Raw genomic sequence first — 57671 nt, 5'->3', positions numbered from 1 at the left:
GGATGGGTGTTGAGTCTGTGGCAGCCCATGGTGGGATCTTTGTTATTCCAATGATGGAAAAGCCCTTATGGTTTGTAGTAGCTTTGTTGATTGGATCATGTATTACAGGCTTTATGTATGCCTTTATTAAAAAGAAAGATGTGTTAGACGAAGAGGCAGTGGAATCATCAGTTGATTTAAGTCAAATTGATTTTGAAATAACTATAGAATAGTGAGGGAATAGCCAATGTTAGTTTCGATGAAAGCGATATTAGATGATGCCCATAAACATAATTATGGTGTAATGGCAATGAATAGTATAAATATGGAAATGGTTCGAGGGGGGATCTTATCTGCAGCTTCGGAGAATTCACCAATAATTATTCAATTTGGTCCGGGACAAATGAAAAAGCACGCACATAAAGAAGAAATGTTACCATTAATCCAACAATTAGCAAAACGTGTTCATATCCCTGTTGCTTTAAATTTAGATCATGGAATGGATTTTGAGACGATCGTGGATTGTATCAACTCTGGATTTACTAATGTGATGTTTGATGGATCTAGCCTTTCTTACGAGGATAATCTCACAAAAACGGAAATTATATGTAATTTGGCTCATGCAAAAGGGTGCTCAGTTGAAGCTGAACTAGGACATGTTGGTCAAGCATTGTCTGAAGACGACCAAAATACCGATTTATATACTGACCCTGCTAAAGCGCTGGAGTTCGTTCAGTATACTAATGTTGATGCTTTAGCGGTTGCTATTGGAACAGCTCACGGAAATTACCCTAAAGGAAAAATTCCCCGGTTGGATTTTGATCGGTTGAAGGAGTTAAAGGCTACTCTAGATATGCCGCTTGTCTTACATGGTGGTTCAGGAGCTGGTGAGGAAAATTTACGCAAGGCGGTTGCGTTAGGGATTAATAAAATAAACGTTGCAACAGATGCATTTGAAGCAGCAAAAAAAGCTCTATTACATGCATATGATAACGATCCTTCGCTAGATTACCTCCAGCTATCTATGGAAACAGAAAAAGGAATTGCGAATTTTGTTAAACAATTTGTTCATGTTATTGGGTCAGCTGGTCGATGTTCCTTTACTCCATTTGATTTCGAAGTTCACGAATAAAAATGTTTATAACGGAGGATCAGCATATGAATAAAAATCAACAATACCAAAATACTATATTGAGGATTCTCGTTGATTCTCCTCAAATTACCGTTAGAAAAATCGCTGAAAAAATTGGATTGTCTGAAAAAACCACACGGCTTCAATTAGATTATTTAAATGAATACCTTAATCGAAAAAGTATCGGGTGCATCGAGCGAATACCTGGGAAAGGGGTAAAGTTAACCCTTGAAAAGACAATAAATGGCAAATTCTTACATTTAGATGTCCAAGATTCTTCTCTTAATGCACATATTTTACCTCAAATTTTACAAAAGTTGCTCAAATCAAATCCTATGATGTATATAACTCAAAAAAAGTTAGCTAATGAATTGTATGTTAGTCTACCTACGCTAAGAAAAGCCATTGCTGAGGCAAGAATTTGGTTAAAAGAGAATAATTTGGAGATTGAAACCATAAAGAATAAAGGGATGCGAGTCATCGGAAATGAAGTATCTATTCGATTTGCGATACGTAATCTTATTGTTCAAGACCAGGAGCAACCATTAGTGCAAAAATTATGTAAGTTTGTACCAGGACTTTCTATTGACAAATGTCGCAGTATTATTAAGTTTGCTGAGGAAAAATGGAAAATTCAATTTAGTAGTGAATCATTAGACCGAATATTGATTATGCTTTGTTTGTCTTTATATAGAAAGAAACTATCGGATCGCTTAAAATTTACAATCATTGAAGGGATCGAACGATTTAATGAATACAATTTTGCAGAAACGATCTACCAAATTGCTGAAGAACAAGGATATGATCCGGTGTCTTCAAACGATAAAAGGATTTTAGCATATGAAATATTGCTTTCCAGCAAGTTAGTCTGGCTTGATGATTCAGAAGATAAGAAAGATATCGATGAGTTAACGGTTCTAGATCAATTTGTTTCCAAATTTATCTTTACTGTTTCTGATGTCTTGAAAGAAGATTTATCAGAAGATCAAATGTTGATTGAAGACCTCAAAGAGCATTTGCGTTCGGCTATTTTCAGAATTAAGTATGGTTCAGTAGACCAAACGCTGATTGGCAAACAGCTTAAGCAGGAATTTAATAAAGTGTATTTAAGTGTATGGTCTACTAGCCAGCTTTTCGAAGAATATTTTGATATTCAAATAAGTGAAAATGAAGTTAGCTATATTGTTTTGTATATTGAATCAGCGCTGATGAGGAAGAAAAATAAGTCAAATTTGTTTTATACAACCAATCAATCCAGATCCGCAAGCCATTACGTTGCAGAGTTATTGAAACTAAATATTCCAGAAATCAATGAAATAAGAATCGTACGTTCCTCATTGCCAACTGCGAAGAAAGGTGAGTCAACTATTCATATTGCCGACCATGACACAGGCTTTTCCAACATTATAAAAATTTCAAAAATACCTGATAATAAGGATTTTCTTAAAATTAGAAAAGCACTTCGACACAAACAAATACCTTTGACCCAGAGCAAATTTTCTAAATCCATTCAAAGTCTCTTTGCACCGAATCTTTTTTTTATGAATGAAGAATCTACTTCTAAAGAAATGTTACTAAAGAAGATGACTAATAAATTAGCAGAAGAAGGATACGTCTCACAAGACTACTTTTCTACGTTGTGGAAACGTGAACAAGAGACTTCAACATGTGTTGGAAACAAGACGGCGATTCCTCACGGTGCTATGAAAGAAGTGAATGAGCCTAAAATAGCTGTTTGTACGTTGAAAACGAAGATGCAATGGTCGAAGGATGAGGAAGTGCAATTGATTTTTCTATTAGCAGCAAAGATGAACACAAAAGTTAATATTGATAAAACGAAAACCTTTTATAGTGATTTGATCCGAATAACAGAAAATGAGGAAATTTTTGAAAAACTGATAAATAGTCAAGATGGTGTAAAAGCCTATCGTTTTTTGTTTAGTTGATAAGGAGGAAATTATGAGTCTTAACGTGAAAGATATCATTGATCATAAACTAATTGATCTTGATCTGAATGCTTCTAATAAAAAAGAAGCAATTAGCCGACTTGCTCAATTACTGGCAAAGCAAAACTATATTGTAGATCAAGATTTATTTGTTAAAGATGTGTATCTAAGAGAAGAAGAGGGAATAACCGGCATGGGAAATAATGTAGCAATTCCTCATGGAAAATCAGCTGGAGTCTTAAAACCATGTCTTGCAATTGGAAAGACTTCTCGACAAATAGAATGGGAATCTTACGATGAAAAACCTGTCGTGTTAATTTTCTTATTTGCAGTCCCAGCTAATCAAGAAGGAGTGACTATTCACTTAAAGTTATTGTCGCAAGTTGCTGCAAAATTAGCGGACGAAAGTACATTAAAACAATTAAAAGATGAAGATGATGTCGAAAGATTTATCAAAATTCTTTCTCGATAAAAAGTATGGAAAAGGAGTGCTCGAATGAGAATTGCATTATTGAATGAATTTAGTCAATCAAACAAGAACCCGCTTATTTTTGAGACACTAAAGAAGGTAGTTAAAGAAAGTGAGCATACAGTCTATAATGTCGGGATGCAAAAGCCGTTGCTGAGTAAAGATCTTCCTGAAGCATACACTGATGAGAATCCGAGGCTAACCTATTTGCACCTAGGAGTTCAGGCGGCGTTACTACTTAATAGCCAGGCAGTCGACTTTGTATTAACAGGCTGTGGGACAGGTCAAGGCGCATTAATGTCCTTAAATTCATATCCGGGAGTATTTTGTGGCTATTGTATTGATCCAACAGATGCTTTTTTGTTTTCACAGATCAATAATGGAAATGCCTTGTCTATTCCATTTGCGAAAGGATTTGGTTGGGGAGCAGAAATTAATTTAGAGATGATAATTGACCGTGCAATAAACAGTTCAAGAGGACAAGGGTATCCACTTGAAAATAAGGCTTCGCAAAACAAAAATGTCCACTTATTGAAACAGTTACGGCAAACCACAACTATATCGTTAGAAAACATTTTGAAGAAATTAGATCCAGAATTTCTTAGTACTTGTTTGACTCCAAGATTTTTGGAATGCTTTCATCAAGGGGAATATGCAGATGTCTATTTACCTATTCTTGAACGTATTCAAAACAAACAATAGAAGGAAATACAATTATCAATTGATCAGACATACCGATTGATCTAAATTGAGTAATTTAAAACACTATATCCAGGCAAACCTAAGCTGATTGAATCAGTGGTGGTATCCTAAATATAGTGTTTTATTAATTTTTATTGTTTTACAGCATTTATGCTTTGTACAACTCACTCAAAGCTGGCAGATCATGGACTTGGTATTTTGCTTTAAAAGCTGCGATTTCTTCAGCGCTGAAGCGGTTCGGATCAAGTTTCAGTTCTTCGACAGGAAGAGGGCGTTCGTTAGCGATCTTGACATCGATCACCACAGGTCCGTGGCTTTCTTTAGCTTGTGTAAAGACGGATGCTAATTCTTCTTCCTTCGTTACCGTGAAGCCTTTCGCACCCAATGCTTCCCCAACTTTACCAAAATCAGCACCGGCTAATTGGACACCGAACTTGGTTTGCTCGGTATCTTCTTGCTCCGCTTCGATGAAGCCGAATGAGTCATTGGAAAAGACCACGTTGATGATTGGCAAATCATATTTCACTTGGGTGATGATGTCTTGCATTTGCATCGCAAAACCGCCATCCCCACTAAAGGTAAATACTTGGCGATTCGGATAGCTCAATTGAGCTGCGATCCCACCAGGTACACCATTGCCCATTGTCGCAAACCAGCCAGACGTTGTGAAACGCTGTTCACCCGTCATTTCTAAATGACGGATACTGTGAATCGTCACATTACCGACATCCGTGACAAACAGGGCATCAGGAGCTGCAATCCGGTTGATTTCTCGATAGACAGGTTCAGGACGCAAAGGAACTTGCGAATCATGGTAAAAACGATGGCGCCATTCATGCCAATTGCGACAGTTTTCTTGATTGGCTTTTAACCAAGCATCTGCAGGACGAGGGGCTGCCATCTCTGTCCATTTTCTAAGAGCGGTTGCACCATCTCCTAAAACGGAGACATCCGTCTGATGACGACGACCAAATTTCGAGGCGTCGATATCAACTTGGACAAAGTTGGCACCAGGATTGAAAAAGCGGCGGCCAAAAGGGAAGTCACTGCCGACAAAAACGATGAGATCGGCTTCTGCCAAAGCTTCATTGGCAGGTTTTGTCGCAACCCGTCCAGCAAATCCAAGAAAGTTTTCATAAAGATCAGGCACGATGCCTTTGGCTAAGACAGAAGCTGCGATAGGCATCGAGAAATGCTTAGAAAAAGCATCGATGGCATCAAAATGACCAAAGAGACCTTGTCCGATATAAAGGACGGGTTTTTTTGCTTGTTCAAAATAAGGAAGGGCAGCCTGTAAATCCTCTTCATCAGGCTGGAGAACACCTGTCTTATGATTTTTTGCGGTTGCAATCTCCTGTTTGTCGATTTCTGCAAACCCGTAATCGACCGGGATCGTTACCACAGCGACTCCTTTAAATTTGTAGGCTGCTTTAATGGCCTCGTCCACCACGTGGGGCAAACTTTCAGGGGACATGACCGTGCGATTGTAGATACTGACATCAGCGAACATCGGATTTTCATTCATTTCTTGAAAATCATTGTAGTTCATCGAGCTCGAAGCTACTTGTCCTAACAAGGCAACGACGGGCACGTTATCCATTTGAGCATCATATAAGCCATTGATCAAATGGGTGGCACCCGGACCAGCAGAACCAAAAACCGCACCGACTTTTCCCGTTAGCTTGGCATCAGCCGCTGCTGCCAGCGCACCTGCTTCTTCATGACGTACTTGAATATACTTGACCGATTGCCGTTCATGGTACAAAGCATCCATCGTTGAGTTGAAAGAGCCACCGGGGATTCCATAGATATGGTCGATGCCCCAAGCTTCAAAAACCTTGATCATTGCTATACCAGCATTGATTTTTGTCATTTTCTTCACTCGCTTTCTCTGTTGTCATTCGTTCTCTTTTAAGTATAAACGTTTCTCAAAAAGACAACAAAGAATGCGCCTTCTGTCACAAGGCGCAGCGAAAGACTTATTTTAGGAAATGAACGACTCAGTTGCGCAGCTCTTGCACGAATCGGCTGGCGATCTCTTTTGGTCGGGTGATGGCACCACCAACCACGATACCCGTCACACCCATATCTTGGATTTTCTTTGCTTGTTTCGGGGTGTGGATCTTGCCTTCGGCTATCACTGGAACCTTTGCTGCAACCAATTGCTGGATCAATTGATAATCTGGTTCGTCATTGGTGGGACTATTCGCCGTATAGCCGGACAAAGTTGTACCAACAAAATCGACGCCCGCTTCAAAGGCATTGATGCCTTCCTCATAGGTGGCGATATCTGCCATGAGTAGTTGATGGGGATAAAGAGTTTTGATTTGTTTGATAAAGGCATTGACCGTCAAGCCATCGTGACGTTTGCGCAAGGTGCAGTCCAAAGCGATCACCGCAATCTGTAAAGCTGCTAATTCGTGCACCTCTTTGATGGTCGCTGTGATAAATGGTTCTTCAGGTGGATAGTCTTTTTTGATGATTCCGATGATCGGCAGATCAACAGCGGCTTGGATTTCGCGAATATCGCGAACGGAATTGGCACGGATGCCAACAGCTCCAGCTTCTTGAGCTGCTTTTGCCAATAGGGGCATGACACCGCCTTTTTCGGTATACAAGGGTTCTCCAGGCAATGCTTGACAAGAAACAATCAACCCGCCCTTGATTTGTTGGGTAAAGACTTCTTTTTCCATTTATATAACACTTCCCATTCTGATAAAGGTTCGTTTCTCCCTTCGACTATATCATGAGGTTTTTTGCTTGTAAATGAATCAACACCTCTTTGAATCAAAGGCAAGACATTCAAAAAACGTGCAGCAAGCATCACTGTCATGGATACTTGCTGCACGTAACGAATAGGCTAGGCAGATTTTTTATTCTGCTTGTTTTGACGTGCATTGCTTGAACTTTTCAAAATCGATCGTTTGATTAGCAGGCAGCACTTCGTATTGCAATCGTTCTGTTTCTTCATCGTGAATGATATGGAGGATTTTTCCTTCGTCATCTACTGGTCCCAGACTGATGATCGTAAAGCGTTCATTGATGACTTCTAAATTTTGTAAAACCCCAGAAAACACTTTGCGAATATGATGGGCGGTTTTGATTTTTTTGTCCGCTTTTTCAACAGCCTTGGCCAACGTAAAGCCTTCATCTAAAAACGTTTTGATCATTTCCACTTTGACGACCGTGGGCAGTCGGTATTTTCGTGGGGCATTTTCTTCTTGTGGGACCGATTGAATAAATCCTTTTTGTTCCCAATAACGCAACTGGCGAGGGGAGATATCACACATTTGGCTAAGTTCGCTGATGCCGACTAACAAGTTTTCATTATCAACGAGTTTTCGAAAAAGATGAGACATACGGACTCCATTCTTGTAAAGGTATTTGTTAATATTGTAACTTGTTTTACTTTTATGTCAAGTAGGTTGACAAATTTCAGGGAAAGATTTAAAGTAAAGATGGTTTTATGAAAAATATACTGAAAAGAGTGTGAAATATGTCAACGAGTCGTCCTTTAGATATCTACGGCAAACCTTACAACCGTTCCTTACTGGTCATGGTTTTGCTGATCGGTACGTTTTGTACTGTTTTGAACCAAACATTGTTAACAACGGCTTTTCCAACTTTGATGGATGCCTTTGACATCTCAGCATCTGATGTTCAATGGCTGACCACTGGTTTCTTGCTGGTCAATGGGATCATGATCCCGATCACCGCATGGCTGATCAACAAGTTCAGCTCGAGAAGTCTTTACTTAACGGCAATGAGCATCTTCCTTGCAGGAACGATCGCTTGTTTTGCTGCACCGAACTTTTCTACATTATTGATTGGCCGCTTAGTGCAAGCTGCCGGTGTAGGGATCTCGATGCCGCTTTTGCAAAATATCATGTTGTCGATCTTCCCACCAGAAAAACGCGGTTCAGCCATGGGCATGTCAGGAATCGTTATTGGGTTAGCACCAGCCTTAGGCCCAACGTTATCTGGTTGGATCATTGATCATTATGACTGGCGCTATTTGTTCGGAATGGTCATTCCGATCGTCGTTTTAGTCTTAGTCTTAGCGCTCTTTCTAATGAAGAGTGTGATTGAATTGTCGCATCCGAAAATCGATCTGTTCTCAGCGATTTTATCAACCCTTGGTTTTGGTACATTGCTCTATGGCTTTTCAAGCGTCGGCGACAAAGGGTGGGGCAGTATTGAAGTAATCGGTTTTCTAGCAGCCGGTGTCTTTTTCATTGCTTTCTTTGCATGGCGTCAATTGCACATTGAGCATCCGTTCTTAGAGTTGCGCGTGTTCAAATCAACGACCTTTACCTTGGCGTCGATCCTTTCAGGGGTCACGAATATGGCGATGATCGGTGCTGAAATGGTTCTCCCATTGTATATCCAAAACATTCGTGGTGAGTCAGCGTTTCATTCAGGATTGATGTTATTGCCAGGTGCGTTGATCATGGGGATCATGATGCCGATCACTGGTGCGATCTTTGATAAGTATGGTGCAAAACGTTTAGCTATCACCGGGATGTTTATCTTGACTGCCGCAACCTTACCATTTGCTTTCTTAACAAAAGATACACCGATTTTGCATATCATCATTCTTTATGGGATTCGGATGTTCGGGATCTCAATGGTGATGATGCCAGTAACGACTTCAGGAATGAATGCCTTACCTGGTCATTTGATCAGTCACGGTACCGCGGTAAACAATACGTTCCGTCAAGTAGCCAGCTCAATTGGTACGGCTATCTTGATCAGTGTCTTGACAAACGTCACCAAGGGCAACTTGCCAAGTGATTCTTTGCTGGATGCAACGCCTTTGGCATACAAAGAAAAAGCAATTGAAGCGACTTTATCTGGCTACCATGCCGCCTTTTATGTGGCAGCGGTCTTTAGCTTCTTAGGATTCTTGATCGCCTTCTCCTTAAAGAAAAAAGAACCACGATTGACGGTTCTTGAAGGAGGTGCGGACAAATGATCTTGCTTTTGATCGTTCTTAGCGTGTTAGGGTTTGCGGTACTGAATGTCTTTGCCAAAAACAAGCTGCAAACAGGTTTATCATTGGTCTTAGGTCTAGTCTTCGTGGCAAGTGTCGTCGCATTGATGGCCAATTTGACCTATCATTTTGGAATGGAAAAAGAAACGACTGCTAAAACAACCCCACTGGTTTCTAGTGCCGATAACGAGAATTTTGATTTGCTATTGTATCAGCCATTAGGAGATGGTACGGAAAAAATCTACCTATATAAAACGGATGCTGATCAAGAGGAACCAAAACAAACCGGTACTGATAAAGTGACTAATGTTGTGGAAACAGGGGCTGATTCAGCTCAATTAGAAACAAAAACGACGCGCTGGGTTTATAAAAGTGACCTATCACGCTTCTTGTTCGGGATCGCTGATAACGATGGCCAATATGTCAGCCGTACCAATACGTTCTCATTGCCAGATTCATGGGAAGTCTTGAGTGTGGATCAAGCAAAAAAACTGGCTTCTTTAGCGAAAGAACAAGCGGACACCATGAAAACACAAGGACAAGCCTATGTCCAAGAAAAAATGCAAGCTGCATTAATGGCTGATCCAACGATGGATGAGGCAGCCCAAAAAGCAAAAATCGCTGAATTGACAGAAGCTTATCAAAAAGAAGCGCTGGCAAAATTGCTGGAAGAAGCAAAAAAGTAAAAACGAGCAGATAGTCAGGGGAGGGAAGAATCAAATCGGATTCTTCTGTCCCTTTTTTATATGGAACGTGATACTTTTGAAAAACGGCTGCCACCAAAAAAAATCCCACACACTAGAAGTGAGTGGGATTTTTTTTAATCAAATGAGCACGCGGCAATCCGGTCGAAAGCTTCTTTTAACAAGTCCAACGATTGGGTGGCAGCTAAGCGAACATAGCCATCGCCGGTCGTTTCTCCAAAGGCTTTCCCAGGGATCATCAGCACACTGGTTTCCTTTAATAATTTCTCGACAAAGCTGACAGAGTCCAACCCCGTTTGTTCAATGTTGATGAAGGCATACATGCTTCCTTTGACTGGGGATAAGGAAAGGAACGGGATCTCAGCAACCCGTTGTTCAATGTAAGTCAGTCGTTCCTTAAAGACAGCAACCACTTGCGGCACGAGGGTATCATAGTGATTCAATGCGTAAATACCTGCCCGTTGTGAAGGAGTTGGTGCCGAATAGGCGATCGCCTCATTGATCAGTTTTGCCGTAAGATTGATCGATTCAGGTGCGATCATGTAACCGATCCGCCAGCCTGTCATGGCAAAGGCTTTTGAGAAACTGCTGAATGTGATGGTGTTCTCAGGTGCGAAGGCTGCCATCGGTACAAAGGTGTCATCAAAGCAAAAGGCTTCATAGACTTCATCTGAGAGGATTAGTAAGTCATGGTCAATGGCAACTGCTGCGATTTTTTCAAAAGTTTCTGAAGAAAAAACAGCACCAGTAGGATTGTTGGGTGAATTGATAATGATTGCCCGGGTTTTCTCAGTGATAGCGGCTTTTAAAACCTCGACGTCGATTTGAAAGCCATCTTTTTCAAAGGTCGGAATAAAGACTGGCACACCACCGACTAGTTCGACTTGTTGTTTGTAAGGCGAAAAGTACGGTTCGTGAATAATCACTTCATCACCGGGATCAATGATGGCAGCCAAAGCTAAGTACATGCCATGCAATGCACCGACAGTTCCTCGTACTTGATTAGGAGAAAAAGTAAGCTGGTATTGCTTTTGGTAAAAATCAACGACAGTTTGGATAAAATCAGCACTGCCGTCTGAAGCGGTGTATTTTGTATGACCTGCTTTGACGTCAGCAAAAGCTGCTTCAATGATTGTCGCATCTGTAATCAAATCAGGATCACCAATCGACAAATCAATCAAATTTGGGGTTTTCTTCGCAAGAGTGGCGATCTCCATTAAAAGATTTTCTTCTGGTTGTAAAAAACGTTCTGCAATCAACGGACGGTTCATTTTGTCATCTCCAATTTCTATAAAACTTTGCTTAAAAAATCCTGTGTCCGCGCATTTTGCGGATGCTCAAAGATCTGTTCTGGTGTTCCTTGTTCTTGAATGATACCGTCAGCCATAAAGATGACACGATCGGCGACTTCTTTTGCGAAGCCCATTTCGTGGGTAACGACGACCATCGTCATGCCTTTTTCTGCCAAAGCTTGCATGACCGTCAACACTTCTCCAACCATTTCTGGGTCCAATGCTGAGGTTGGTTCGTCAAAGAGCATTACATCAGGATCCATTGCCAATGCTCTAGCAATAGCCACCCGTTGCTGCTGCCCGCCAGAAAGGCTAGAGGGGTAACTATCCGCTTTTTCAGCTAAGCCAACCTGCTCCAGCAATCCTTTCGCTGTCTCTTCGGCAGCAGCTTGCTCTTGCTGTTTGACTTTGATCGGGCTGATAGTCAGATTTTCTAACACCGTTTTATGAGGGAATAAATTGAAGCTTTGAAAGACCATTCCCATTTTTTGACGAATCTGATCGATTTTCACCCCTTTTGCCAATAAATCATTGCCTTCGAAGGTGATTTTCCCGCCAGTCGGCTGTTCAAGAAGATTCAAGCAGCGTAAGAAAGTACTTTTCCCACTTCCTGAGGGGCCGATGATCACAACGACTTCACCAGGTGTCACTTCAAGATCGATTTCTTTTAAGACGGTATTCTCGCCAAATGTTTTCACTAATTTTTCAACTTTAATCACTAGTTTTCATTCTCCTTTCAGCAACACCCAATAGACGTGAGAGGGCGAAGGTCAATACAAAGTAGATCAATGATACGATAACGTATGGTAAAAATGGTTTGAAGCTGGCCCCTTGAACGACGCCTGTTTGGAAAATCAGTTCAGACACACCGATTACCGATACGACCGAAGACTCTTTGATGACCGTGACAAATTCATTTCCTAAAGCAGGCAAGATGTTTTTGATGGCTTGCGGGAAAATGATGAAGCGCATCGCTTGGATCTGATTCATGCCTAATGAACGAGCGGCTTCCAGCTGTCCTTTATTGACGGCATTGATCCCAGCACGAATGATTTCTGCCACATAGGCGGCACTGTTTAGTGCTAAGGCAATACAGCCAGCAGCTAACTTCGAAAGCTCTAAGCCTAAAACGCCTGTTCCAAAGTATACAATAAATATTTGTACTAACAAAGGTGTTCCCCGAACATATTCAATATAGACAGCGGCAATGACTTTCAATGCTTTTGACTTAGAAAGCTTCATAAAGGCTAACAAGCTGCCACCGATAGAGCCGAATAATACCCCAACCAAGGCTAGGAAGATCGTATAGCCAGTTCCAGTGATGTAAAAAGGCAGATATTTTTCCCAAAAGCTTTGCTCTTCATCGATCGTGCCTTCTTCGGTAAACATCAATCGATAGGCATCTTCTTTGTATTGGCTTAAAAGATCATTACTAATGATAGTTTCAATGGAGGAATTGAGTTTTTCCAGTAAAACTGGCGCTTCTTTCGAGATGGCGATCGCGGTCTCCTTCACGCCGTTTTCAAACGTGACATTTTCGGCTAATGCCAAGGTATCATTCGCCGTCACATAAGCTTCGGCGACGGGACCTTCCATCACGATCGCATCGATCTTGCGTGATTTTAGATTGGTGATCAAATCAGGCACCCTTTGCAAAGAGGTGACGGTCGAGCCAGTCAATTCTGTATTTGCCAGCTCTTCTTGTGTGGTTTGTCGTTGTGCACCGACAGATACACCATCAAAATCAGCCGTCGATTGGAAACGATCCGCGTCTTCTGCTCGAACCAGGACGGTCTGTTGGACTTCCATATAGGTATCAGTGAAATTGACTTCTTTACGGCGCTCATCCGTAGCAGCCATCCCAGAGATGACGACATCGATTTTACCCGTTTTTAGAGCCCCTAACAGCGCGTCGAACCCAAGCTCCTCAATTTTCAGATCGACCCCTAAGTCATCTGCAATTTTTTGGGCAATCGAGATATCGATCCCCACGATTTCATTTTTTCCATCAACATTGGCACGGAATTCATATGGTGCATAATCGGCAGATAAACCCACGACCAATACACCATTTTCTTTGACTTTTTCATAGATTGGATCGGTTTCTTCTGCATGTGCTTGTCCGACAAAGAAAAACGGCAGCAACGCTGTGATGATCCCTAATAAAACAGTACCCTTACTAAACCTTTTCATGTAAACGCCCCTTTAACTTTTTCTGTGCATCTATTAAAAATGCAAATAATAACTAATAAATGTATAAAAATACATATAAGTGATAGAAACTATCATAGCATAACATCAGTTGAAGTCAATAAGTCAGAGAAAAAAAGTCAAAAATTGTTGTAGAGCGTAAAACCATTTATTCAAATTATTTGCAATCCAAGGAAGAACAAAGTGGAGAAGGAGCAGCAGCCATTTTCTATACACATCTATTTGAAAGGATGCTTAGAAAATAACGGATAGTGAAGAAAGAAAGCAGCTTCGCTTAAACGAGAAACAGGATCTGCAATGACAAAATAAAAAGTTGTCTGAAACAAAGCGGCAAAAACGAAACATAAGACATTTTTTGGATTTCTTGCGATAATAAAAGAGAAGAGGAGGCGATAGAATGAAGGTCGTATTGATTCGACATGGTGAAAGCGAAGCAAATTTTGAAAATTACTGGACAGGGTGGCTGGATGTTTCTCTGACCGAAAAAGGCCGACAACAAGCTTGGGCTGCGGGGGAACAGATCAAAGCATTGGGGATTTCCTTTGATTTTGCCTTTGCATCTGTGCTGCAGCGAACGATCATCACTTGCGATGCCGTTCTGGAAGCCAGCAATCAGCTTTGGGTTCCTGTGAAAAAAACATGGCGCCTAAATGAACGTCATTATGGCCAATTAGTAGGGGTCAATAAAGATGAGATGGTGGCAAAGTATGGAAAAGAACAGGTGCAAAAATGGCGACGTGGATATGATGAACCGCCTTTATATGTGGAGGAAAATGATTTAGACCGACGCTATGATTCTTTAGACCCTCGCTTGATACCTAAGGGAGAAAATCTGGGGATGGTGGTGGCGCGAGTAGTCCCATTTTGGCAAGACCAGGTGGTTCCGTTACTTAAAGATCATAAGAATATTCTCATTACTGGTCATGGGAACAGCTTGCGGTCGTTAGTCAAATACTTGGAAGACGTGCCAAAAGATGCCATGGATACGATCGATATTCCTAACGCACAGCCGATCATTTATGAGTTTGATAGCCAAGCAAACTTGATTGAACGGGCGTAATAACGAACATTTAAAGAATAAACCACATTTTCGTTTGATGTTACATCGAAAATGTGGTTTTGTTGTGCTATAATAAGAAAAATTTTATGAAAGGCGGGAGGATATGAAAGCCGTATTAACCGTTATTGGAAAAGACAAGGTTGGGATCATTGCTGGTGTTAGCCAGAAATTAGCAGAATTAGAAATCAATATTTTAGATGTGTCCCAAACGATCATGGAAGATTACTTCACGATGATGATGCTTTTAAACATGGATGCCAATCAGGATTTTGATGGTGTTCGTGAGGAGCTTCACCAAATTGGTCGTACATTAGGTGTAAAAATCAGCATTCAAAATCAAGAGATTTTTGATACCATGCACAAATTATAGGAGGCACTATGGAGACAAATCAAATACTTGAAACCATTCGCATGGTGGAAGAAGAAAACTTAGATATTCGTACCATCACAATGGGGATCTCATTATTGGATTGTATTGACGCCGACATTGATCGTACCTGTGAGAAAATTTTTCAAAAAATTACAACAAAAGCGAAAGATCTTGTCAAAGTCGGCGAAGAGATCGAAAGTGAATATGGCATTCCGATCATTAACAAGCGGATTTCGGTTACCCCTGTAGCGATCGTAGTGGCAGCTTGCCAGCCGACACCCGCAGACTGTATCAAAGTTGCGAAGACCTTGGATCGAGCGGCGCAAGAAGTCGGAGTCAATTTCATCGGCGGCTATAGCGCACTAGTAGAAAAAGGCTATCAAGGCGGCGACCTTGCATTGATCGAATCGATTCCAGAAGCCTTGGCTCAAACCAATTTTGTCTGTTCGTCGGTCAATATTGGATCAACGAAAGCTGGGATCAACATGGATGCAGTACGTCTGATGGGAGAAACAGTCAAGAAGACGGCTGAGGCATCAGATATGGGCTGTGCGAAGCTCGTCGTCTTTGCGAATGCAGTGGAAGACAATCCCTTTATGGCGGGGGCTTTTCATGGGGTCGGTGAAGCTGATGTGGAAATCAACGTTGGTGTCAGCGGACCTGGTGTCGTCAAACGTGCCTTGGAAAAAGTCAAAGGCGAGTCCTTTGATGTCGTGGCGGAAACAGTCAAAAAAACAGCTTTCAAGATCACGCGGATGGGGCAATTGGTCGGGCGCGTGGCTTCAGAGCGCTTGGGCGTTCCATTCGGGATCGTCGATCTTTCGCTGGCGCCAACTCCTGCAGTCGGCGATAGTGTGGCATTGATTTTAGAAGAAATGGGTCTAGAATCTGTCGGTACCCACGGAACGACGGCGGCTTTGGCCTTGTTAAATGATGCAGTAAAAAAAGGCGGCGTAATGGCATGTAACCATGTTGGAGGTCTGTCGGGTGCCTTTATCCCCGTTTCTGAAGACGCAGGGATGATCAAGGCTGTAGAAGCTGGTTTATTGAATTTAGAAAAACTTGAAGCCATGACGGCGATCTGTTCTGTCGGTTTGGATATGATTGCGATTCCAGGAGATACTTCTGCTGAGACGATCGCCGCAATGATTGCGGATGAAGCAGCGATCGGCGTCATCAACCACAAGACGACAGCTGTCCGAATCATTCCAGCGAAAGACAAAAAAATCGGCGACCGCATTGAATTTGGTGGATTATTAGGGACGGCACCAGTGATGAAAACCAATCCTGCACAGTCTACTGATTTCATTTTACGTGGGGGACGTATTCCCGCTCCGATCCATTCATTCAAAAATTAATTTGTACTCCTTTACTAGGAAAATATGATAAAATGACCTTTAAAAGACCGACCCAAATGCTGTCTTTTAAAGGTTTTTTAGTCATGTAACTATTTTTTTCATGCTTAAGGCGGATGTTTTATCATTTGAAATCGAATACAATGAAAGATAACACGATGAAAAGGGGTGGTAAAATGAAGAAAATCTTCCAACTTGGGATGTTGGTTTTTGTTGGTTTGATGGGATTTTTTGTCCTTCAACCATCAATTGCCTTTGGACAGACATTTGTTCGTGATGATGCCGGGGTCCTTTCACAAGAGACGATCAAACAAATCGATACTTTGAATAAAGAGGGCTTTCAATCATTGACTGGAGCACCAGAATATGCTGTGATCACGATCCCTTCTTTAGATGGGCAATCGATTGAAGAGCGTAATTTGGAACTGTTCAATGAGTATGGTTTAGGAAATCCAGAGGACAATAATGGACTATTGTTTCTCTTTGCCATTGACGATCGTGAATTTCGTCTGGGTTATGGCGATGGACTATCCTATGTCTTCAGTGAGCTATCGGAAGATGATTTAGTGGATGAAGATGCCAAAGACGCATTACGAGATGAAGATTATGATACAGCGATATTGGCAGCTTCTAATGAAGTCTATCAGCGAATGAAAGAAGCAGATGAAACGATTGGTTTAGGGACGATCTATCAAGATGGCAAGCAAATGTTAGCAGAAAAACAGGCACAAGAAGCAGAAGCCACTAAGCAGATGTGGTTCACTATTGGTAAAATCGTCAGTGGTGTCGTAGCGGCAGCAGCTGCAGGCCTTGTCGGTTTCATCAGTTTTCGCCATCTTAAAACCAAACGGCGTTTTGAAGAGCACCTGCCATTGCCGAAACATCTGTTAGAAGATAGTCACTTCCAACAGAAAGATTTCTTGAAATGGGCTAGCAATAGAAAGAACTATCAGCGTTACCATCAGTATCAGACAGCAAAAGATTGTCAACAAGCATTTACGCAGTATGTGACGAGGACTTATGTGCCAGCGAAATTGACTTCGGTCACTGGATTGTCGACAGCGGATAAACGAGTCATCCAACACGGCTTGACGAATCCAGCAATTGGCGCCTATTTTTCAAACTTGCTGATGAAGAAACAAACCACAGTCAAACAGTTCGGTCAGGTGATCCTTACACAACATGACACCTTAAAAACCTATGAAGCCCAATTAGGCAGGGAAGTGACTGAACGGATGGCAGACTACGATTTGACTGATGCGGTGTTACCCGAAAATCTGCCTTTAGCAGATGCTTATCGAGCAGAAATAGCCAAGCAAGCCAAAGAAGAGATCAGAAGACGCAATGAGCAAGGGCGATACTTAGCTCAACTTTTGACGGAAAAAGCGACCTATCCTGAGATGGTACAAGCCATTCCAAAAGAAGTTTCTGATGTTCTAGCGGAAGTGAAAACAGATGCCTTGTTCCAAGTTGACTTGAAACAGGTTTATCAAAATCACCCAGATTTAGCGAACAAATTATCCTCATTTGATGCTTCTGATCGAGCAGCGGTTTTGAATAATGCTCGCCAAGAGTATGACCCCCATGGTATGAATATGGCGTTGTTCTTTGTGATGATGAATAATCATGTGACCCATCAAGAACAAGTCATTGCCGATACGCAAAGTTCTTCGAATGATTTTGGCGGCTTTAGCGGAGGAAGCAGCAGCGGTGGCGGTGTTTCTGGTAGCTGGTAATTTTTCGTAAGGAAGAACGTTCATTGTTCTGCAATACATTCGCTTGCATGTAGGTTTGTGCAAGCGGAAGGATTGTATGGTCAATGGCGTTTTTTCTTGTAGAGGAAATCCCTTGATAAATAAGACAAACCAAACAAAGTGTGGTAAACTTTTTAGAGTTACTGAAAATGAATGGAACTTTCATTCATTTGAAAAAGGGAGAAAACGAGGGATATCATGTACCAATCTTACATATGGGATTTTGACGGAACACTTTACGACAGCTACCCAATCATGTTAAAAGCTTTTATCAAGACATTGAAGGAGTATGGCTTTGATCCAGATCCAGCGGAGATTTATTATATACTGAAAGATTCATCTTCCAAAAAAGTTGCTGAAAAATACAACTTAGATTTTCAAGAGTTCACTAAAGCATTCAAAGCAAATGAAGCGCTGGATGATCGTTTGCCGCTTTCCTTTGCAGGAACCAAAGAAACATTAGAAGCCGTGGTTGCTGCTGGGGGCAAGAACTACATTTTGACCCACCGCGATGTCGTCTCAACGAAAGAGTTGTTAGAAAAAGAACAGATGGCAGACCTGATCGTTGAGATCGTTGGCCCAGAAAACAACTTCCCCCGCAAACCGGATCCAACTTCCCTGATTTATCTTGTTGAAAAGTATCAACTAGACAAAGATCAGACTGTCATGATCGGCGATCGCACGATGGATGTTTTTGCAGGACAAGGAGCAGGTGTCAAGACGATATTTTATGATATAGAAGGTCTCTTAAAAGATGTATCTGCCGACCATACCGTCCAATCAATGGCTGAAATACAAGAAATCATTAAGTCTTGAGAAATCAAGGCTTTTTTTGTGGTGAAAATGTTCTTTCCTGTCCATTGATAACGATCATGAAATTACTTATCACAAAAGGTATGAGTACGTCGACTTTTTTTAAAATCGCTGGGTGATATACCATAATAGGCTTTAAAGACTTGAAAGAATTGACTGCGATCAGAGTAACCTAACAAGATAGCAATTTGATCGATCGAATGATCGGTATGCAATAAGTATTCCTTAGCTTTTTCCATTTTTTGCATCTTGACATAATCAGAAAATTTCATGGATGTATTCTTTTTGAAAAAAGTGGATAGATAAGTGGGATTGTAATGAAAATGACGTGCCAATTTTTTTAGTGTGATCGAATTTAAGTGCAGCTCAATATAATCAATGATTCCTTGAATATCCACCGATTCTTTTTTGAAAAGATTGCAGGAGGTAATCATCTCGTAGGACTGACTGATGTCTTCAATCATGATTGCCAAAAACAAAGTAATGATTCGAGGGTTTTTGTCTTTTTTTTGCCACTCGTAGTAAAAATTGTTGAAAGAGTTTAACGGTGAGGTGTCTCGGCTTTTAAAATATATGTAAGGTGTTTTCATTGGTGTCTCGTAAACGAATGGAAAGAAAAAAGGACTTACTTGTTCGTTATTTTTTAAGGCTGGAAAAAGATCTTTTTTAATAAATTTAGGTGGTGCTTGAATAATCATGATCACATCATTGTCTGACTGATCGATATGAAAAGGAATGGAAGGCGAGATCATTACGAAGTCATACCGATTGATTTTAATACAAGTATTTTCAATAAATAACGAACCCTGACCACTTCTTACATAAATAAAAATGGCCTCCTCGTAGTATTTTCTTTGAATCACTGTAGGGGAACCCTTCAATTTAGTCATTTTAAAGGACTGTTCGCCTTTAAGGGTTTGTGGCTGATTTTTTTTCTCCTCGTTCATTATATGCACCCCTTTGCTAATCTCTCCCACTCAGTACAGGTGAAATTATAGCAAATTTTAGAAAGGATAATTTTCGTTGAAAGCGCTTTGACAATATTGGAACATATGATGCCAAGAAAGTGTCATTTATGCTGATTTTTCGAAAAAAAAACACTCACTGAACCAAAGAATCCCCCTCGTTTCCTCACCATATACGGGCTATACTTTTCGTTATAGAAAACGATTTCAAAGGAGGTCATGAAAGAAGATGTCAGAAACAGTTTTAGAGCTTAAAGGTATCACTAAGACATTCCCTGGTGTCAAAGCACTTGATAATGTCCATTTCAAATTAGGCAAAGGCGAGATTCATGCACTGATGGGAGAAAATGGTGCAGGAAAATCAACCTTTATCAAAGTAATTACTGGCGTCCACCAGCCGGATGAAGGTGATATCTATCTTAACGGCAAGAAAGTATGTTTTAAAAATACCACCGAGTCAAGAGAAGCGGGAATTGCTGCCATTTACCAACACATCGTCGCATATCCTGATTTGACTGCTGCAGAAAATATTTTCTTGGGGCATGAGGTGACGAACGGTTTACTAAAAACACTTAACTGGAAGGCAATGAATGAGCAGGCGGATCGTCTTCTCAAAAGATTGAAAGCTAATTTTTCTGCAAAAGATCGGATGGGAGAGCTCTCAATCGCCCAGCAGCAGATTGTTGAAATAGCAAAAGCGCTCTCGCAGAAGGCCAATATCATTATCATGGATGAGCCTACTGCAGCTTTGACTGCTTCTGAAAGTGAAGAGCTTTATCAATTGGCGGAACGCTTGCGAGATGAGGGTAAATCGATCATTTTTATCTCTCATCGTTTTGAAGACATGTATCGCCTTGCTTCAAAAGTCACCGTTTTTCGGGATTCACAATATATTGGATGTTGGGATGTGAACGGAATCGCCAACCATGATTTAATCGTGGCGATGGTTGGCAGAGAAATCAACCAACTCTTTCCAAAACAAACGGTGACTCCCAAAGAAGAAGTACTTCGTGTGGAGCAGCTGTCGAAGATTGGCTATTACAAAAATATTAATCTCAGTGTTCGAGCAGGAGAAATCGTAGCTCTGACCGGTTTAGTAGGGGCAGGAAGAACTGAAGTAGTGGAATCGATTATTGGAATCAGCCAAGCGGATCAGGGAACGATTTATCTGGATGGGGAAAAATTCGTTCCGAAAAACCCAAACCATGCGCTCTCTCATGGAATCGGTCTGCTACCGGAAGACCGTCAAAAAGAAGGGCTGATTTTAGATTTTTCGATCGGTGATAATATTACTCTTTCCAACATGCGAAAAATTAGCAATTCAATTTGGCTAGCGCCCAAAAAAGAAAATCAGTTGGCTCAGGAGTTATCGAATAAGCTGGGAATTAAGTGTCGAAGTATCTCAGATAAAGCTTCCACGTTGTCAGGAGGGAATCAGCAGAAAATCGTTGTTGCAAAAATGCTTACCTCTTCTTTGAAGCTGATCATTCTCGATGAACCGACGAAAGGAGTAGATGTCGGAGCTAAAGCGGCTATCTATGAAATTGTCAGCGATCTTGCTTCTAAAGGTTATGCAGTTCTAATGATCTCTTCGGAGATGCCTGAAGTTTTGGGCATGGCTGATCGTATCTATGTCATGAAGGAAGGGAAAATCACTGGCGAGATGTCAGGGAAAGAAGCCACACAGGAACGTATTCTGGCCCTTGCGATGATCGCCCAGGATGTTGAGAAGGTGTCCAGCAACTCTGAAAAAATAAAGGAGGTTTTGTAATGGAACTTAATGAGTTGCAAAAGCAAAACGGATTTGGTATCAAGCGATTAAAAGATAAACTTCCTAATTCACGGGAACTTGGATTGATCTTATTTATTTTAGTAGCATCAGTATTTATCCAAACTCAAAACAGCAGTTTTCTGACAATGGTCAATTTGACCGATATGTTGACCAACACTTCTATTTTGGCTATTTTGGCTGTGGGAATGATGATGGTTTTGATCACAGGCGGAATCGATCTTTCTGTGGGGGCAGTTGTTGCTTTATCTGGGATGTCCTCAGCGGTTTTTATCCGAGATTTTCCGAACATCCCGGTTATAGTTGCCGTGCTCGTGGGGCTTTTCGTGGGGCTTTTCTCAGGACTGGTCTTAGGCCTTTTGATTGCCAAAGGAAGGATCCTGCCGATTATTGCCTCACTGGGGATGATGAATGTCTATCGCGGTTTAACCTACATCGTTGGTGATAATCAATGGGTCAGTGCTTTTCAAATGACTGATGCTTTTAAAGAGATCGCAACAAGTTCATTTTTAGGTATAAATCATTTGATTTGGGCAGCTTTCATCGTTCTGGCAGTCTTCTATTATATTTTGAATTTTACTAGAAGTGGACGTCGCATGTATGCTGTGGGATCCAATGAAGAGGCTACGGCGATCACAGGGATCAGTAAAGAAAGAACGTTGATTCTTGTATACATGCTCAATGGTTTGCTTGCTGGCTTAGCGGGTGTTTTATGGGTCAGTAAGTTTGCTTCTGCACAAGGAGATACTGCTTCTGGGTATGAATTAAACGTGATTGCAGCTTGCGTATTAGGGGGTGTTAGTGTTAATGGAGGCGTAGGGAAAATTTCTGGCTTGATTACGGGGGCATTACTTTTCGGTATCTTGAATAATGCTTTGCCGTTGTTAAATGCGTCAACCTTTTGGGAGGATGCGATTCAAGGAGTGGTCATCGTTGCTGCTATTGTAATGAATGTATTAATGAAACGCCGGTCGGATGCTGCCGCACTGAAAAGGAGAGAATTGTAATGGCTAAAAGAAAAGAGACCGTTCCAGATTATGAAAAATCCCCATGGATGAGATTTCTTTTTTCTTGGGAAGTTATTCTGCTTTTGATACTGGTGGGGATCCAGATAATGAACAGTATGATTTCACCAAATTATTTAAACGCAGGTTCCATAAGTACAGCGATGATGAATTTCCTTGATAAATCTTTTATGATTTTTCCTATGACGATGATTTTACTTCTGGGGGAGATCGATATCTCTATCGGTTCAACCGTTGCTTTATCAGCGGTCGGCATGGGACTGGTTTATCAGCAGACCGGATCTATGGTAATTGCCATCGTTGCCTGTCTTATACTGGCATCTGTCTGTGGTTTGCTTAACGGGATCCTCGTCAATTTATTTCCTGAGTTGCCAACGATGATCATCACTTTGGCAACGCTAACGATTTACCGAGGGCTTGCTTATATATTATTGGAGAATCAGTCGATCTCAGGCTTTCCGGATTGGTTCCAACAATTGGGATGGGGAAAATTAGGGGAGATACCGCTGATTGCTCTTGCCTTTGTTTTTACAGCAATTGTTTTTTGTTTGATTATGACGAAGACAGCTTTTGGAAGAGAACTATATGCGATGGGAAGCAACAAAAAAGCAAGTTTGTTTTCAGGAATCAAAACGAAAAAGAATCTTTTAATCGTCTATACACTAATGGGGGCTATGGCTGGAATCACCGCTTTATTTTTGTCTTCAAGAATGTCTAGCGTTCGGGCAGATATTGCCTCTGGTTACGAGTTGGAAGTGATTTCCATGTGTGTCCTTGGCGGAATCAGTACTAGTGGAGGCAAAGGAAAAGTTTTTGGGCCGATTTTAGGAACCTTTATCATTGGTTTCTTAAGGTATGGTTTGGGAATCATCAATCTGCGAGCGCAGACGATTACGATGATTTTAGGTGTATTGCTGATTATCAGCGTTTTAATTACTAGATTTGATCTATCAAAAATCTCAACTAAATGGATGAAAAGAGGGACAATCAATGAAACTAAGTAAATGGATCGGTTTATCAATCGCCACAGCTGTCATGTTTTTAGCTGCTTGCGGCGATGGGCAGGAAAGTGCTGGAAATGTAGAGAATTCATCAGGAACTTACGCAATCGTGGCTAAAAGTGCTGGCAACCCGTTTAATGAGAAACAGATTGAGGGCTTCAAGAAGGCGATTGAAGAGCAAGGGTATCAAGTCATTGAAAAAACACCAGATCAGCCCACGGCAGAGCAGCAGATCAATATAATTCAAGAGTTGATCACACAAGGCGTGGATGGAATCGCCATCGCAGCAAACGATGAGAACGCATTGCAGCCTGCATTAAAGCAAGCAATGGATCAAGGCATTGCTGTCACGAGCTTTGACTCTGCAGTCAACCAAGAATCAAGACAGGCTCATGTAAATCAAGCCGACCCGAAAGCGATTGCTGTTGCAATGATGGATGCTGTCTTAGATCTGGCAGGAGGAGAGGGACAATTTGCAATTCTTTCCGCCACCAGTACTGCCACGAATCAAAATACTTGGATTGCTGGGATGGAAGAACTGATGGCAGAAGATGAAAAATATGCCGGACTTGAGCTTGTAAAAATTGCTTATGGAGATGACCTGAGAGATAAATCTACTTCTGAAACAGAGGCATTATTGCAATCTTTTCCTGATTTAAGGGTGATCATGTCACCTTCTACCGTCGGTATCGCAGCTGCCGCTAAAGTTGTTCAAGACAAAGGCGTTTCGGACAATATTAAAGTCACAGGACTGGGGCTTCCTTCTGAAATGGCAGCATACATTGACAATGATGTCTGCCCATATATGTATCTTTGGAATCCTATCGATATTGGCTATATGACCGGTTATTTGTTGACCGCATTGGCACAAGAAGACATTAGCGGTTCCGTAGGGGAAACATTTGAAGCAGGAGATTTAGGAACGAAAGAAATCACCGAAGCACCTGATGGCGGCACAGAGTCCTTCCTAGGAGAGCCGTTCCGATTTGATAGCAGCAACATCGACGAATGGAAAGAAGTCTATTAAAAAAATGGCAAAAAGAGTGCTTGAGGGAAACAAGCATCTTTTTGCATCTTAATCTGATTTACGGTAGTTTAATGGAGTCATACCAGTTCTTTTTTTGAAGAGACGACTGAAGTAAGATGAGTTTTTGATGCCGATTACCTCACTGATTTCTTTCATACTGAGTGAGGTAAATCGCAGCAGTTCTTTTGCATAAGATATTTTAGCTAAGAGATGGTATTCGATTGGCGGTACTCCTTGAAATTTCGTAAATTCTTTGCTGAGATGAAATTTATCACGATTGAAAGCTGTGGCTAGTTCGTCAAGGGTAACGGTTCTAGTGAGATTTGCTTCTAAATATGCACGAATCTCTTTTATATGGTAGGGAATGTCATCCTCAAAATCATTGGAATGATACTTGTTGAGGATAACCTCATTTAAGAGTTCGTGGATCAACAAAGATACTTTGAATTCGCTCTTACCACTTTTTTGCAAGAGCTGGTTTTGTATTTTTTGGATGATGGCTGGAATTTTTGAATTTGCAGACTGACATTTATTTGATCCTGATCGAAGAAAATAGTTGTAAAAAGTTTCTGTACCAAGACCATAAAAGTGAATCCAATCCATCTCCCATGGCTCATTACTGGAGGTGAAATAATGCTGGTATCTTTTGCAATCGATCAAAAAGAAACTATTTTTTTCAAGAGTATAGGTACTTCCTTCATAAAAAAGTGTTCCTTGCCCACTATGGGTAAATTTCAATAGGTAGGAAGGGTAATTTTCTCTTTCAGTAAAATAAGGTTTAGACGCCTTGAAATGACCAGTTTCTTGAACGTAGAAAAGCAGTTCTTTACACATCTGGCTAGGTGTTTCTATTAAATAAAGCGAATCTGGTGACCAATTTCGGTGATCATTTTGCCAGTAGGACATAAGTTTCCTCCTAATTTTTTCTATTTTAAGAGTAAACGGATAATGTAAGGGTTGTCAAGAGACTAAAATCCCCCCAAACGAAGTATGGTCGAAAAGAATATGAGAATCATATATTATAAAATTGACAGGTAATAGTGAAGGAGTGAAGATGTGATGATCAAAAAAGCGATCCGAATGAAATTGCTTGATGGGTATCAAGAACTTTATAAAAAACGTCATGACGAGTTATGGCCTGAAATGGTAGATATGCTTTCCCAGCATGGTGTTCAAAGCTATGAAATCTACTTAGATCCTAAGACAAATGATTTGTTTGGTATTTTAGAAATAACTGATGAGAAGCTTTGGGCACAAGCATCAAGGACGAAGGTCAATCAAAAATGGTGGGCATTTATGGAGGATATCATGGAAACAAATCCTGATTCTTCTCCCGTTTCTGAGTCATTGCTGAATGTCTTTCGTCTGAAAGAACATAGAAAAAATAAGTAATCAAAAAATCTGTTTAAAAAATCCCAAGAGTTCTGGGAAGCGCTGGATGTCTTTTAACTCTGACCTCTTATTCATGGTTAGGTCCTTGAAACTCAGTGAAAATCAGCGAATCATAAAAACCTCTTACAGGAAATGAGTTGTAAGAGGTTTTTAGATGTCCCTGAAAATATAAGAGCTGCATTATTTAAGAACTGCATGATCTTCTAGTCTCGACACAACAAACCAAAAACAAGTCACGCCATTTTTCGACTCAGCGCCATATTCGAAGGCATGAGAAGTCAAAATGGTTTTTACGATCGCTAAGCCGATGCCAGTTCCTTCTTTATGTCCTGCTTGATGTTGGACGCGTTGGTATCTTTCCCAAATAAGTTCGAGTTGTTCTGGAGGGATATCTTTTCCAGGGTTGATGACAGCAACTTTTGTTCCTGCAGATGTATTCGTTAATTTGATTAAGAGTCGTTCATTTTTAGGTGTATGGTTGATGCCATTGTTTATTAAATTACGCAAAACCTGTTCCATTTTTATGCGATCAAAAAGAGCATTTCCATTCGTACGATCTGCTTCAAAATCGACAGTGATGTCATATTGATTGGCGATCCCTCTTGCGTAAGCAACGACGGAGGAAACCACCTCGTATGTATTCCAGATTTCATTTTTAAGCTGTGTGTAGCCAGCTTGCATGATAGAGAAATCCATGATGTCATCGACCATAGCACTCATGCGGTGGGCTTCGCTGATAATTAGGTCCATATGTTCTTTTCGAAGGCGTTCGTCGCTTCCAGATACATCACGTACCATCTCCCCATAGCCAGTGATCAACGCGAGGGGGGAGCGTAGTTCATGAGAAACATTGGCAATCACTTCTTTTCGCAAGACGTCTACTCGCTGAAGTTCTGTGCTTAAGTCCGCAACTGATTCAGAAAGTGTACCTAATTCATCACTACGCTTAAGTTTGGGTACGGAATAAAGCTCGCCGTTGGTTAAGCGGATGATGGCTTCTTTGATGGTTTTGATCGGGCGAATAAAATGCTGTGCTAAAAAAAAGGAGATCGTTGACGCAAAAATAGTTAATATGATGGTGAATAGAAAGAGTTGCTGTCGATTCAAACTTTGAAGCGCTTCGATTTGAGTGATCGTATTGGAGAGCAAAAGGGCAGCTGGGCGTTGGAAAAGAGTGGTAGGAACGCCAATAAGAATGGCAGAAGACTTTTCAAAGTCTTCTACAGCACTCAGGCTCTCACCATCAAGGACAGTTGGTGCGTGAGATAACAACCAGTTGTATTCGTTGCTCAACCCATCTATGTTTAATTGTTGGCCATTGTTAAATGCCGCCAGAATTTCGCCATCCGCGTCGACTAAGAAAAGAGTCCCAACGATCGTTTTACTAAGAAAAAGTAATGGCTCTTCTGGTAAATCATCTGGATCTACTGCCATTTCTTCAATAGCGGCAGCTGTTTCCTGAACTGTTTCTAAAAGTGATTCTTTCGTTACATTGATATAATTTGGTTCAAAGAGCAAAATTTGAACAGTCCACAAAAAAGCGATGCCAATGATGACCAGCAGCATATTGGCGGACCAAAGCCGCACGAGTAATTTACTTTTGATGTAAGTAAAACCTAACCGACTAGTCTTCATAATCAAATTTATACCCAACGCCCCAAACCGTTTGGATCAACTCTCGGTAATCCCCTAGACGCTCTCGCAAGGACTTGATGTGTGTATCCACTGTTCTGGTATCTCCGAAATAATCAAAGCCCCAGACACCTTCTAAAATTGATTCTCGGCTCAAAGCGATATGATTATTTTTCGTCAAATAGACCAGCAGATCGAATTCTTTTGGTGTAAGCGGCAGAGGTTTCCCTTTGATCGTTACAGTATGAGAAAAAACATTGACTTCGAGATCACCAAAAACGATCTTTTCGAACTGAAACTGACTGCTTCGTTTCAACACAGCTTTGATGCGAGCCATCAGCTCTTTAGGGCTAAATGGCTTGGCAATATAATCATCGGCACCAAGATTGAAGCCAAAGAGTTTGTCATACTCTTCCTTTCGAGCGGTAATCATAATGACTGGCGTGTTACAGCTGCCTCTGATTTCCGAAAGCGTCTGAAAGCCATCTTTTCCCGGCATCATGACATCTAGGAGGATCAAATCGAATGAATGATTGGTTAATTTTTCCAAAGTTTCTTTTCCATCCGCTGCCTCAAAACATAGATACCCTTCGATTTCCGCATAAGTTTTCACTAGGGCACGCATATGGGTGTCATCATCAACGATCAATATTTTTTGCAAATTTATTCACATCCTTAAAAATAATTTATATTTTTTAAAGTATATCACAGCATAATCGCTGATTTAATAGGAAAATGACTCTTTGAAAAATAATTGTTCTTTCCCTCACAAGATCATCACAAATACACAATACTATAGAGGTATATTCAATCGAAAGGAGCGCTTTGGCGATGTATGACTATCATATGGTCAGAAAGAAAAAAGCAAAGAAAAATCGTAAGCTAGTCGGTCATTGGTTATACATAATCAGTCTTGCGCTTTTTATGGGGTTTTCTGCATGTTTGATTTACATTGTTCAAGTCGGCGTGATTGCAGGCGTCTCTTTGTCTGAAAGAATAGAAAATTTGTATTATAGTTCAAGATCGATCGAAACAAGTCGAGGGGCGATTTTTGATCGGCAGGGGACAGTGATCGCACAGGATATTCTTTCCTATACTGTTCGAGCGGTTCTTTCTGAAGATTACATTGACAATGGACGACCCATGTATCTAGACAGAGCGCGCTTTGAGGAGACCGCAACGATTCTTTCGGAGTATTTACCTATTTCTAACGAGCAAGTTTTGTCAATCTTGTCAGATGGTGCGAATCAAACAGATCCGCCTGTCTTTCAAGTGGAATTTGGCAATGTTGGCAGTGGTCTAAGTGTGACTACTCGAAATCAAATCGAAGCGGCGTTTGATGCAGCTGGAATCAACGGTATCTATTTCGATGCTCGTTCAAGTCGCAGTTATCCGAATGGTATCTTTTCTTCACATTTGATAGGGACAACGTCAGATGATGAAGAGATTCGAGTCGGAGTTTCTGGATTAGAATATGTACTGAACGACTTTTTGAAGAATCAAAATGGGCGAGAGTCCTTTCAAGTCAATGCTTCAGGGAATCCTGTTCCCGCAACCAATCAAACCGTAGAAGAAGGAGTAGATGGGAATGATGTTTGGACGACATTAGATGCTCATCTGCAGTTATTCACTGAATCAGTGATGGATGAAGTTATGGAACAAACACGACCAGAAAATCTAACGGCTTTATTGATGGATGCGAAAACTGGGGAGATTTTAACGATGGCTCAAAGACCTAGTTTTCATCCAGAGACCCAAGAAGGAATTACGGATGAACACTTTATTTGGCGTAATCTTTTTACGGAAGAGATGTATGAACCTGGTTCGACCTTGAAGCTGGCAACCGTTGCGGCAGCTATTGATGAAGGTGTTTTTGATCCGACGGAACGCTACAATCCTGTGAGTATGCAGATTGAAGATCGAGTCATCAATGACCACGACTCAGGAGCAAATGGTGAGTTGACGATGCGGCAAGCGTTAGCTTGGTCAAGCAACACTGGGATGGTTCGACTTCAGCAACGGATCGGTTTTGATAATTGGGCACAGTATTTAACTGATTTTGGATTAGGGAAAGTTACAGGAAGTGAGCTTCCTGGGGAAGTGCCTGGGATCTTACCTTCAAGAAATCGGGTGGATTATGCCATGAGTTCCTATGGCCATGCGATCGGCGTCAATCAGATGCAGATGATGCAGCTATTTAGTGCATTTGCCAATGGTGGCGAGATGATACGTCCGCAATTGATTCGGCGAGTAGGGGAAGAGACCCAAGTTTTTCCAGAAGTCGTTTCCCAGCCTATTTCACAAGCAGCAGCTGATGCTGTTTTAGAGTACATGACCGATGTAGTGACGGATGAACGTTATGGCACCGCTTATGATGTATACCAACTGACGAACCATGAGATTTCTGTCAAAACTGGGACTGCTCAGATCGCCAATGAGAATGGTCAAGGCTACATGACGGGAGAGTTTGATTATATTTATTCGGCGGTCTCCATCTACCCAACGGATGATCCACAGTTTATTCTTTACCTCACTATCAAGCGACCAGAAGAATACGATCGACATACATTAGCTAAAATCGCCAATCCCTTGATGGAGCGTTCGATGGCGCTGCAAAGTTTTCGTGAGTAAAAAAAGTTTCTTAACAGGAGCTTAAAAAGACCTAGATCATCTAAGAAATTTCATGCTGCAGCTGGTCAACTTCCCACAGGAATGATAGTCTTTAGAAAAGACAGGAAGGGTGCATCATCGATCCAATCTAGGGATGAATGGATAAACGATCGCGCTAAAGCTAACACATAAAGATTCATTGACGGAGGTGTCATATGAAAAAAATAAAATTTTTAATCAAAAGCATTTTTCTCATCGGGCTTCTTTATTTTGCAAGCCAGATGATCACATGGCAAGACGGGCGCTTGGCATTTCGTGATGCCCGACTCAACGAGATCACTCAATCTCTCTCGTCCCAATTTTCTCTTTCACAAGACACTTCAGCAAGGCCAGCGGCAGAAACGCCTGCCCAGACATATTTATATAATGAATCACGACAAGTGATCGAAGAAACCTTTGGGGAAGCGATCAATGAATCAGCGAATCGGTATGGACTGAACTGGACTTCCTATCACGATGATTTTCGTAACTTCATGATGGTGATGTATGATGAACATGATATTGCGCAAGGGATCTATACGAATCAAGACACGATTCTTATCGATGACACGCTAGGTATTGGGTCTTCAAAAGCAAGCGTTCGTAATCAGATGGGGACGCGTCAAGAAAGTCTACAACGAGGATCACGACGGTATCGCATCGATTCGGATGCCGACTATGATCTGTTCTTGCAAGACGATCAATTGATTACTTTTTTCTATGATGTTCATGCCGAAGATACAGTGACTGCGATCCAAATCATCAATCGCTCCCTAGAAACACGCCATGCGAATGATTTTCGCCAAAATCAAGCCGCCATTTTAAGCGGTTTACGAACACAGTTATTTGAATTAACGAATGCCACCCGAGTGAAATTTGGTTTGTCACCCCTTGGTTTCAGCGAAGCAACCAGTGAGACCGCCGTGAAGCATAGCCAAGACATGGCAGAACATCGATACTTTGACCATATCGGGTTAGATGGATCGACTCCATTTGATCGGATGCAAGAAGACGGGATCAGCTTCACTGCTGCAGGGGAGAATTTGGCATTTGGCCAGGCCAGCAGTATTTACGCCCATCAAGGTTTAATGAATTCAGAGGGACATCGGGCAACGATTCTAAATGATGAGTATCAATTTCTCGGGATCGGTATTGCGATCGATACCAGCGAACAGCCATATTATACAACGTTGTATCATCGAGGATCGGCGTCGTAAATTCCTGAATTGCTTGAAACTGATTAGTTAAAAAACACTGCTCATTTGAGATTGCTGCGTTAGCAGCATCAAGTGAGCAGTGTTTTTTTGTCGATAAAATGGTGTGCAGCAGTATTATTTAGTTTTGACGGTAGGCATGAGGAGAGCACTGATACTTCTTTTGAAACAGCTTATAGAAGAATGAGACATTTTTATAGCCGACTTGGTGTGCGATTTGTTCTACAGGTAGGGAAGAATTTCTCAACAATAAACTGGCTTGATTGAGTTTTAATTCTTGAAGGATCGTCACAAAGGATCGACCAAGCTGCTGACTGATACGGCGACTCAAATAGCTCGGGTTGTATCCAAATGCCTCCGCAACCGAAGCTAGTGTGCAAGTAGCGAAATGTTTCTCCAGATAGTCCAACACTTCTCCGAGGTACAGTTGGTCACTTTTTTGCGACTCGATCCGTTGTTTTTCCTGGAAGTTACGAACGAGTTCGGAAAAAATAATGATCATATAGGAATGGATGACCTCATGAGAACCGAAGGAGGGATTGAAGAACTGGGCCAAGACCCCGAAAATCGCATCAATCAAATAGTCGTTGTTACTCGTTTCAAACACTAAGTATTGATTGTGCTTTTGACTTTCAGATAACGCATTGATGGCAAAATCGGCGATCATGCTATTGGATGCTAACCGACTGAGCATCTGCGTGGAAAAGTACTCTTTACTGATCAAAAAGTTAATAACAATGTCGTCTTGATTTGTTTCGATAATTTGGTGGATCACCCCAGTATCTAGTAAGCAAAAGTCACCTGCCTTTAGGACCACTTTTTTCTCATTGATCATGATCGTGACTGTTCCAGAAAAAACATAATTCATTTCGATAAAATCATGCTGATGTAGTGGTGTAGAAGAAAAGCGTGCATGTTTTAAAATCAATAGCTGGCTTGTCTTAAGAAATCCGCTATCCTGCGGTCGTTTTCGTATGAGACGAGAAAGGTGTTTTTCGAAGGTATATTGGTAAATTGGCTCATTTTTCTCAGTGTAGACTTTCTTGAAATCCTCATAATTGTATGGAAGGGTTTGCGTCTTTTTAAGGGCTATTTCTTCAGTAGTCGTCAATTGTTGTAACTGCTGCAGAATGTTTTGTTTATCCATCGCTTTCTCCTTAGGTAAAAAATAGTCAATGAAATAGTAGAGTATCGTCATTGAAGACAGGTAGAGATAGTATATAATACTTGTATGGTAGCGTTATCAATTATCATAATCCGGATGATAATAATAGTCAATAGTACCAGCAAATTCGAAAGAAATGGGGAATCACCATGAACCACGACAAACCATCATTAGGGGATAAGATCCAAAGTACCCTTGGTCCATTTGCAAGTAAAGTCAATGGGAATATTTATATTACTTCAGTTAGGGATGCAATGTTAGCTTACATGCCATTCACCTTTATTGCGTCGATCTTTTTAATTATTGCTTTTTTTCCGATCCAACAAGTGACCGATTTTATTACTATGGTGTTGCGAACAGAAGATGCTAGTGTCTGGCAAGAGAAATTGCTCTATGTCAACAATGCCACACTCGCAATCGGTGGTTTGCTAGTTGTCATTTCCCTCGCAAAATCACTGGCAGAAAAACTTGAAACAAATGTTTTGCAATGTGTCTTAACTGCTTTTGTTTCCTTTTTACTATTAACACCGTTGGATGCAATGGAAGCAGGAACTTTTTTAGATATCACCCGCGTTAGCGCGCAATCGATGTTTTTAGCGATTATTGTCGGTATTTTTAGTACAGTTCTTTATAAAAAAATTGAGGACAAAGGAATCAAAATCAAAATGCCAGCAGCGGTACCACCTGCTGTTTCTGGACCATTTGAATCGGTGATTCCATCTTTTCTTGTCATCACGACGATTTGGGTCATCCGACTCATCATCGAAGCCTTATTTAACAGTGATGCCATGACGTTGATCAATGGGACCCTTGGGATTCCATTAACTATGTTAGGTGGCTCCCTAGTTGGAATGGTCGTTGTGAAAATTTTCGAGCAATTCTTGTGGTTTTTTGGCCTTCATGGAACTTCGATCATTCAAGCAGTGATGGACCCAATCCATCAAGTCCTTGAAGATCAAAATCGTGTGGCATCAGTGGCGGGAGAGATTCCAACGAATATTATCAGTATGAGCTTTCGGAATCATTTTGCCTCGATTGGCGTTGTCGGTGCGATCATTGCTATTTTGATCGTAGCAAAAAGCAAACAGTACAAAGAGGTTGGAAAGATTGCTAGTGTTCCTTATATTTTCAATATCGGTGAACCAGCGTTGTTCGGGATACCGTTAATGTTGAATTTCAGTTTTCTCATTCCCTTTGTTTTTGCGAATGCCGTCACAACGATCGTCGCTTACTTTGCCTTTTATTTCGGGTTAGTCCCGATCCCAACAGGGCTTGCACAAATTCCTTGGACGACTCCCCCGATCATTAGCGGCTATTTTGTCACTGGTAGTATCATGGGCGCATTGCTACAAATCGTCTTGATCGTGATCGCAACGGTGATTTGGTTGCCATTTATCAAAGTTGCTGATAAGCAGATCTGTATTGAAGAAGCACAATAACCCACGAAAGGAGCAGCGTATGAAAGAAACGATAACCATCAACGGGAAGACAAAGCCATTAACAGTGGATTTAAATGATCCGGTCCTTATTGAGTGGTCAATGACCAATCACCAAGGCTATCGATTGCAACTTTTCAATGAACAGCAGCAAGCAGTGTATGACGTTTCCAACATAGCCGCTTCTGAGAATAAAATGGCGGTCCATTTACCACAGCATCCACAGCGAAAAAAATATCAAGTCAAATTGACAGCAGGAGCAGGCAACGATGTCACCATTTACAGCAGTGTGTTTTTCACGATAGAAAAGCGTGAGCAACCTAAAGAAACCATGGGCAAGTGGATCACTCGCTTAGATGATCCAATTAAAAAAGAACGGTTTTATTTTTCAGAAGAGAAAAATAGCTGCTTGTCCCGCTCCTTCACACTGGAAAAGTGTCCTTCCTATGCAGTGATCGATTGCTGCGGGCTTGGTTTTTATCGCTTGTCTGTTAATGGAAAAACGGTATCAGATGTTTATTTAAACAGTGATGTAACGAACTATGATCGAGTCGTCTACTATGATACTTATGAGTTAACTGATTTTTTACAGGAGGGAGACAATCGGATCGAAGTTGAACTTGCGAATGGCTGGTACAACCCTGCTCCGATTGAGATTTTAGGTCGGTATAACATCCGCAAACAACTAGCGATCGGTAAACCTTGTTTCTGGGGGGAGCTTCAGTTAAATGACGGAGGAGAGAATCGCTACATTTACTCAGACAATCAGTGGCAAAGTAGTTTTGGGCCTTATTTGCAAAACAATCTTTATATAGGAGAAATCGTTACCGATGTACCTGATCCTCGACCAGAAGGAAAAACGGTACAAATTGCTGGTCCCGCGGGACGTTTTAAGCCAAGCTTTATTCCTAAAATCAAGCGCACACAATCGATCGTTCCCAAAAAAATGACCGAAACTGCAGCGGGACTGCTCATTGACTTCGGTCAAATCATCAGCGGTCAATTTGCTTGTACACTTGAGAAAGATTTCATTGGTCAGATCAGAATCAGCTATGCAGAAACATTAGATGAGAAAGGCAACCCTGATTATACGTCTACGATCAGTGGAACTTATGGCATATACGATCCCTATGAAGGCAAGCAGCCAGATGATCCCATCGTTCAACGAGACATCATTGAGAAAACGGCAGCGAGGACGTTCGTTTTTGAAAACCGCTACACGTATCATTCCTTTCGCTATGCGTTGATCGAGACGAAACCTGCTAACAACCTTCAAGCGAAGGTGGGCGCAATCAAAGCCTATCGCCTGCATACGGATGTGAAATCGTTGGTAACCCTTGAAACCTCCGATCCCTTCTTGAATCAGTTATGGGCGGTTGGCCAAGCCACGCGGTTGAACAACATCCACTCGTATTTTGAGGACTGCACCCGTGAGCGGTTCGGATATGGCGGAGACATCGTCGCTTTATTGCCAACACAGATGGCAGATCTGGCGATTGCGCCGTTGTTGGAAAAAGTGTTGTGGGATTTTGCCAACGACCAACGACCGGATGGTGCAATGACTGCAACTGCGCCATTTGTAGGAATCATGACAAATGGTCCATCAAATGGTGGTGGTGCGTTAGGATGGCAATTGGTAGTTCCAGAGCTTGCTTTGGCATTGGTCAAGACCTATGGGAAACAAGCAGCGGTTGCCAAGCTGCGTCCACAGTTGGAACGGCACCTCAACTATTTACTCGCTTTTGATTTTGATTATATCGCCCAGTGCTGCCTCGGTGATTGGGGAGCAATTGATGAAACTCAGCAAAACGGGGTCATTACTTCGCCAGATCAGTCCTTTTGCTCTGCCTGCATGTATCTGCTTTTACTACAGCGTTACCAAGAATTGATCGACTTGAGGATCATTGGTAACGAGGACTATTGTCAGCGAGTGACAGCAGCGATCCAGTACACGACACAGCAAATCAAACAGCAGTTTTCTAAAGGAAATGAGCAATACGGTGCGGGCACCTTGTCTAGCATGATCTTTGCAATGAAAACAGGACTCAGTGAAAAAAAACAAATCTTGCCAAAATTAGTACAACGGATCAAGCAGCAAGAGGGGATTTTCTCTTTCGGCATCTTCGGGATGGCATGGAGTTATCAGTTGCTGGCTGAAGCTGGCTATAATGATATTATTTTTGATTGGTTAACGAGGAAATCTGCGCCTAGTTATGCAGAAATGCTGGCAAGTGGAAACGGCACTTTGATGGAACATTTTCCAACGCCGCAACATTCAGCCACTTACGAGGGTTCGTTGAATCATGCCATGTTTGCTTCTTATGGGTATTGGTTTGTCCGTCATTTATTAGGCATTCAGATGACAAGCGCTGGGATACTGATACAACCAGCCTTCGATGTACCTGTAGCTCATGTCAAAGGCTCCTTACAAAGTACGTTTGGACTAGTAACTTTAAGCTGGGAAAAGACTGATCGTACCGTTCGCTTAACGGTGGAGTTGCCACGAACATGTGGCTATGAAATCAGTCAGATGAAAGGTTTTAGAAAAGTCAGCGAGAAAATAGAGGATGTGAGGAGTCAAAAGAAAGTTACCTGTCACTATACGATTACTTCTTAGCTGGTGAAAAAGTCGACACGTGGAAAGTGTTGACTTTTTTTCTGTCCTTGATTACTTTTTGCGTATTTCATCTATGAGGTGGTGAAAATGGATCAATGGAAGCTGCTCAAAGACTATTGGCGATTTGCAGTTGGTGGTGCTGTTTTGATGGTTTTGCTGATCATCTGGTTCGTACCGTTCTCGCAAAACAAAGAAACAAACTGGCAATCAATGGCAGATGCAGCAGGTCAATCGTCTGAAATGGGGGAAGGTGGAACCCTTCAAGAAGATGGTCTTCACGATGAAGAGTATGAGATCGTTATCGATGTCAAAGGAGAAGTGCACCAACCGGGCATTTATCGTTTAAAATCAGGTGCGCGGATGTATGAATTGATTGAACAAGCAGGTGGTTTGACAGAAGAGGCGTTAGAAACAGCCATAAACTTAGCACAGGTGTTGCAAGATCAACAGATGGTGATCGTCCCGCATAAAGAGGATCAAGCGTTTACGGAGATGAATGCTTCAGGAGTAGGTGGCAGCCAGACAGCAGTGACACAAATCAATCTGAATCAAGCCAATGCGCAGCAACTGCAAGAACTGCCAGGCGTGGGTGCCAAAAAAGCAGAAGCAATCATCGCTTACCGCGAAGAATATGGCTTTTTTAAACAGATTGATGACCTAAAAAAGATCACAGGCATCGGAGAGAAGACCTTTGAGTCCGTGAAAGAGATGATTACAGTGACGGACTGAACCAAATAAAAGTAAGAAATACTAAGAAATGACGGTTGAAAATTCAAGAAATTCGATTAGAATAGAACTAATCAATCGCAAAGGAGCAAATGAATGAGCAATACGAGAATCCCTTGGGACCAGTATTTTATGGCGCAAGCTGTTTTACTTTCTTTACGCAGTACGTGTTCCCGACTTGAAGTCGGCGCTACATTAGTCAAAGATCGCCGAATCATCGCTGGAGGCTACAATGGGTCCGTCAGTGGCGATGTACACTGCATCGACGATGGCTGTTATGTTGTCGATGACCATTGTATTCGGACGATTCATGCAGAAATGAATGCCTTATTGCAATGTGCAAAATTAGGGGTGTCAACAGACAATGCGGAAATCTATGTGACGCATTTCCCTTGCCTTCCCTGTACGAAAGCAATTTTGCAAGCAGGGGTCAAAACGATCCATTATTTGAATGACTATCGTAACAATCAGTATGCAATGGAATTGATTCAACAAGTAGGTGCTTCCGTCCACCAAGTTGAACTTGATCCGGTGTATTTTGAAAAACTTTCATTTGGTGTGCTGAATGATGCACAACCAACAAAAGAGAACTGATTCATTTTTATTTCTTAGTATTATTTTTGCTTGTTCGGTGACTGCTTACTATGTGCAGTCCATCTTACTGGGACTCATTGCACTTTATTATTTCGGGATGCTTGTCTTAAGACGACAAGCATTTTTGTGCATGATTTGTTTTGTCGGACTGTTGCTGTTAAGTGTCCGCGTCTGTCTTTCTCGGACTGGAAACATACAAGAAGGTGAGTATCAAGGGGTAGTCAATGTGTTGCCAGACACGATCAAAATCAATGGCGATCTGCTTACGTTTGAAGCAAAATCTTCCGCAGGTAAAGTGATTGGCCGTTACACGATTTCTTCAGAGACTGAAAAACAGCAATGGCAGGATCGATCCGATTGGGGAAGAAAGCTGCTGGTGAAAGGATTTTTTTCTCTTCCTGAAAAACCACGAAACCGCCACGGGTTTGACTATTCTGCCTATCTAGCCAGTCGATCAATTATTGGCACAGTCCATATCGAGCAAATGGTAGGAATGGAAGCAGCAGACTCAGGCTTTTCGCTTGCAAAAGTTCGAGCAGAGGTTATTTCTTCTGTGCAACGAATCTTTCCTGAACGCTCAGCAGCCTATATCAATGCGTTGCTCTTTGGTTTTAAAGACCATGACTTTCAAGAAGTACGTCAAATGTATCGTGCTAGTGGCTTATTGCATTTCTTTACGATCTCAGGAATGCATGTCGTCTTATTTTTCAAGTGGTTTCGCGGATGCTTCTGCCGATTGGGGTTTACGCAAAAAGAAATGCTGTTGCCAATGGGGGTCTTTTTCTTGGTCGTAATTGGGATTTGTGGCGGCGGCATTAGTGTCTGGCGTGCTGTCTTGGCATTGTCGGTTACTCAAGTGACCACTCTTTATCAACAACGGCTATCGGCAAGTGATCATTATGGGATCGTCTTAACGGCTCTTTTATTCGTTGATCCCAAAGTATTGCTTCAAACATCGGGGCAACTAAGTCTTTTGATGACCTTCCTGATAGTGATGCAGCGACCGATCAAATTGACGTGGTTTTGGCGCAGTCAGTTCCTCACGGTGCTGGCTGCCCCTGTCATTGTCTCGCTCTTTTATGAATTTCCATTATTTGGGGGCTTTTTGACGTTTGTCTTTTTACCGTTTTTTCAATTGGTTTTGCTGCCAGCCTGTTTCTTAATGTTCATTGCTGGGACGCTTTTCCCAACCATCAGTGGGCCGATTGACCTTTTTGAAGGGCTTTTATCACTTATGGAAGTTGTCGTGGGCGCTGTAGGAGACGTATCGATAACGGTGGGTGCCCTTCCTGCAGGATTGGCAGCTAGTTGTTGTTTGCTTGGCCTGCTCTGTTACCAAAAGAAACGGTGGCTGCTGGTGATCTGTTTTTCGCTTGTTGTACCAATCGTCTTTCAACAGAATCGAGTTTTACCCACCATTAGTTATGTCGACGTTGGTCAAGGCGATAGTATCGTTTTACAGGCAGAAAAAAATCGCGAAGTTTATGTGATCGATACTGGAGGTTCTCTGTCTTTTCCGAATGAAAACTGGCAAGAGCGCAAACGACAAGCTGCCGCTGAATCTACATTGATTCCTTTTTTGAAAGGGGAGGGAGTCAGGAAGATTACTGGTTTGTTTCTAACTCACGGGGACACGGACCATATGGGAGATGCGCTAGCATTGATGAAGGCGATCCCTGTTGAAACGTTATATCTTGTACCAGGAAGTGAACAAGATCAGCGCATCGCCAAGCTTTTAAACGAACTGCCTAAGCAGACAAGCGTTGTTTGGACGACGGTTGGCCAAGTGGTGGGTGATTTCCTTCAGTTGCAAGTATTGGCACCAGAATCAGGTGCAGGACAAAACGAAGATTCGATGGTGATTAAAACCAAGGTAAGGGATAAAACATTTTTGTTTACTGGCGATCTCGAACAAGCAGGGGAAAAAAAGTTGATTCATGATTATCCGAATTTAAAAGTTGATGTTTTGAAACTAGGGCATCATGGCAGTCGAACCTCGTCGGCACCTGAGTTTGTTGCGGCAATCGATCCCCAATTCGGGATCGTTTCAAGTGGACGGAACAATCGGTACGGGCATCCTCATGAAGAGGTGCTTGAAACGTTGGCAAATCAGACCGTTTTGCGAACCGATCAGCAGGGCATGATCCAATTTATTTGGTCTGAAAAACAACAATCATTTTTGATAAAAACGCTGCTAGACTATCCGATTGACTAATGGTAGGATAAGAATGAAAGCGAGGGGAACGATGGAATTACAAAAAGCGTTGCAAGCAATTCGAACCAAGGAGTTGCAATCGATTTATCTGGTCATCGGCAGTGAAATGTTTTTACAAGAGCAAGTTCGCACGGCCTTTTTGGAGCGTTTTTCCGTTGGGAAAGATGATCTGAATTTTGCTTCCTTTGACATGGAGAAAGATCCCCTTGATATGGTGATCCAAGAAGCCCAATCGTTGCCTTTTTTTGGCGATCAGCGATTACTGTTCGTTGAGCGGCCATTTTTCTTAACGGCTGAAAAAAAGAGCAATGCACCTGAGCATGACCTAGATGATTTTTTGAATTATATCAAAGACCCATTGGAATCATCGGTAATGGTGATTTTTGCAGATGTCGATAAATTAGATGAACGGAAAAAAATTACTAAGCAGTTGAAGAAAGCCGCAGTTGTGATTGATGTCGCACCTATGAAAGAAGCCGACGTGCGTCAGTATCTCCAACAGTCGTTGGCAAATGATGGCATCGAAATGAGCCGAGAGGCGTTTGATTTGTTTTTACGGTTAACGGATCTGCACCTATCAAAAGCGATGCAGGAGTTACAGAAACTACGGCTGTATGCAGGAAATGGCAATAAAATTACGAAAGAGATCGTCTTGCAGTTGATCCCTAAGACGTTGGAACACAATGTCTTTGAATTAACCAGCGATGTCTTAAAGGGGAACGTATCGGATGCGTTGCGCTTATATGACGATCTATTATTGCAAGGGGAAGAGACGATCAAGATCAATGCTATCTTGATCAGCCAAGTCCGTCTGCTGTTACAGGCGGCGATTTTGATGAAAATTGGCTACCAGCAAGCCAATATCGCAGAAACGTTGGGGATTCATCCGTACCGAGTGAAGTTAGCGATGCAGCAAGCTCGGGGGTTTGGAGAAAAGCAATTAGCGGCACTATATAGTGAATTGATCGAAAATGATTACTTAGTGAAAAGTGGTCAGATGGACAAAGAGTATTTGTTCCAGCTATTTGTTTTAAAACATGGCAAACAGTAAGTCAAAAAGAAAGGCGCAGCAATCGATGATTGCTGCGCCTTTCTTAATTTGCTTATTTTGCAATTTTTTTACTTAAACGAGATTTGTCGCGACTAGCTTTGTTCTTGTGGATCAATCCTTTAGTCTCAGCCATATCGATTGCTTTAACAGCATCTTTATATAACGCATCTACGTTATCAGCACCAGCTTCAACAGCTTGATCAAATTTTTTGATTGCTGTACGCATTGTGCTTACTTGAGATGAATTCTTAGCATTAGCCGCTTCGCTTGTGCGAACACGTTTGATTGCAGATTCAATGTTTGGCATGTATTTCACCTCCGAAAAAAAAGTTCAATTACGTTTAGAAAACGTATAAATCAACACTAGTCATTATACCTAATGCCAAGAGTGATTGCAATAAAAGTTGTAAAGAAATTTTACTTAACACAAAAATTTGTTTTTTGGCCGTGCTATTTTTTGCTTTATGGATTTTAAAAATGCTTCTTTACACATTTTTTACTGAATAGTTATAAAAAGTTTACACAGAAACAGCTTTCTATGCTATGATTACTTCGGAATTTTTAAATGGGGGAATCTATGTGAATATCGCTTTGTTTCTAACGATTGTGTTGTCATTAGGGGTGATTTTCGTCAACGGCTGGACGGATGCGCCGAATGCTATTGCAACCGCTGTCTCCACGAGAGTCTTACGCCCGAATATCGCCATTGGCATGGCAGTCGTCATGAATTTCTTAGGTGTGCTAGTGATGACGTATTTTAATGCGCAAGTTGCAGAAACCATCAGCAACATTGTGACTTTTGATTCAGGCGGGAGTTTTCGGGTCTCACAGATCGCATTAGCCGCTGCCTTGTTTTCAATTGTTGTTTGGACGGTCGCAGCTTGGTATTTTGGGATCCCAACTAGTGAATCTCACGCGTTGATCGCAGGACTGACTGGTGCAGCCATGGCCCTTGGTGGGTTACATGCAGTCAATGGCGAGGAGTGGCTGAAAGTTTTGATCGGTCTTGTCGTTTCTACGTTGATGGGCTTCATTGGCGGCTTTCTGATCACGAAACTGATCGTATGGCTCTTTCGCGATACCCAACGGCGAAAAGCCAACAAAATTTTTACAGTTGGTCAAGCCATTGCGGCTGGTGCCAATGCGTTCTTACATGGTGCACAAGATGGCCAAAAATTTATGGGTGTCTTCATGTTAGGGCTTTTCTACAACAATCTTGCTGAAAAGACCGGCAATGGCTTTTCGATCCCACTCTGGGTGATGGTTCTTTGTTCCTTGACCATGGGGATCGGTACTTCTGTCGGTGGGATGAAAATCATCAAATCAGTAGGGATGGATATGGTAAAACTGGAAAAATACCAGGGCTTTTCTGCAGATGTTACCGCTGCGATCTGTTTGTTCTTGTCTTCCGTATTTGGTATCCCAGTTTCAACGACCCATACAAAAACGACTGCCATCATGGGGGTAGGGGCTTCTCGACGTTTTTCTAGCGTTGATTGGCGCATCGTTAAAGAAATGATCTATGCTTGGATTTTAACGTTCCCTGGTTGCGGGTTGATTGCGTTTCTAATGGTGAAAATTTTATTGCTAATTTTGTGAGGAGAGAAAGTAATGGCACGAAAAAAAGGATTTGATTATTTTGCGGCAATGGAGCAGTTGGCAACAAATGGGCATCTAGCTGCGAAACGTTTTTCGCTGTTGATCAATGATTACTCTGAAACAGCGTTAAGTGAAGCGGCAGCTGAGATTCATGGATTAGAAAAGGAAGGCGATCAGGTGATCGCTGAGTTAACGAATGAGTTGTACGACTCATTTATCACACCGATCGATCGCGAAGACATCCTGGTCATCTCTGAGCGCTTAGATGATATTTTGGATGGCATTATGGGACTGACTTATTTATTTGAGAATTTGGTCATTACGAAGATCCGCCCTGAGACGAACTTATTTGCTGAAATGATCGTTCAAGCGACACAGGGGGTCGAAACAGCATTAAAAGAGTTTCCGAAGTTCAAAAATTCAAAAACATTGCGTCAAATGATCAACGATGTAAATACGATTGAATCAGAAGCAGATCTTTTGTATTCAAAAATGAAAAAAGCGTTGTTTACGGATGAAAAAGAAGTGCTGGAAATCATTAAATGGAAAGATATTTATGATCGCTTTGAATCGATTATCAACGACACCGAAAGTGCGGTTGATATTATCGATGGTATGGTGATCAAAAACACGTGAGGAACTAGAGAGCATTCAAACGAAAAAAAAGAGCAACTATTGCGGCAGTTACCTGCCCAAGAGTTGCTCTTTTTGCTTATAATTGGATCAGCCAATAGCCGATCAAAATGATTCCTAAAACGATGCGATACCATCCAAATACGGTAAAATCATTCCGTTTGATGTAGTTCATCAAGAAACGGATCGCGATGATCGAAACGATGAATGACACGATGGTTCCTGTCAATAAGATGACGGTTCCTTGGAAATCAAAGGCATTGCCATCTTTCAAAAACTTGAAGATTTTCAAGGCACTGGCACCAAACATGGTGGGAATACCTAAGAAAAATGAAAATTCAGCAGCAACATAACGAGAAGCGCCGATCATGATAGCACCTAAGATAGTAGCACCAGAACGAGAAGTTCCTGGGATCAATGCCAATACTTGGAACATTCCTACGATCAATGCCGCTTTGTAGGTGAACTTGTTCAAATCGGTACATTTTGGTGCTTTATTTTTGTTGCGTTTTTCTACCACGATAAAGCCGATCCCATAAACGATCAAGACGATCGAAACGGAGAAAAAGTTGTAGAAGTGCGCATCTAACCAATCATCTAACGGTAATCCGATAATAACCGATGGCAAGACCGCCACGACGACTTTAAACCATAACGTCCATGTATCTTTTTTCTCTAACTCATTTTTCTGCGGTGAAAAAGGGTTTAGTTTATGGAAATATAAGTAGACGACTGCTAAAATCGCACCCAGTTGTATGACAACATTGAACATCGTCATAAACTCGGGAGTTACATTCAATCCGATAAATTCGTTGGCTAGAATCAAGTGACCCGTGCTGCTGATTGGCAGCCATTCCGTGATCCCTTCAATGATCCCAAATAAAATCGCTTTTATGAAATTTGTAAAAAACATTGGTTCAGTCCTTTCTATGACAAAATACAACTCTTAGTATACCGTTTCCTGATTCGAATACCAATCTTTTTCCTAAAAAAAGGGGGCAGTTTTTAAAACAAAAACTGCTCCTTTCTTAAAGAAATTGATCAACTGCCAAAGGTTTCTCTTAGGATAAAAGTTCTTGAGAGAGTGCTAAGCCTTTTTTGATGTAATCGGTATTGCCCACTTCAGCAATCGTAAAGCTGCCATCTTCGTAGATCAGTCGAGTGACCGAGCCATTTTCAATATCCATGCGAACATTGTTCTCATCATTGATCAGATGCAAAAGAAAAGCGATCGTTAAGCCGTGAGACACAACTAGCGCATTGCCGCCGCCTTTTTTCTCAACGCGGTAGGCGATATCTTCAAACCCTGTTTTGACACGTTCGGTCAACACATCAAAGGTTTCCGCCCAATTGGCTGTATCTGCGTGATAGATCGCATTGGCGATCGCCTCAAACGAGACATGATTGGCAATCATATCATCGTAATCAGGAAAGTCAAGAATCCGTGGCAGAACGCCCCACATTTCTGCATCATAGGCACCTTCAAGTGAGCCAAAGCACCATTCACGAATCCGTTTGTCGATATGATAAGGGATCTCTGGTCCTCTGACATGTTCACCCAGTATCAGACGCATCGTTTCGATCGCGCGGCCGCTGTCACTGGATACTGCTTCCACAAAATCCACATCTCGTAACCCGAGTCCTAAATAATGGATGCCTTGTTCACCAGTACGAGTCAATGGGGTGTCGCACCAGCCTTGCACACGCTGCAATGTGTTGAACATGGTTTTCCCGTGACGCACGACATACAATTCCGTTTTTGCCATAAGTAGTAATTCCTCCTTTGGTTCGTCATTCGTTTATGCGTTAAAAAACGGATTGGTCCGTTTCTCAATCTCGATCGTTGTTGGTTCCCCGTGGCCAGGATAAACGGCCATCTGATTCGGTAAAACAAAAAGTTGCGTTTGGATGCTGGTCAGCAATTGCTCAAGGTTGCCAGTTGGTAGATCGGTCCGACCGATGCTGCCTTTAAATAAGGCGTCTCCAGAAACGACAAACTTGTCAAAAATAAAACTGACGCTGCCGATGGAATGACCTGGGGTTGCAACAACCTTAAAGGACATGCCAGCTATCTCGTACTCTTTCAATTCTAGCTCGAATTCTGCTGGACGTGCGGTGATGGTTCCTAATTCAGGATGACGACCAGAAAGGTTTTTCATAGGATCACTTAGCCATTCTTGCTCAAGTGGACTAACGTAAACGGGGATCTGATAATAATCCCGCAAATGGTCAACTGCGCCGATATGGTCATAATGAGTGTGGGTCAATAAAATCGCTGCTGGTTTTGCGCCTGTTTTTTCGATCTCAGCGATCAATCTCGCTGCTTCTGCTCCAGGATCAATAATCAACAAAAAATCTTCTTTCCAAATAAGGTAACAATTTTCTTGAACGGGTCCTGTCACTAAACCAATGATTTTCATGCTAAAACCTCCTAGGATCACAAATACTTGTGTCTGACTATAAGTATAGCTTAAAGTATAAGAGGAAACAAAGAAAGGTTTTTAGGAGTGAAAAATTAATGATAGAAACGATTAACACAGAAGACAATCGTCAGGCGATCTGTCAATGGCTCAATTATTCAACGAAAAAAACAGAGGCAGTGAGTGCCTTTTCCGATCAAGAGCAGCTTTCATTTGCATTTTTTGACAATCACGATCAACTTGGTGGGTTGATTGGGAAACGGACAGGTAATACGATTCATATTCAATTGTTTGCAGTTGATCCAAACCATCAGAATCAAGGGGTGGGGAAACAATTGATGGAAGCACTTTTCGATCACGGTAAAAAAGCGGGGTGTCGTTCCGTGACAGTTACCACCCAAGACTACCAAGCGCCACAGTTCTATCAAGCAGTCGGCTTCGAACAATTTGCTGTGCTTTCTGACACACCTGTACTTGGCATGGATAGGCTTTATTTCGTGAAGATGCTGTGACCACCCTATGGCAGGCAGGTGATAAGGCTAACCAATAGTTTGATGAGAGAAAAGCTCAGAATTATTGTGGGAATTCGAAAATTTTTCTAAGAAACCGCATTAGCAAAAAACTGCTGTTATACTAATTAAAATAAGAAAGCGCGTGTTTCGTTTGAAACTGGTCTAATTTTTTCCTGCAGCAGAAACATTCGTCGTGACTAAGTTCGGGGAAAGTAAGTGTTCAGGACCTTGTGTTCGTTTTGATTGGTATACATCAACTTTTTGTAAGAAGGTGTTTTTTATGAAAAAATCGCTCCAATTCTTTTTCACTGTATGCTTTGCTGTGCTTCTTTTAGCGAGCTGTGGTGAGGAAGAGCTATCCATCGATGATTCGAAAGAAGTTTCTGAAACCGTTACTTCCGCCTCAAAAGCGGTTGAAAATGGCGACCTTGATTTGATGTTGATCCAAGATGAGAGTGTCATCTTTCCGCAAAGCCAAGGGGTTTATGATTTCCATGAGAATGAGTTGACGATCGTTAAGCAGTATTTGCCGATGGCAGACTTAGAAGATAGTTCAGCCAGCTCTAGTGATGTTGCCTTGTATAAAGGACAAATCGAAAGTGATTTTCAGCGTCATTTTTCCCATTCAGAGGTACAGTTGTCCAACGATCCTTATCAAATTTATGAGATCACCTATCAAGATGCCTCATACATCGTCGAAGGAAAACGTTTGACGATCATGGCAGATGGGCGAACCTTTGAGTTCACCTTAGATCCCAATAATCAGAAGGCCTATGATCAAAATGGCGTTAGCTATGACATTCAGGTCGATCAATAAATTTTCTTAAAAAAATATTCCTGCTTTACTTGCTTAGGTGAGTAGAGTAGGTTTTTTTGGTAACCTTTCGTCAAACCCATTTTCTGGAAGTGGAAATGGCGTTGATTACCTGATGAGAATGCATTTTGCCGCAAGTGATTTTTTTAGAGATCAAACCTATTTGGATAGGATACTCTCCGCAGAGGATGAAAAGCTGTTTCTGTTCGCTTTTCCAAAAGTGATCAATCCGCTATAATGGCAAACAAGAAGGTGAACACGTGTATAAAGGAAAAGTTGCGGTTAGAAAAATCGTAGAATTTATTTTGCGCAGAGGCGATATTGATAGCCGCAAAGTCAGTAATCATACCGCACAAGAAGGCGCCCGTATCCATCGCCAACTACAAAAAGAGGCTGGGGATGCGTATCAAAAAGAAGTCTTTTTCAAACGAGAAAGCCAAATTGAGAAAGATTCGATCACTGTCGAAGGACGTGCCGATGGTCTCTTTTTTGATGCAGCTGTTAATTCTTGGGTGATCGATGAGATCAAAACTTCAGAACCAGCTTTCGAAGATATCCCTGAAGATCAAATCGATTTGTTTTTTGCCCAGGGAATGGTTTATGCTTATTTGTTTTTACTGCAAGAAAATGAACAAGCAGCGCTTAATGACAGTGAAAAACAAGAGAAACCAGAAGCAGAAGCTACTGCTGATGGAGAAAATGATCCGAGGAGACCCATCGATCGGATCGCCGTACAATTGACTTATTATCAAACCACTGAAAAGCTGACCACCCGTACGAGAAGAACATTTCAGTTCTCAGAATTAGCTGTTTTTTATGAAGAATTACTTCAGGAATATCATAAATGGTTAGTTTTTCAAGAGAATTGGCGCCGTGTCCGCAATACGTCTTTGCAGCTGCTGTCTTTTCCCTTTGAAACCTTTCGCAAAGGGCAGCGAGAGTTAGCAGCAGCGGCGTATAAAACACTAAAAAATGGCAAGCGACTTTTTGCGGAAGCGCCAACGGGAACTGGAAAAACCATGTCAACGCTGTTTCCCGCATTAAAAGTTCTCGGGGAAGAAGGGGCAGATCGGGTCTTTTATCTGACGGCGAAGACGATCACCAGACAAGTGGCTGAAGATGCGTTGAGCAAGTTAGCAGACAACGGTAGTGAAACCAAGAGTGTCACGATTACTGCCAAAGATAAAATTTGCTTTCTGGATGAACGAAACTGTACGCCAGAGCATTGTCCTTATGCACAAGGTTATTACAATCGAATCAACGAAGCATTGTGGGATCTGTTGCATCACGAAAACCAAATAACCCGAGAAGTGATCGAGACTTATGGAATGAAGCATACGGTTTGTCCCTTTGAGCTTTCACTGGATGTCAGTGTCTTTTGCGATGTCATTATTGGTGATTATAATTATTTGTTTGATCCAACCGTTTATTTACGGAGATTTTTTGAAGAGCCAGACGAAGAGTATTTCTTTTTAGTGGATGAAGCCCATAACTTAGTTAACCGTTCGAAAGAAATGTATTCTGCAACGATCTTACGACAGCCATTTAAGGAATTAAAGAAGAAGCTGCCGAAGGATCAACAGAAATTAAAACGCGCACTAAACAGAGTTGATAAAGAATTTGCGGCTTTAGCCCAATTAGCAAAAGAGGAAGGATGGTCATACCACCATCAAGCAGCTCCCCATGAAACAATGGTCAATCAGCTATACAAATTAGCTGAATTGATGAAGGAATGGTTGCCGGCAAATCCTGAGCATGAATTGCAAGAAGAAGTGCTGCAAGTGTATTTTGAAGCCAACCATTATTTGAAGATTAGTGAATTTTATGATGATCACTACGAAACGACGGTGGAGATCGACCGCTATGATATCAAACTACGGCAATTTTGCATCGAACCAGCGCCGTTTTTGGAATCCGTGTTAGATAAGGGCAAGGCCAGCCTGTTGTTTTCTGCGAGCTTTACCCCTTTGTCGTATTATCAAGAAGTATTAGGTGGCGGCGATGAAGCTTTGCGCTATCGCTTGCCAAGTCCTTTTGATCCGAAAAATCAGGGGATTTTTATTGCGGACTATATTCAAACGACGTATCGCCAACGTGAAGCCAGCATTCCTGCGATCGTTGATGCGATCCAGCAAATGACGGCAGCGAAAGCGGGAAACTATATGGTCTTTTTCCCATCTTATCGTTACTTGGATGAGGTGGCGGCAGCATTTTCTCAACAGGCGCCAGAGGTGGAGGTCTTGATTCAGGGGACTGCTATGAACGAAGCAGTGCGCGAGGCGTTTCTTGCGCAGTTTCAATCTTTTGACTCGCAACAATCATCCTTGCTGGATAAAAGTCAAGACGAACCAAAGAGTCAACCAAAAACATTGGTGGCATTTTGTGTCCTTGGAGGAATTTTTTCTGAAGGGATCGACCTAAAAGGCGATCGCTTGATCGGTGCAGCAGTGGTCGGAGTCGGACTGCCGCAAATCAATCACGAGCAAGAATTGATTCGGGAATATTACGATGAGAAAAAGGCAGCTGGCTTTGCGTATGCCTATCAGCTGCCAGGGATGAATAAAGTCCTGCAAGCAGCCGGTCGAGTGATTCGGGATGTCAGCGATCGTGGCGTGGTGTTATTGCTGGATCAGCGCTTTCGGACACCGCGTTACCAAGAACTTTTCCCGCTGCATTGGCAGCATGCCTTGCAGATTCGTCGGCCGCAAGAGTTATCAAAGGCATTGACTCATTTTTGGCAAGAAAAAAACTAGAAGCAGAGCTTTCAAGAGCGGTTGCGCAAAATCAGTAGATAAAGCTGATTTTGCCTAACCATCACGTTAGACTCTGTTCTAGTTTTTTTGATTAGCGATAATTTGTAAATTGTAAATCGATCGTCAGGGGCAGTTTACGCAACAATTGGATCACCTCTTGCAGATCGTCACGACTTTTGCCTGTTACCCGAATTTGATTGTCTTGAATTTGGGTTTTAACTTTTAGCTTGGCGTTTTTGATCGCTGTCGTTATTTTTTTGGCGTTTTCTTTATCGATGCCATTGATCAATTCTGCCGTTTGACGAGCTTTTGCCCCCAAGGCATGCTCCGTTTCGCCAAATTGAATATTTTTCGTTGGTACATTCCGTTTGATCAGCTTCGCAAAGAGCACATCTTTGATTTGCTCCAACTTAAATTCGTCATCTCCAACGATCGTCAGTTTGCCCTCAGTCATCTTGATTTCTACCGTGGAGCCTTTAAAATCAAATCGGTTTTTCAATTCTTTTTCCGCCTGTTGAATGGCGTTTTTCACTTCTTCTGTGTTGATCTCAGATACGACATCAAAACTTGCTTCTTTTGCCAAAATCAATCACTCCTCTCATCTCTTACCTATGATTTTAACATGGAGGCGAACGATGCGGGAATGAAAAGTAAATTTTTGCAAATAATTGTTTCATTTTTTCACACAAACTGCTATTCTTTGGAAGGAGATTTTTAGTGAAGGAGCTAGATCATTGTGAGTAAGTTATTAACGAAGCACGAACAATCAGAACGATTGAAAAAAATAGGGGTTATTTTGCTGTCAGGTATTACTGCAGCCATTGCTTTAAATTTCTTTTTGATTCCCGCAAACGTTCTTTCTGCTGGGATGAACGGGGTCGCCCAATTGATCGTGGCACTTGCCTTGGAACATTTTGGCGTTCACCTTAGTACAGGGCTGTTTATTTTCCTCTTAAACTTGCCTATCTTTGTTCTCGGGTTCATCAAACTCGGGAAATCATCGACACTATTGAGCTTTATCAATGTCGTTGTCGTTTCCGTCTTAACGATGATCCTTCCGCAAGGAGCGATCACTGACAATATTTTGGTTAACGCTTTGCTAGGTGGCGTACTGTTAGGCGTCGGCGTTGCGTTTTCACTGAAAATGGGTTTTACCACCGGCGGAATGGATATTCTTTCGTTGATATTATCAAAAACGACTGGAAAAACAGTTGGTAAATATATGTTTATTTTAAACGGCATCATTGTCATGGTCTCAGGTTTCGTCTTTTCTTGGGAAAGTGCCTTGTACACGATTATTTCGATTTTCGCAATGAGCTACGTTGTGGACATGCTGCACACAAGTCATCAAAAGGTAACGGCAATGATTATTACGACCAATGCGGAAGCTGTTGGGAAAAATATTTCTAAGCATGTGTTTCGCGGCATGACTTTGTTCCCCTCAGTCGGAGGGTATTCAGGCGTACCTGGCAATATGATCATGATGGTCGTGACGCGCTACGAGATCTACGATTTAGAACAAGCCGTTTTAGAAGCTGACGGCAATGCGTTTATTAATTTTGTGCCGACCCAATCGATTACAGGCCGTTTTGCGACAGATGATGAACAACGGACCTTTAAAACGACAGGGGTCTTCCCAGAACTGAAAATACACAAGAAAAGCCGGCCATAATCAAGGATCGTCCATTTACAAATCTTGCAAAAGAAGGTATTATTTGAAACAAGAATTAAAGGAGGTCTTCAACCGTGGCATATACTGAAGTAGAAGCAGAAGCAATCAAAGAGCGTGTCTTGGCTGCCTTGGAAACCGTGATTGACCCTGAGTTGGGGATTGATATAGTGAATCTAGGCTTAGTTTATGAAGTCGAATTTGATGCAGAAACAGGCAATACCGTAATCAAAATGACCTTAACAACAATGGGCTGTCCCTTAGCCGACGTATTGACTGAATCGATACACGAAGCACTAAGCGATATTCCAGAAGTCAAAAATCCAGAGGTGAAATTAGTCTGGTATCCCGCTTGGACGACCGATAAAATGAGTCGTTACGCACGGATTGCTTTGGGGATTCGTTAAGGATTTTCAATCATAGAAAGTTGTTTCATATTTGTTAACTAGATGGAACAAGCTGTTTTCTTAGGTGTCGGACAGTTGGCAAAATGAGGATATAAACACAGAACTCTTTTATTAACTTTGAAAAAGTTGGTAGAAGAGTTTTTTTATAGAATACTTTCTTAAATAAACAGTTACTTGGTGAAAAAGTTATGCTTTTTTACTAAAAGCATTAAAGAAAATCATATATTTTTAAACCTGAAAGCTCAACGTATTTTCCATTCATATGACAACTCAAAGTGAGTTAGTATTTAACTTTTCCGAAATAGTAATACTTTCTATAAACCTTCGATCATTTTGACAAAAAAAGAGCACAGAATAAATTCTTATTCATCCACATTGATAACCTTAAGGTGCATCCCAGAAAACATGTCTAAAGAAAAGTTACTGAATTTAGTCAGAGACTTTGGGATACGATGAATTTTCCTTAAGGAGTCAATGTAGAATGAAGAAGGATGATTCTAGGAATGTTTTTTCAAAGGTCATGTGATTTCATCCTATCAACTGACTCTTGGTTAACAAATATACAAATGTGTTCTATGCAACCATACATATAGGAAAACGATAGCCAAACTACAGTTTCGGTCAATCATTTAGCGAGTTACATATTTTTATTAGAGATTCGAGATTAATTAATTGAATTAATGTATAATTATAGTTAAGTTGTAAAAATGATTTGGTTGATTCCCTTGATCATAAAAACAAAAAAGGAGTGTGTTTTGTGGATTTTCTATTTACTTTATTTGCTTTTATTTTCGTCGCAGTTATCTTATATCATATTGTCGAATTCTTAAAGGATCAATCTACGCCAGAAGTGGCAGTACTTGCCACGCTAGTAGACAAACGAATGACTAGTAGCACGAATATTGCTGCAAACGGCTTTACGAATCAATCCATTACCTATTATCTTTTATTTGAAATCGCAAGTGGCGAAAGATTAGAATTTAAAGTAGGGTATGGAAAATACAAATTATACGTCATCGGAGATACTGGAGTGTTGAGGTATCAAAGAAAAAGGTTTAATTCACTTGATAGGTAAAAAATTTGTATGTATATAGTATGTGTTTATTCGTTTTCAATTTCAAAAAAAGTTGAACAGTCAATTAAAAAACTCCTATTCAAGTGTCTTATCAATTGAAATGATTTGAATTGTACGCTTTCGATGGAAAACGCCAGTATCATCGAGTAACACTTGAGAATTTCTACTTATGAGGTCGCATAAATAAAACCAAAACCGAAGGAAATTTCCTGCGAGGAATGGCTTAATTTAGTTCACCCATTCGATTTATTGGTGGAAGTGATGAGCTACGGATCGTTTTTAAATACTCATAAATAGAATAGATTGCTTCACCAAAATCTCGTGACTCATTGTTACGAGGTTTTTTGTTTTTTACGTGACTTCAGAAATAATTGCAAAAAGGAAAAATCGTTCTTGGTTTTTCACAAACATTTTCTCTTTCAAGTGACAAAGTCGTTGCCGTTTTGGGTTAGGAACGATTGGGTTGCTGACGATCCAATGGTTAAAAATTGCGGGTGTGAAAACGATTATTGGCATTGATATTCAATCAGAGAAACTGAAACAAGCATTAGATTTAGGTGTCACCGATACGATCGATCCTAGTGTTCAAGACCTTGAAAAAGAGATTTCTCGGATAACGGATGGTTTAGGCGTAGATATTGCAATGGAATGTGCAGGTACTAAAATAACCGAAGAACAATGTCTCTTAGTGACAAAAAAAGACGGGAAAATTGGATTTCAAGGGATCACTTATTCTGATGTTTTGATTAAGCAACGGGCATTTGAAAAAACTTTCGCAGTGAATTAACCATTAAGGGTTTTTGGAATAGCTATTCTGCGCCTTTCCCAGGCAAAGAATGGTTTGATTCACTCACCTTTTTAGAAAGCGGACGCTTAAGTGCCAGTCATATGATTTCCCATCGCTTTCCGTTAGAATATCTTCAAAGAGCATTTGATTTAGCGGTAAATAGAAGTGAAAGCTTTAATAAAATCATGATCATGCTCTAAAAACTAAACATTTGATTACAGCACAAACAGATTGTTTTCAAAAACCATTTTTATTCAGCAAGCTTTAACAAGCTGCTATGGATATGGTTTTTTGATTTGCTACAGTGATTAAATAGGTTGCTCCTTCTAAAACCTGTCCCAATCAAAGACACCGTTGCATTTTCAGAAATGAAACGGTAAACTAGTTGAAAAGATTGGAGGAATGAATCAATGATAGCTACGAATTTTGGGAAATTTACATACGAAAATCCGTTTATGAACGCCTCAGGAGTACATTGTATGACGATCGAGGAATTAGATGAATTAGCGGTATCAGCAGCTGGATCATTTGTCACAAAGAGTGCAACGCTAGAAGCACGTGCCGGAAATCCAGAACCACGTTATACCGATTTACCCTTAGGAAGCATCAATTCGATGGGATTACCAAATCTAGGGGTGGACTACTACTTAGATTATGCCATCAAAAAACAGCAGGAAATGACTCAGCAAGCGCCTTTCTTTTTCTCTGTCGCTGGTATGAGTGTGGCTGAAAACATTGAGTTATTGAAGAAGATCCAAGAAAGTGATTTTGAAGGAATCACTGAGTTGAATCTTTCTTGTCCAAACGTGCCAGGAAAACCACAAGTTGCCTATGATTTTCCTTTGACCGATCAAATTCTTGAAACAGTCTTTGGTTTTTTCACAAAACCTTTAGGTGTCAAATTGCCGCCATACTTTGATTTGGCTCACTTTGATGAGATGGCTAAGATATTAAACAAGTATCCGTTAACCTACATCAATTCAATCAATAGTATTGGGAATGCTTTATTCATCGATCCTACTACTGACTCGGTAGTTATCAAACCAAAAGATGGTTTTGGTGGTCTCGGAGGCGAATATGTGAAACCAACGGCATTAGCCAATGTGCGGGCTTTCTATACACGTCTCAACCCAGAAATCAAAATTATTGGTACTGGTGGGATTCGTAATGGTCAAGATGCGTATGAGCATTTGTTGTGTGGTGCCTCTATGTTGCAGATCGGCACAGAGTTGCAAAAAGAAGGGCCGGCGATCTTTGAACGATTGACGAAAGAATTAGAAACGATCATGAAAGAAAAAGGATATCAATCAATCAGTGAATTTCAAGGCAAACTAAAAACGATTGATTAAAACGACTTTCTATCATTCTCTGTTTCTTTTTATAGAAGAAAGTCTTAGAAGAAAGGTGGGGTTAAATGGAGAAATTTCGTAAAACAACTGAGGGCGATTTAACGGAGTTAATGGCGCTGATTGAGGAAGGAATTGCTTTTTTAAAAGCTCAAGGATCACCACAATGGCAAAATGGCTATGGCCCAAAAGAAACTCAAATCAAAGAAGATATTGCAAAAGGTGAAAGCTATGTGTTAGTGAAAGATGGGAAAATCGCAGCGTCTGCGGCACTGGTTTCTGGTGATGATCCTGTCTACAACGCAATTACCGGCGCAGGGTGGGATGGAAACGGTCCGTATCTATCCATTCATCGCGTCGTTGTCAGTTCTCATTTTAAAGGGCAAAAGTTAAGTGCCAAATTGCTGCAAGCTCTTGAAGTGGTTGCATTAGAGCAAGGAATCGTTGATTTGCGTATCGATACGTATAAAGCCAATATTGGGATGCAAAAGAATATCCAAGCAGCTGGCTATCAATATAAAGGAGAGGTAACATTTCCTTTTCCGAATGGAGAGCGATTGGCGTTTCAAAAACGTTTGATCACAAACTAAACATTCTTTTTCCATTCTTGTCACTTGGCTGAAAGAATGGAAAAGGTGTGTCAAAGTGAATTTTTGGTATGAAAATGTGGATAATGGTTGTCAGAATCCTTTCGGCTTGCTAAGATAAGCACGTAAAGGACGGTGCCAAATGAAGAAAAGAATCAAAAAGAAAAAAGCTTATAAAAAATACATCCATGATATTTTTGCAGGTTATGAAGAAATGCTTGAAAATCCAGCGATCGATGAGAAGAAGTTCTCTTATTTGAAAGAAGAAACAACCTTAAAACGAGACGATCAAAATCAAATCCGTTTCCGTACGATCGATATTGATTAAACTACCTTTTGGGTAGTTTTTTTCTTTGTTTTTGTTAATTGGAAAAATTTCAGAAAAAAAGCTTGCTCTTTCATTCATAGAATGATAAAGTATTCAACGTTGGCAATTGAGCCAGCGGGTCAAAACAACAGTTGAAAAATCTTCAAAAAAGACTTGACCAAAAATGAAACAGATGATATTATAACGAAGTCGCAATAATAAAACAGTTAATCAATGTTGATACATCAACAAAATTAATTGAAAAAAGTTGTTGACAAATAACAAATCATTTGTTATTCTAATTAAGTCGCTGAGACAGCCGCTACGAAGTTGAAAAACAACGAGCGAAAAAAACTTTTAAAAAAAGAGTTGACAATTAAATGTCACTCTGATATGATATAAAAGTTGCTAACACAGCACGGTAGACCTTTGAAAACTGAACAAAGCAAGCAAACGAACCAATGTGTAGGACGTTTCAATTTATTGAAACAAATACATGCAAGCAATAGCTAGCAAAGTTAATTTTTATGAGCTTAATGACCGTATGGTCATTCAAACAAATCATTATGAGAGTTTGATCCTGGCTCAGGACGAACGCTGGCGGCGTGCCTAATACATGCAAGTCGAACGCTTTTTCTTTCATCGGAGCTTGCTCCACCGAAAGAAAAAGAGTGGCGAACGGGTGAGTAACACGTGGGTAACCTGCCCATCAGAAGGGGATAACACTTGGAAACAGGTGCTAATACCGTATAACACTATTTTCCGCATGGAAGAAAGTTGAAAGGCGCTTTTGCGTCACTGATGGATGGACCCGCGGTGCATTAGCTAGTTGGTGAGGTAACGGCTCACCAAGGCAACGATGCATAGCCGACCTGAGAGGGTGATCGGCCACACTGGGACTGAGACACGGCCCAGACTCCTACGGGAGGCAGCAGTAGGGAATCTTCGGCAATGGACGAAAGTCTGACCGAGCAACGCCGCGTGAGTGAAGAAGGTTTTCGGATCGTAAAACTCTGTTGTTAGAGAAGAACAAGGATGAGAGTAAAATGTTCATCCCTTGACGGTATCTAACCAGAAAGCCACGGCTAACTACGTGCCAGCAGCCGCGGTAATACGTAGGTGGCAAGCGTTGTCCGGATTTATTGGGCGTAAAGCGAGCGCAGGCGGTTTCTTAAGTCTGATGTGAAAGCCCCCGGCTCAACCGGGGAGGGTCATTGGAAACTGGGAGACTTGAGTGCAGAAGAGGAGAGTGGAATTCCATGTGTAGCGGTGAAATGCGTAGATATATGGAGGAACACCAGTGGCGAAGGCGGCTCTCTGGTCTGTAACTGACGCTGAGGCTCGAAAGCGTGGGGAGCGAACAGGATTAGATACCCTGGTAGTCCACGCCGTAAACGATGAGTGCTAAGTGTTGGAGGGTTTCCGCCCTTCAGTGCTGCAGCAAACGCATTAAGCACTCCGCCTGGGGAGTACGACCGCAAGGT

52 protein-coding genes, 1 rRNA gene and 1 pseudogene (2 of these 54 only partly in view) are annotated in these 57671 nt (G+C 41.4%); 38 read left to right on the top strand and 16 right to left on the bottom strand.

Going from position 1 to position 57671, the window contains the following annotated elements; genetic code table 11:
* The 5 genes in view from IGI72_RS10010 to IGI72_RS09990 are tightly spaced (at most 26 nt apart) and all read left to right on the top strand, a layout consistent with a single transcriptional unit that may run on beyond the window.
* Positions 1-212, top strand: partial view of a PTS fructose transporter subunit IIC gene (locus IGI72_RS10010; protein WP_375819649.1) — the 3' portion only. It extends 898 nt beyond the left edge of the window; only the last 212 of its 1110 coding nucleotides appear in the window; its start codon lies off the left edge, out of view; it ends in the stop codon at positions 210-212.
* Positions 213-226: 14 nt separating this feature from the next.
* Entirely contained in the window at positions 227-1111 is an 885-nt protein-coding gene (locus tag IGI72_RS10005) for a class II fructose-bisphosphate aldolase (RefSeq protein ID WP_438754016.1), read from the top strand.
* A gap of 26 nt (positions 1112-1137) precedes the next feature.
* Positions 1138-3057, top strand: coding sequence for a BglG family transcription antiterminator (locus IGI72_RS10000; RefSeq protein ID WP_159161583.1), 1920 nt, complete (start codon positions 1138-1140; stop codon positions 3055-3057).
* A 13-nt stretch (positions 3058-3070) separates the two neighbouring features.
* Entirely contained in the window at positions 3071-3529 is a 459-nt protein-coding gene (locus IGI72_RS09995) for a PTS sugar transporter subunit IIA (protein WP_375837609.1), read from the top strand.
* A gap of 24 nt (positions 3530-3553) precedes the next feature.
* The gene (locus IGI72_RS09990; RefSeq protein WP_375837611.1) at positions 3554-4228 is read left to right on the top strand and encodes an RpiB/LacA/LacB family sugar-phosphate isomerase; all 675 of its coding nucleotides are present in this window, start codon (positions 3554-3556) and stop codon (positions 4226-4228) included.
* A gap of 148 nt (positions 4229-4376) precedes the next feature.
* On the opposite strand, the gene spxB is transcribed toward IGI72_RS09990, so the two are convergent.
* The 3 genes from spxB to IGI72_RS09975 all read right to left on the bottom strand — a co-directional run bounded on the left by spxB (position 4377) and on the right by IGI72_RS09975 (position 7587).
* Positions 4377-6101 (bottom strand): pyruvate oxidase, encoded by a 1725-nt coding sequence (gene spxB, locus IGI72_RS09985; RefSeq protein WP_438754012.1) that lies wholly within the window; start codon positions 6099-6101, stop codon positions 4377-4379.
* Positions 6102-6228: 127 nt separating this feature from the next.
* A complete protein-coding gene (locus IGI72_RS09980) occupies positions 6229-6921 on the bottom strand; it encodes an N-acetylmannosamine-6-phosphate 2-epimerase (RefSeq protein WP_231473184.1) in 693 nt (230 codons plus the stop codon).
* A gap of 180 nt (positions 6922-7101) precedes the next feature.
* Positions 7102-7587, bottom strand: a complete 486-nt coding sequence (locus tag IGI72_RS09975; protein WP_005230125.1) for a MerR family transcriptional regulator — start codon at positions 7585-7587, stop codon at positions 7102-7104.
* 137 nt (positions 7588-7724) lie between these two features.
* Here IGI72_RS09975 and IGI72_RS09970 point away from each other — a divergent pair, with 137 nt between their 5' ends.
* Together IGI72_RS09970 and IGI72_RS09965 are read left to right on the top strand one after the other, a co-directional pair.
* On the top strand, positions 7725-9203 hold the full coding sequence (locus IGI72_RS09970; protein WP_015509856.1) for an MDR family MFS transporter: 1479 nt from the start codon (positions 7725-7727) through the stop codon (positions 9201-9203).
* The gene (locus tag IGI72_RS09965; protein WP_156236686.1) at positions 9200-9907 is read left to right on the top strand and encodes a DUF4811 domain-containing protein; all 708 of its coding nucleotides are present in this window, start codon (positions 9200-9202) and stop codon (positions 9905-9907) included. Before IGI72_RS09970 ends, IGI72_RS09965 begins: the two co-directional genes overlap by 4 nt.
* Before the next feature lie 134 nt (positions 9908-10041).
* On the opposite strand, the gene IGI72_RS09960 is transcribed toward IGI72_RS09965, so the two are convergent.
* From IGI72_RS09960 to IGI72_RS09950, 3 genes are read right to left on the bottom strand one after another with little or no spacing between them, the layout of a single operon-like run.
* Complete coding sequence (locus IGI72_RS09960) at positions 10042-11196, bottom strand: pyridoxal phosphate-dependent aminotransferase (RefSeq protein ID WP_438754009.1); 1155 nt, start codon at positions 11194-11196, stop codon at positions 10042-10044.
* Positions 11197-11213: 17 nt separating this feature from the next.
* Positions 11214-11936: an amino acid ABC transporter ATP-binding protein gene (locus tag IGI72_RS09955; RefSeq protein WP_005230134.1), complete on the bottom strand. Its 723-nt coding sequence runs from the start codon at positions 11934-11936 to the stop codon at positions 11214-11216.
* The gene (locus tag IGI72_RS09950) at positions 11929-13410 is read right to left on the bottom strand and encodes an ABC transporter substrate-binding protein/permease (protein ID WP_438754007.1); all 1482 of its coding nucleotides are present in this window, start codon (positions 13408-13410) and stop codon (positions 11929-11931) included. The genes IGI72_RS09955 and IGI72_RS09950 overlap by 8 nt, the downstream gene beginning before the upstream one ends.
* A gap of 415 nt (positions 13411-13825) precedes the next feature.
* Here IGI72_RS09950 and IGI72_RS09945 point away from each other — a divergent pair, with 415 nt between their 5' ends.
* From IGI72_RS09945 to IGI72_RS09925, 5 genes are all read left to right on the top strand, one after another.
* A complete protein-coding gene (locus IGI72_RS09945; RefSeq protein ID WP_438754005.1) occupies positions 13826-14488 on the top strand; it encodes a 2,3-bisphosphoglycerate-dependent phosphoglycerate mutase in 663 nt (220 codons plus the stop codon).
* A 103-nt stretch (positions 14489-14591) separates the two neighbouring features.
* The gene (locus tag IGI72_RS09940) at positions 14592-14858 is read left to right on the top strand and encodes an ACT domain-containing protein (protein ID WP_005230142.1); all 267 of its coding nucleotides are present in this window, start codon (positions 14592-14594) and stop codon (positions 14856-14858) included.
* Between the two features lie 8 nt (positions 14859-14866).
* Positions 14867-16216 carry a PFL family protein gene (locus tag IGI72_RS09935; protein WP_005230144.1) on the top strand — a complete coding sequence of 450 codons (1350 nt, stop codon included), beginning with the start codon at positions 14867-14869 and terminating at the stop codon, positions 16214-16216.
* Between the two features lie 140 nt (positions 16217-16356).
* The gene (locus IGI72_RS09930) at positions 16357-17949 is read left to right on the top strand and encodes a TPM domain-containing protein (protein ID WP_438755085.1); all 1593 of its coding nucleotides are present in this window, start codon (positions 16357-16359) and stop codon (positions 17947-17949) included.
* Between the two features lie 216 nt (positions 17950-18165).
* Positions 18166-18783, top strand: coding sequence for an HAD-IA family hydrolase (locus IGI72_RS09925; RefSeq protein WP_005230151.1), 618 nt, complete (start codon positions 18166-18168; stop codon positions 18781-18783).
* 62 nt (positions 18784-18845) lie between these two features.
* Here the strand turns inward: IGI72_RS09925 and IGI72_RS09920 are convergent, their stop codons facing one another.
* A complete protein-coding gene (locus tag IGI72_RS09920; protein WP_438754003.1) occupies positions 18846-19727 on the bottom strand; it encodes a helix-turn-helix domain-containing protein in 882 nt (293 codons plus the stop codon).
* Positions 19728-19974: 247 nt separating this feature from the next.
* Here IGI72_RS09920 and IGI72_RS09915 point away from each other — a divergent pair, with 247 nt between their 5' ends.
* Genes IGI72_RS09915 through IGI72_RS09900 form a run of 4 tightly spaced genes read left to right on the top strand, consistent with a single transcriptional unit; the run spans position 19975 to position 24587 of the window.
* Positions 19975-21516, top strand: coding sequence for a sugar ABC transporter ATP-binding protein (locus IGI72_RS09915; protein WP_438754001.1), 1542 nt, complete (start codon positions 19975-19977; stop codon positions 21514-21516).
* The gene (locus IGI72_RS09910) at positions 21516-22541 is read left to right on the top strand and encodes an ABC transporter permease (protein ID WP_438753999.1); all 1026 of its coding nucleotides are present in this window, start codon (positions 21516-21518) and stop codon (positions 22539-22541) included. The genes IGI72_RS09915 and IGI72_RS09910 overlap by 1 nt, the downstream gene beginning before the upstream one ends.
* Positions 22541-23563: an ABC transporter permease gene (locus IGI72_RS09905; protein ID WP_438753997.1), complete on the top strand. Its 1023-nt coding sequence runs from the start codon at positions 22541-22543 to the stop codon at positions 23561-23563. The genes IGI72_RS09910 and IGI72_RS09905 overlap by 1 nt, the downstream gene beginning before the upstream one ends.
* Positions 23550-24587, top strand: a complete 1038-nt coding sequence (locus IGI72_RS09900) for a rhamnose ABC transporter substrate-binding protein (protein WP_333719222.1) — start codon at positions 23550-23552, stop codon at positions 24585-24587. The genes IGI72_RS09905 and IGI72_RS09900 overlap by 14 nt, the downstream gene beginning before the upstream one ends.
* Positions 24588-24635: 48 nt before the next feature.
* On the opposite strand, the gene IGI72_RS09895 is transcribed toward IGI72_RS09900, so the two are convergent.
* Complete coding sequence (locus tag IGI72_RS09895) at positions 24636-25493, bottom strand: AraC family transcriptional regulator (protein ID WP_074535263.1); 858 nt, start codon at positions 25491-25493, stop codon at positions 24636-24638.
* A gap of 153 nt (positions 25494-25646) precedes the next feature.
* Here IGI72_RS09895 and rhaM point away from each other — a divergent pair, with 153 nt between their 5' ends.
* A complete protein-coding gene (gene rhaM, locus IGI72_RS09890; RefSeq protein WP_438755082.1) occupies positions 25647-25979 on the top strand; it encodes an L-rhamnose mutarotase in 333 nt (110 codons plus the stop codon).
* Between the two features lie 180 nt (positions 25980-26159).
* Here rhaM and IGI72_RS09885 read toward each other — a convergent pair whose 3' ends face one another.
* Together IGI72_RS09885 and IGI72_RS09880 are read right to left on the bottom strand one after the other, a co-directional pair.
* Complete coding sequence (locus IGI72_RS09885) at positions 26160-27614, bottom strand: ATP-binding protein (protein WP_438753994.1); 1455 nt, start codon at positions 27612-27614, stop codon at positions 26160-26162.
* A complete protein-coding gene (locus IGI72_RS09880) occupies positions 27604-28272 on the bottom strand; it encodes a response regulator transcription factor (RefSeq protein WP_074932592.1) in 669 nt (222 codons plus the stop codon). The genes IGI72_RS09885 and IGI72_RS09880 overlap by 11 nt, the downstream gene beginning before the upstream one ends.
* A gap of 170 nt (positions 28273-28442) precedes the next feature.
* Here IGI72_RS09880 and IGI72_RS09875 point away from each other — a divergent pair, with 170 nt between their 5' ends.
* Both IGI72_RS09875 and IGI72_RS09870 read left to right on the top strand, forming a co-directional pair.
* Entirely contained in the window at positions 28443-30242 is a 1800-nt protein-coding gene (locus tag IGI72_RS09875; protein WP_438753991.1) for a penicillin-binding transpeptidase domain-containing protein, read from the top strand.
* 194 nt (positions 30243-30436) lie between these two features.
* The gene (locus IGI72_RS09870) at positions 30437-31477 is read left to right on the top strand and encodes a CAP domain-containing protein (protein ID WP_060792178.1); all 1041 of its coding nucleotides are present in this window, start codon (positions 30437-30439) and stop codon (positions 31475-31477) included.
* A 118-nt stretch (positions 31478-31595) separates the two neighbouring features.
* On the opposite strand, the gene IGI72_RS09865 is transcribed toward IGI72_RS09870, so the two are convergent.
* Positions 31596-32621: an AraC family transcriptional regulator gene (locus tag IGI72_RS09865; RefSeq protein WP_395997892.1), complete on the bottom strand. Its 1026-nt coding sequence runs from the start codon at positions 32619-32621 to the stop codon at positions 31596-31598.
* Between the two features lie 167 nt (positions 32622-32788).
* Between IGI72_RS09865 and IGI72_RS09860 the strand changes: the two genes are divergently transcribed.
* The 6 genes from IGI72_RS09860 (at position 32789) to holA (ending at position 41278) form a co-directional block, all read left to right on the top strand.
* Positions 32789-34078 (top strand): PTS sugar transporter subunit IIC, encoded by a 1290-nt coding sequence (locus tag IGI72_RS09860; protein WP_438753989.1) that lies wholly within the window; start codon positions 32789-32791, stop codon positions 34076-34078.
* A 19-nt stretch (positions 34079-34097) separates the two neighbouring features.
* Positions 34098-36692 carry a family 78 glycoside hydrolase catalytic domain gene (locus tag IGI72_RS09855; protein ID WP_438753987.1) on the top strand — a complete coding sequence of 865 codons (2595 nt, stop codon included), beginning with the start codon at positions 34098-34100 and terminating at the stop codon, positions 36690-36692.
* An 87-nt stretch (positions 36693-36779) separates the two neighbouring features.
* Entirely contained in the window at positions 36780-37421 is a 642-nt protein-coding gene (locus tag IGI72_RS09850; RefSeq protein ID WP_438753985.1) for a helix-hairpin-helix domain-containing protein, read from the top strand.
* A 93-nt stretch (positions 37422-37514) separates the two neighbouring features.
* Positions 37515-38012 (top strand): ComE operon protein 2, encoded by a 498-nt coding sequence (locus IGI72_RS09845; protein WP_005230159.1) that lies wholly within the window; start codon positions 37515-37517, stop codon positions 38010-38012.
* Positions 37984-40227, top strand: a complete 2244-nt coding sequence (locus tag IGI72_RS09840) for a DNA internalization-related competence protein ComEC/Rec2 (RefSeq protein WP_438753983.1) — start codon at positions 37984-37986, stop codon at positions 40225-40227. The genes IGI72_RS09845 and IGI72_RS09840 overlap by 29 nt, the downstream gene beginning before the upstream one ends.
* A 31-nt stretch (positions 40228-40258) precedes the next feature.
* A complete protein-coding gene (gene holA, locus IGI72_RS09835) occupies positions 40259-41278 on the top strand; it encodes a DNA polymerase III subunit delta (RefSeq protein ID WP_034869424.1) in 1020 nt (339 codons plus the stop codon).
* A gap of 52 nt (positions 41279-41330) precedes the next feature.
* Here holA and rpsT read toward each other — a convergent pair whose 3' ends face one another.
* On the bottom strand, positions 41331-41585 hold the full coding sequence (gene rpsT / locus IGI72_RS09830) for a 30S ribosomal protein S20 (RefSeq protein ID WP_005230162.1): 255 nt from the start codon (positions 41583-41585) through the stop codon (positions 41331-41333).
* A gap of 236 nt (positions 41586-41821) precedes the next feature.
* Here rpsT and IGI72_RS09825 point away from each other — a divergent pair, with 236 nt between their 5' ends.
* A complete protein-coding gene (locus tag IGI72_RS09825) occupies positions 41822-42877 on the top strand; it encodes an inorganic phosphate transporter (protein ID WP_005230169.1) in 1056 nt (351 codons plus the stop codon).
* A 12-nt stretch (positions 42878-42889) separates the two neighbouring features.
* Complete coding sequence (locus IGI72_RS09820) at positions 42890-43513, top strand: DUF47 domain-containing protein (protein WP_005230171.1); 624 nt, start codon at positions 42890-42892, stop codon at positions 43511-43513.
* Between the two features lie 76 nt (positions 43514-43589).
* Here IGI72_RS09820 and IGI72_RS09815 read toward each other — a convergent pair whose 3' ends face one another.
* The 3 genes from IGI72_RS09815 to IGI72_RS09805 form a co-directional block, all read right to left on the bottom strand.
* A complete protein-coding gene (locus IGI72_RS09815) occupies positions 43590-44423 on the bottom strand; it encodes an undecaprenyl-diphosphate phosphatase (RefSeq protein ID WP_015509843.1) in 834 nt (277 codons plus the stop codon).
* A 148-nt stretch (positions 44424-44571) separates the two neighbouring features.
* The gene (locus IGI72_RS09810) at positions 44572-45276 is read right to left on the bottom strand and encodes a histidine phosphatase family protein (RefSeq protein WP_005230175.1); all 705 of its coding nucleotides are present in this window, start codon (positions 45274-45276) and stop codon (positions 44572-44574) included.
* 33 nt (positions 45277-45309) lie between these two features.
* Positions 45310-45930 (bottom strand): MBL fold metallo-hydrolase, encoded by a 621-nt coding sequence (locus IGI72_RS09805; protein ID WP_005230178.1) that lies wholly within the window; start codon positions 45928-45930, stop codon positions 45310-45312.
* A gap of 98 nt (positions 45931-46028) precedes the next feature.
* Between IGI72_RS09805 and IGI72_RS09800 the strand changes: the two genes are divergently transcribed.
* From IGI72_RS09800 to IGI72_RS09790, 3 genes are all read left to right on the top strand, one after another.
* Positions 46029-46442 carry a GNAT family N-acetyltransferase gene (locus IGI72_RS09800; protein ID WP_438753980.1) on the top strand — a complete coding sequence of 138 codons (414 nt, stop codon included), beginning with the start codon at positions 46029-46031 and terminating at the stop codon, positions 46440-46442.
* A 280-nt stretch (positions 46443-46722) separates the two neighbouring features.
* Entirely contained in the window at positions 46723-47259 is a 537-nt protein-coding gene (locus tag IGI72_RS09795) for a hypothetical protein (protein ID WP_016611127.1), read from the top strand.
* 257 nt (positions 47260-47516) lie between these two features.
* A complete protein-coding gene (locus tag IGI72_RS09790) occupies positions 47517-50009 on the top strand; it encodes an ATP-dependent DNA helicase (protein WP_438753978.1) in 2493 nt (830 codons plus the stop codon).
* A 91-nt stretch (positions 50010-50100) separates the two neighbouring features.
* Here IGI72_RS09790 and IGI72_RS09785 read toward each other — a convergent pair whose 3' ends face one another.
* Positions 50101-50592 carry a YajQ family cyclic di-GMP-binding protein gene (locus tag IGI72_RS09785; protein WP_005230187.1) on the bottom strand — a complete coding sequence of 164 codons (492 nt, stop codon included), beginning with the start codon at positions 50590-50592 and terminating at the stop codon, positions 50101-50103.
* A gap of 153 nt (positions 50593-50745) precedes the next feature.
* Between IGI72_RS09785 and IGI72_RS09780 the strand changes: the two genes are divergently transcribed.
* From IGI72_RS09780 to IGI72_RS09745, 8 genes and pseudogenes are all read left to right on the top strand, one after another.
* Entirely contained in the window at positions 50746-51681 is a 936-nt protein-coding gene (locus IGI72_RS09780) for a YitT family protein (RefSeq protein WP_005230189.1), read from the top strand.
* Between the two features lie 74 nt (positions 51682-51755).
* The gene (locus IGI72_RS09775) at positions 51756-52085 is read left to right on the top strand and encodes a metal-sulfur cluster assembly factor (RefSeq protein WP_005231940.1); all 330 of its coding nucleotides are present in this window, start codon (positions 51756-51758) and stop codon (positions 52083-52085) included.
* A gap of 757 nt (positions 52086-52842) precedes the next feature.
* Positions 52843-53160 (top strand): DUF2500 domain-containing protein, encoded by a 318-nt coding sequence (locus IGI72_RS09770; RefSeq protein ID WP_015509816.1) that lies wholly within the window; start codon positions 52843-52845, stop codon positions 53158-53160.
* Between the two features lie 442 nt (positions 53161-53602).
* Positions 53603-54147: pseudogene (locus IGI72_RS09765) on the top strand (zinc-binding dehydrogenase); the annotation flags it as partial.
* A gap of 210 nt (positions 54148-54357) precedes the next feature.
* On the top strand, positions 54358-55296 hold the full coding sequence (locus tag IGI72_RS09760; protein WP_284591689.1) for a dihydroorotate oxidase: 939 nt from the start codon (positions 54358-54360) through the stop codon (positions 55294-55296).
* 65 nt (positions 55297-55361) lie between these two features.
* Positions 55362-55883: a GNAT family N-acetyltransferase gene (locus IGI72_RS09755; protein ID WP_005230207.1), complete on the top strand. Its 522-nt coding sequence runs from the start codon at positions 55362-55364 to the stop codon at positions 55881-55883.
* Positions 55884-56022: 139 nt separating this feature from the next.
* Positions 56023-56208 carry a hypothetical protein gene (locus tag IGI72_RS09750; RefSeq protein WP_005230211.1) on the top strand — a complete coding sequence of 62 codons (186 nt, stop codon included), beginning with the start codon at positions 56023-56025 and terminating at the stop codon, positions 56206-56208.
* 541 nt (positions 56209-56749) lie between these two features.
* Positions 56750-57671, top strand: a 16S ribosomal RNA gene (locus IGI72_RS09745) (it continues 638 nt past the right edge of the window).

The organism is Enterococcus sp. DIV1059_2 (assembly GCF_051713685.1).
GTDB classification, from domain to species: domain Bacteria; phylum Bacillota; class Bacilli; order Lactobacillales; family Enterococcaceae; genus Enterococcus_D; species Enterococcus_D casseliflavus.
The sequence above is the reverse complement of the archived record's forward strand: the minus strand, read 5'-3'. Positions and strand labels throughout refer to the sequence as shown.

Coding starts and splice junctions, on each gene's coding strand:
- IGI72_RS09910 (WP_438753999.1), top strand. CDS start 21,516: ATGGAACTTAATGAGTTGCAAAAGCAAAACGGATTTGGTATCAAGCGA.
- IGI72_RS09840 (WP_438753983.1), top strand. CDS start 37,984: ATGATGCACAACCAACAAAAGAGAACTGATTCATTTTTATTTCTTAGT.
- IGI72_RS09975 (WP_005230125.1), bottom strand. CDS start 7,587: ATGTCTCATCTTTTTCGAAAACTCGTTGATAATGAAAACTTGTTAGTC.
- IGI72_RS09895 (WP_074535263.1), bottom strand. CDS start 25,493: ATGTCCTACTGGCAAAATGATCACCGAAATTGGTCACCAGATTCGCTT.
- IGI72_RS09820 (WP_005230171.1), top strand. CDS start 42,890: ATGGCACGAAAAAAAGGATTTGATTATTTTGCGGCAATGGAGCAGTTG.
- IGI72_RS09815 (WP_015509843.1), bottom strand. CDS start 44,423: ATGTTTTTTACAAATTTCATAAAAGCGATTTTATTTGGGATCATTGAA.
- IGI72_RS09940 (WP_005230142.1), top strand. CDS start 14,592: ATGAAAGCCGTATTAACCGTTATTGGAAAAGACAAGGTTGGGATCATT.
- IGI72_RS09795 (WP_016611127.1), top strand. CDS start 46,723: ATGAAAAAATCGCTCCAATTCTTTTTCACTGTATGCTTTGCTGTGCTT.
- IGI72_RS09905 (WP_438753997.1), top strand. CDS start 22,541: ATGGCTAAAAGAAAAGAGACCGTTCCAGATTATGAAAAATCCCCATGG.
- rpsT (WP_005230162.1), bottom strand. CDS start 41,585: ATGCCAAACATTGAATCTGCAATCAAACGTGTTCGCACAAGCGAAGCG.
- IGI72_RS09950 (WP_438754007.1), bottom strand. CDS start 13,410: ATGAAAAGGTTTAGTAAGGGTACTGTTTTATTAGGGATCATCACAGCG.
- IGI72_RS09965 (WP_156236686.1), top strand. CDS start 9,200: ATGATCTTGCTTTTGATCGTTCTTAGCGTGTTAGGGTTTGCGGTACTG.
- IGI72_RS09925 (WP_005230151.1), top strand. CDS start 18,166: ATGTACCAATCTTACATATGGGATTTTGACGGAACACTTTACGACAGC.
- IGI72_RS09855 (WP_438753987.1), top strand. CDS start 34,098: ATGAAAGAAACGATAACCATCAACGGGAAGACAAAGCCATTAACAGTG.
- IGI72_RS09825 (WP_005230169.1), top strand. CDS start 41,822: ATGATTACTTCGGAATTTTTAAATGGGGGAATCTATGTGAATATCGCT.
- IGI72_RS09865 (WP_395997892.1), bottom strand. CDS start 32,621: ATGGATAAACAAAACATTCTGCAGCAGTTACAACAATTGACGACTACT.
- holA (WP_034869424.1), top strand. CDS start 40,259: ATGGAATTACAAAAAGCGTTGCAAGCAATTCGAACCAAGGAGTTGCAA.
- IGI72_RS09980 (WP_231473184.1), bottom strand. CDS start 6,921: ATGGAAAAAGAAGTCTTTACCCAACAAATCAAGGGCGGGTTGATTGTT.
- IGI72_RS09935 (WP_005230144.1), top strand. CDS start 14,867: ATGGAGACAAATCAAATACTTGAAACCATTCGCATGGTGGAAGAAGAA.
- IGI72_RS09755 (WP_005230207.1), top strand. CDS start 55,362: ATGGAGAAATTTCGTAAAACAACTGAGGGCGATTTAACGGAGTTAATG.
- spxB (WP_438754012.1), bottom strand. CDS start 6,101: ATGACAAAAATCAATGCTGGTATAGCAATGATCAAGGTTTTTGAAGCT.
- IGI72_RS10005 (WP_438754016.1), top strand. CDS start 227: ATGTTAGTTTCGATGAAAGCGATATTAGATGATGCCCATAAACATAAT.
- IGI72_RS09810 (WP_005230175.1), bottom strand. CDS start 45,276: ATGGCAAAAACGGAATTGTATGTCGTGCGTCACGGGAAAACCATGTTC.
- IGI72_RS09915 (WP_438754001.1), top strand. CDS start 19,975: ATGTCAGAAACAGTTTTAGAGCTTAAAGGTATCACTAAGACATTCCCT.
- IGI72_RS09960 (WP_438754009.1), bottom strand. CDS start 11,196: ATGAACCGTCCGTTGATTGCAGAACGTTTTTTACAACCAGAAGAAAAT.
- IGI72_RS09920 (WP_438754003.1), bottom strand. CDS start 19,727: ATGAACGAGGAGAAAAAAAATCAGCCACAAACCCTTAAAGGCGAACAG.
- IGI72_RS09760 (WP_284591689.1), top strand. CDS start 54,358: ATGATAGCTACGAATTTTGGGAAATTTACATACGAAAATCCGTTTATG.
- IGI72_RS09870 (WP_060792178.1), top strand. CDS start 30,437: ATGAAAAAAATAAAATTTTTAATCAAAAGCATTTTTCTCATCGGGCTT.
- IGI72_RS09875 (WP_438753991.1), top strand. CDS start 28,443: ATGTATGACTATCATATGGTCAGAAAGAAAAAAGCAAAGAAAAATCGT.
- IGI72_RS09900 (WP_333719222.1), top strand. CDS start 23,550: ATGAAACTAAGTAAATGGATCGGTTTATCAATCGCCACAGCTGTCATG.
- IGI72_RS09800 (WP_438753980.1), top strand. CDS start 46,029: ATGATAGAAACGATTAACACAGAAGACAATCGTCAGGCGATCTGTCAA.
- IGI72_RS09860 (WP_438753989.1), top strand. CDS start 32,789: ATGAACCACGACAAACCATCATTAGGGGATAAGATCCAAAGTACCCTT.
- IGI72_RS09945 (WP_438754005.1), top strand. CDS start 13,826: ATGAAGGTCGTATTGATTCGACATGGTGAAAGCGAAGCAAATTTTGAA.
- IGI72_RS09850 (WP_438753985.1), top strand. CDS start 36,780: ATGGATCAATGGAAGCTGCTCAAAGACTATTGGCGATTTGCAGTTGGT.
- IGI72_RS10000 (WP_159161583.1), top strand. CDS start 1,138: ATGAATAAAAATCAACAATACCAAAATACTATATTGAGGATTCTCGTT.
- IGI72_RS09930 (WP_438755085.1), top strand. CDS start 16,357: ATGAAAGATAACACGATGAAAAGGGGTGGTAAAATGAAGAAAATCTTC.
- IGI72_RS09845 (WP_005230159.1), top strand. CDS start 37,515: ATGAGCAATACGAGAATCCCTTGGGACCAGTATTTTATGGCGCAAGCT.
- IGI72_RS09990 (WP_375837611.1), top strand. CDS start 3,554: ATGAGAATTGCATTATTGAATGAATTTAGTCAATCAAACAAGAACCCG.
- IGI72_RS09885 (WP_438753994.1), bottom strand. CDS start 27,614: ATGAAGACTAGTCGGTTAGGTTTTACTTACATCAAAAGTAAATTACTC.
- rhaM (WP_438755082.1), top strand. CDS start 25,647: ATGATCAAAAAAGCGATCCGAATGAAATTGCTTGATGGGTATCAAGAA.
- IGI72_RS09805 (WP_005230178.1), bottom strand. CDS start 45,930: ATGAAAATCATTGGTTTAGTGACAGGACCCGTTCAAGAAAATTGTTAC.
- IGI72_RS09750 (WP_005230211.1), top strand. CDS start 56,023: ATGAAGAAAAGAATCAAAAAGAAAAAAGCTTATAAAAAATACATCCAT.
- IGI72_RS09970 (WP_015509856.1), top strand. CDS start 7,725: ATGTCAACGAGTCGTCCTTTAGATATCTACGGCAAACCTTACAACCGT.
- IGI72_RS09995 (WP_375837609.1), top strand. CDS start 3,071: ATGAGTCTTAACGTGAAAGATATCATTGATCATAAACTAATTGATCTT.